Raw genomic sequence first — 42,260 nt, 5'->3', positions numbered from 1 at the left:
ATCCCAGTAACGACCACCAGATCGAAAAGCCCGCAACGATGCGGGCTTTTTTTATGGCTGTTTCTCATCAGGTTCTCAACCGATCCAGCTGTGTTGCCAGGGCGCCCGAGGCCTGCTCCAGCTCCTCGCTCAGGCGATGGCTGGCACTGGCCTCCTGTCCCAGGGTGGTGGCGGCATCACCGATGCGCATCAGGTTCTGGTTGATGGTATCGCTGACGGCACTCTGCTGCTCGGCCGCCGTGGCGACCTGGCTGATGTGATCGTGGATCTGCTGGATCTGGGCGACCACCCGGTTGAGCGCCTCGAAGGCCTGCTCCGTACCCTCGACCGTACTGGCCGAGCGGGTGATGCCTGTGCTCATCAATTGCTGGCTGCTGCTCACCTCGGTTTGCAGGCTGCCGATGAGCTGGCCTATCTCGTCGGTGGACTCGCGGGTCTTGGTGGCGAGCGCCCGTACTTCGTCTGCCACCACCGCAAAGCCTCGTCCCATGTCTCCCGCCCGCGCCGCCTCTATGGCTGCATTGAGCGCCAGCAGGTTGGTCTGCTCGGCGATGGCCCTGATCACATCCAGGATGCGGCTGATATTGGTGCTGCGCTGGGCCACCTGGGCCACCGCCTTGTCGGCCTGGTGCATGTCCTCGACCAGGGTATGGATCTCGGTGCGAGCGCGGCTCAGGGTCTGCTGGGCCGTGTTGATGTGATGGGTGGCGGCCTCCGACTCCTGGGCCGCCTGCTCCGCATAACCCGCCACACTGACCGCTGTGGTGCTCATCTGATGCATGGCGCTGACCACGCTCTCCAGCTCTATGCTCTGTTCATCCAGGCTGGTGCGCATGGTATCGGCCGTCTGCTTCATTCCCTGTGCCTGCTGGCGCACTTGCTGTCCAATCTGCTTGCTGCCTTGCACCATGCCGCGCAGCTTGCCAAGAAAGGCGTTGAGCTGGCCGGCCAGTTCGATCAGCTCCTGATGAGTGTCTACCTGCATCTGTTGGGTCAGGTCCCCCTCGTTGCTGGAAAGGTGGGCGACGTGGCGGCTGATGAGCGAGAGCGGGGCCGTGATGGTCTGGATAAACCAGATGAGCAGCCCTAGTGCCAGCAGGGTGATGATGGTGACGGCAATCAGCTGTTGCTGCTGGGCGGCTTGCAGCAGGTCGCCCAGCTGGTTGCTGATGGTGTTGGCCTGGCTCAGTGCCAGCGCCTTGGGTACCTTGATCATCAGCCACCACTGGGTATCGGCCGCCTCGATCCGCACCGGTTGCTGCAAGATGAAATCGGTGTCGGTATCCCGCGTTTGTCCGGTTGGCGCGGTCAGCCCTGCCTCCGTCAACGGGCGGCCCAGCTTGTCGGCGTAACGGTTGCTGCCGACGATGAGCCCCAGCTTGCTGACCAGGGTCACGTCGGCCTGATTGTCATACAGGCTTTTGCCCAGGCTTTCTGCCAGCTGCTGGAAGATGGGCAGATTCATATCGACACCCGTGATCCCGACGAACTTGCCCTCCTTGAGGATGGGGACCGTCAGGCTGGTCATCAACACCTTGTTGCCCGGGCTGATTTCGTAGAGGTAGGGTTCCATCAGGCAGGGGCGGCGGGTATCGCGACCACACAGGTACCACTCGCTGTTGCGAATGCCGAATTCGTTGACCGAGGTATCGTATTTGGCGTCACTGGCCGCGGCATCCACTTGCTGTTGCGACACTTTCCCGCCCTGATCGCGAACGAAGTAGATCTCCAGGCTGCCCTTGCTGGGGACTGAGTGGGATGCGCCGGACGGCCAGGCGGCATCCTGGCCATCGTAGCCATTGGGCTCAAACTGGGCATAGATGGAGCTGATACCGCTCGCCTGCTGCAAGCGACTGCCCAGCAGGGTCTCGACCTGGGGGCGGGAGAGGATACGATCCGGCTGGGCCATGCTGCCCTCAAGCTGGGCGGCTATTCCCAGTGGCACCTGATAGGACTGCTGCAGCAAGGCGGTTATCTGCACCGCGTAGCGCTCGGCCTGGAACTGCAGGGTGCGGGAGACCTCCTGCTCCAGCGCCTGGCGGGTCTGGCTCATGATGTTGCTGCGCAGGGATTGCAGGGAGGAGGATTGTATCAGCGTCATGGCGATGCCGCTGAACAGGAAGAGCCCCATGGTGAGCAGCAGCAGCTTGGTTTTGAGCGAGCGTTGTTTCATTCGACAACTCCTTTTGGCAAGAATGACAACGAATTACTTGAGTATATTCGGACACTTGCGTACCACCCGATTTGTTGATGGGTTTGTGGCCAGCTTCTGGTTATAATTTTTGCCTTTCCGAGCCTTGATGGAACAGTCGCAATGAGCAATGCACTGAGCAATATCCCTCCGGTGGTCGAGATGGACTACCCGTTCCCGGTCAAACCGGCCCCGCTGACCGCCGAGCAGAAAACGACCCTGATCGCAGACATCAAGGCACTGCTTGAAGCGCGTCAGGCCGTGCTGGTTGCCCACTACTACACGGATCCCGAGATCCAGGCGCTGGCCGAGGCCACCGGTGGTTTCGTCGGTGACTCCCTCGAGATGGCCCGTTTCGGTCGGGATCATGCCGCCCAGACCCTGATAGTGGCCGGGGTGCGCTTCATGGGGGAGACCTCCAAGATCCTGAGTCCTCACAAACGGGTGCTGATGCCGACCCTGGAGGCGGAGTGTTCCCTCGATCTGGGCTGCCCCATCGATAAATTCTCGGCCTTCTGCGATGCCCACCCCGACCACATAGTGGTGGTCTACGCCAATACATCGGCGGCGGTGAAGGCGCGGGCCGACTGGGTGGTGACCTCCAGCATCGCGCTTGAGATAGTCGAGCACCTCGACAGCCAGGGTCACAAGATCATCTGGGGCCCGGACAGGCACCTGGGCGCCTATATCGAGAAGAAGACGGGGGCCCAGATGTTGCGCTGGCAGGGCCACTGCATCGTCCATGACGAGTTCAAGGCCCGTGCCCTGCGCGAACTCAAGGAGCAGAATCCGGATGCGGCCGTGCTGGTGCATCCGGAATCCCCGGCTTCCGTCATCGAACTGGCCGATGCGGTGGGCTCCACCAGTCAGCTGATCAAGGCGGCCAAAGAGCTGCCCCAGCAGAAGCTGATAGTGGCGACCGATCGCGGCATCTTCTACAAGATGCAGCAGGCTTGTCCGGACAAGGAGATGGTCGAGGCACCGACCGGTGGCGATGGCGCCACCTGTCGCAGCTGCGCTCACTGTCCCTGGATGGCGATGAACGGTCTGGTGGCGATCAAGGAGGCGTTGACCGATGGCGCCGAGCGTCACGAGATCCTGGTGGATGAAGCCCTGCGGGTGAAGGCGCTGATCCCGCTGGATCGCATGCTGGACTTTGCCGCCGAGCTCAGGCTCAAGACTCAGGGCAATGCCTGATCCATTGGGGCATGAGATGTGAAGAGGGCACCCGTTGGGTGCCCTCTTTCGTTATGGGTGCCGTGCAGATCAGAGGATCACGGTAGAGAGGCTGTGCTCTTCATCCGGCGCTATGACGATACCAGCCTCGGCCGTGATGGCTGCTTCGACGCAGAGCATGGTGCGGTAGCCGTCGTCGCTCATGTCGGCCATGGCGGTGGCGCCTTCCAGCCAGGGGGTCCAGACCACGATACTGTCGTGGTTGCCGCTGACCACCTGAGTGGTGCGATCGCCATCCTGAACCCGGATCATGGCCTCGGGTTGGTGGTAGACCCGATCAATGGCCGCTGTGAGCGTCAGAACGCCCTGCTGCTGCGCATTCTGGCCGGTCAGCTTGTCGGCATAAGGCTCGCCCAGCCCGGTCACGCTGACGGCTTCCGGGGCGCTAATCTGCAGATAGGTGTGCAGGGCGGCGCTGTAGGCGATGGGGGCCTTGCCCGTGTTGCGGGTGGTCAGTACCAGCGAGAGCTCCTTGCCGACCAGGACGTCCAGTTCCAGCTCGAAGGGGTGAGGCCAGAGGGTGCGGGTCGCCTCGTTGTCACGCAGAGACAGATGGACGAGCGTGCCATCGCCGTGATCGGAGACGCCGTCCAGAGTCCAGAGGCTGGTGCGGGCGAAGCCGTGGGACGGTTTGCCGCTGCCGACACGGGCGGGGGCCGGGCCGAACCAGGGCCAGCAGACGGGAATGCCGCCGCGGATGGGCTTGCTGCCATCCAGCACGGCCTTGTCGCTGAGCCAGATCGAGGCGGGTTCGCCGTGGCGCTGGTAGCGCAGCACGTGGGCGCCAAACAGGCTGATCTCCGCCTTGGCATCGCCATTGTCGATGGAGAGCAGGGGCTGGCCAGCCGCATTGTGGCTGAGGGTACAGTGGGCAGTCAGAGAGCGTGTCGGTTGCATGAGGACTCCTGTGCTCGCGCACATTCAGAAGAGAGGATCGGAAAATCCACGATCCAGAATACAAAAAGGCGGCCAATGGCCGCCTTTTTCAAGCTACTTGATTGCGCATCCCAAATTACTTGGAGATGTGAGCGATCAGGTCCAGAACTTTGCTGGAGTAGCCCATTTCGTTGTCGTACCAGGATACAACTTTAACGAACTTGTCGTTCAGTGCGATACCGGCTTTGGCATCGAACACGGAAGTCTGACGCTCGCCCAGGAAGTCAGTGGAAACCACTTGATCTTCGGTGTAGCCCAGCACGCCCTTCATGGAGCCTTCGGAGGCTGCTTTCATGGCTGCACAGATTTCAGCGTAGGTAGCGGCTTTCTTCAGGTTGACGGTCAGGTCAACAACGGATACGTCCGGAGTCGGTACGCGGAAAGCCATACCGGTCAGTTTGCCGTTCAGTTCCGGGATAACAACGCCAACAGCCTTGGCAGCACCGGTAGAGGACGGGATGATGTTCTGAGCCGCACCGCGGCCACCGCGCCAGTCTTTGGCAGACGGACCATCAACGGTCTTCTGGGTAGCTGTGGTAGCGTGGACTGTGGTCATCAGGCCGGATTCGATACCGAAGGTATCGTTCAGAACCTTGGCGATCGGGGCCAGGCAGTTGGTGGTGCAGGAAGCGTTGGAAACGATGTCCTGGCCAGCATAGGTAGCGTCGTTAACACCCATGACGAACATAGGGGTAGCGTCTTTGGACGGGCCAGTCAGAACAACTTTCTTGGCGCCGGCAGCGATGTGCTTGCGAGCAGTCGCGTCGTCCAGGAACAGACCGGTGGCTTCGGCAACAACGTCAACACCGATGGCATCCCATTTCAGGTTGGCCGGGTCACGCTCAGCGGTAACACGTACGGTTTTGCCGTTGACAACTAAGTTGCCGTCTTTGACTTCAACGGTGCCCTTGAAGCGGCCGTGAGTGGAGTCGTACTTCAGCATGTAAGCCATGTAGTCAACGTCGATCAGGTCGTTGATGCCAACCACTTCGATGTCAGCACGCTCAGCGGCCAGACGGAAGACGAAACGGCCGATGCGGCCAAAACCGTTAATACCTACTTTGATAGTCATATTTGGTTACCTAACTGTTCAGTAGTCAAAGAAAATTCCGTTTGTAAATTTACTAGAACTCCCCCGTGAGTCAACCAACAATCTGTCTGAAATTGCGCTATATCATGAAAAACTGTGAAATTTATTTTCGGTTTATGTAACTGACTACCAACTTTTGTCGAAAATGTCATCGGCTGGTTCGCGTCACGGAGATCAACAATAGTGCCTGTTCTGTCACACAACCAGCCAGACAGATGTGTAAAAATGTGCGCGGTTTAGCATGGCCGAAAAGCCACTGTTCAAGTACCACCCATAAAAAATTAATCAAAATAGTATAGATAGAATCCACAGCGGGAATTCTCAAACTATGACCACCCTGATTGAACAGCTGGCTGCCGCCAAAGGCATCGCCAGCGAGTATGTTGATGCCTGGGGCCACCCGGCCCAGGTATCCGAAGAGAGCAAGGCCGCCATGCTGGGCGCCATGGGTTACCACGTCGATGACGAGGTCGCCCTGATGCAGCAGCTGGAGCAGGAGCATCGCCAGCACTGGTTGCGTGCGCTGGATCCCGTGATGGTGGTCCGCAGCGGTGAGCCCATCACCCTCGAAGTCCGTCTGCCCATCGATTTCGTCAATGACGCCCTCACCTGGCAGCTCGTGCTGGAACAGGGGTCTGTGTTGTCCGGCCAGCTCACCCCCATCGAGGGTGAGCTGGTCGGCGTCGCCGAGTTCGAAGAGATGGAGTGCCAGGCCTATCGCGTGGCGCTGGCTGCGCAGCCTGAACTGGGTTATCACCAGCTGACCCTGCTGGAGGAGGGCAACGACGAGCCGCTCGCCAGCATGCGTCTCATAGTCGCGCCCAAATCCTGTTACAAGCAGGAGCCGATTGCCGAAGGCCGCAAGGTGTGGGGCCCGAGCGTGCAGCTCTACTGCCTGCGCAGCCGCCACAACTGGGGCATGGGGGATTTCAGCGATCTTGGACAGCTGGTTGAGAAAGCGGCCGCCTGGGGGGCTCACTTCGTCGGCCTCAACCCCATTCATGCCCTCTATCCTGCCAACCCCGAGAGTGCCAGCCCTTACAGCCCCTCTTCCCGTCGCTGGCTCAATGTGGCCTATATCAACGTGGAGGTCGTGCCCGAGTTTCTGGCCAACGCTCGGCTCAAGGCTGAGGTCGCCAATCCGGCCTTCCAGCAGCACCTGAACGAGCTGCGTGCCAAGAGCAACGTGGATTACACCGGCGTCATCGAGACCAAGATCGGCATGCTGCGCCAGGTGTTCGACCAGGCCAGTTTCAGTGCCGAGCGCCAGGCCGGCTTCGATGCCTTCGTGGCGGCCGGTGGCGACAGTCTGCAACAGCAGGCGGCATTCGATGCCCTGCAGGCCCATTTCTATGGCAAGGGCGAAAACGCCTGGGGCTGGCCGGTATGGCCCGATGCGTACCGCGATTACCACAACCCCGAGGTGGCCACCTGGGTCGCCGCGCACCAGCAGGACGTGAACTTCTATCTCTACCTGCAGTTCCTGGCCGATGAGCAGCTGGCGCAAGCCGATGCCCGCGCCAAGGCCGCCGGCATGGTGATGGGGATCTACCGGGATCTGGCGGTCGGCGTCTCCGAAGGCTCCACCGAGATCTGGGCCAACCGGGATCTCTACTGCCCGAAAGCCTCGGTCGGTGCGCCGCCCGATATTCTGGGCCCGCTCGGCCAGAACTGGGGTCTGCCCCCCATGAACCCGAACCAGCTGTTTGAAGCTGCCTACCAGCCCATGGTGGATCTGTTCCGCGCCAACATGCGCTCCTGCGGCGCGCTGCGCATCGACCACGTGATGGCCTTGCTGCGCCTGTGGTGGGTGCCGCCCGGAGAGTCTGCCGCCAAGGGGGCCTACATCTATTATCCGGTCAACGATCTGCTGGGGATCCTGGCGCTCGAATCCCACCGCAATCAGTGCCTGCTGATCGGTGAAGATCTGGGAACTGTGCCGGAAGGGATAGACGTGACCCTGAAAGAGAACGGCGTCCATTCCTACAAGGTGTTCTTCTTCGAGCGCTCCAAGGCCGACGGCGGCTTCATCTCTCCGGCTCACTACACCGAGCAGGCGATGTCGGCCCTGACCACCCACGACATGCCGACCCTCAAGGGCTTCTGGCACTGTGACGATCTGGCGCTGGGCCGCGAGCTGGGATTGTATCCGGATGAAGACGTGCTCAAGACCCTGTATGCTGATCGCCACCAGGCAAAACAGCGGATCCTCGACAGCCTGCACGCTCATGGGGTTATCTCTGACAGCGTCAGCCATGACGTGAACTGGGTCGGCATGAATACCGAGCTCAACCATGGGCTGCAACTGCATATGTCCCGCGGCAGTTGTGCTCTGTTCAGCACCCAGCTGGAAGACTGGCTGGAGATGGACAAGCCGGTCAACGTGCCGGGCACCAGTTATGAATACCCGAACTGGCGTCGCAAGCTGTCCACCGATCTGGAGGATATTTTTGCCAATGAAGCGCTCAAGGCGCTGGCAGGCAAGATGAGCCAGGCCCGTGATGAGGCCAGTCGTTGAGCCACTGCCGACAAAACGTGACTCACTTACATCCGCTTCGGCCCTGGCCGGAGCGGATGCTCAGCTATGAAAGGAAATCTCGATGCTCGTTGAACGTTTGGTTGCTGCCCGCTGTGCCGATCCCTTCTCTCATTTAGGCCTGCAGGCCAACCCGGATGGGCCTGGCCTCAAACTGACCGCCTGGTTGCCGGATGCCCTCGAGGTGCGCGTCAGGGATCTCAAGTCGGGCAAAATCGTTGCCACCCTGGCGCCCTCCGATGAATCGGGCCTTTTTGAAACTGTTTTCACCCGCCGCAAGAATCCCTTTCCCTACCAGTTGCTTGCCGACTATCCCGATGCCAACGCCGAGTTTGTCGACCCCTACCAGTTTCAGGATGCGGGTTGGGCCGGTCTGGCAGAACTGACCTCCCAGCCAGAAAACATCTACCACACGCTTGGCGCGCAACTGCGCAGCGTTGAGCACCTTGGCGTGCGCGTGGAGGGGGTGCGTTTTGCCGTCTATGCGCCGAGTGCCACCGCCGTGAGCCTGATCGGTGATTTCAACTTCTGGGACGGCCGTCGTCACCCCATGCAGCGCAGCCAGTGTGGTCACTGGGTACTGTTCGTGCCGGGCCTCAAGGCCGGGGATCGCTACAAGTTTGAACTGAAAGATCCGGCCGGACATCGTCTGCCTCACAAGAGCGACCCTGTCGGTTTCTATTGCGAGCAGTATCCGTCGTTCGCCTCCGTGGTGTATGACCACGAGCAGTACCAGTGGCAGGATGCCGCCTGGCGCGAGAGCCAGCAGAATGACAAGCGGGATCAGCCGCTCTCCATCTACGAGCTGCACGTCGGCTCCTGGAAGCGCCACCCCAACGGTGACAGCCTGAGCTGGCGCGAGCTGGCGGTAGATCTGGTGGCCTACATCAAGGAGATGGAGTACACCCACATAGAGTTGCTGCCGGTCTCGGAGCACCCGTTCAGCGGCTCCTGGGGTTATCAGCCGGTGGGCATGTTCTCTCCCACCAGTCGTTACGGCAGTGCTGATGACTTCAAATATTTCGTGGATCAGTGCCACCAGGCCGGCATAGGCGTCATCCTGGACTGGGTGCCGGCTCACTTCCCGTCCGATGCCCACGGCCTGGCCCGCTTCGACGGCACGCCGCTCTATGAGTACGAGGATCCGCGCCGTGGCTGGCACCCGGACTGGAACTCCTACATCTATGACTTCGGCCGCAATACTGTGCGCCAGTTCCTGGTGGCGAGCGCCCTGTTCTGGCTCGACAAGTTCCATATCGACGGCCTGCGGGTGGATGCGGTCGCCTCCATGCTCTATCTGGATTACTCGCGCAACGCCGGCGAGTGGGTGCCGAACGTCGACGGTGGCAACCACAACTACGAGGCGATAAGCCTCTTGAAGTGGACCAACGAAGAGGTGTACGGCAAGTACCCCCACGCCATGACCATAGCCGAAGAGTCCACCGCCTTTGCCGGTGTCTCTCGTCCCACCTTCCTCGGTGGCCTCGGATTTGGCTTCAAGTGGAACATGGGCTGGATGCACGACACCCTCACCTACATGCAGAAAGAGCCTATTCACCGCCGCTATCACCACAACGACATGACCTTCTCCATGGTGTACCACTATGACGAGAACTTCATTTTGTCGCTCTCCCACGACGAGGTGGTGCACGGCAAGCACTCCATGCTCTACAAGATGCCCGGCGACGAGTGGCAGCAATCGGCCAACCTGCGCGCCTACATGGGCTTCATGTATGCCCATCCGGGCAAGAAGCTCAATTTCATGGGCACAGAGATAGCCCAGAGCAACGAGTGGAATCACGACGCCCAGCTGCCTTGGCACCTGCTGCAGTACCCCAAGCACGGTGGCCAGCAGCGGCTGATCCGCGATCTCAACCACCTCTACCGTCATGAGCCTGCCTTGTATCAGGCCGATTATGATCAGACCGGCTTCCGCTGGCTGGATCACAACGATGCCGACAACAGCGTCTTTGCCTGGCTGCGGGCCGACAAGCAGGGGGCCCACCCTGTCATGGTGGCCTGCAACTTCACCCCGGTGCCGCGCCTCGCCTATCGACTCGGCGTGCCGGCCGCCGGCCGCTATCGCGTGGTGCTCAATACCGACAGCGAGCATTACTGGGGCAGCAACTATGATGTGGGTCTGGTCTTCGTCGCCGAGCCGACTCCCTGGCAGGGGATGGGGCACAGCATAGTGCTGGATCTGCCGCCGCTCGCGACCTTGTTCATCAAACAGGAGTCTTGATGTTTGCAATGGAAAAGGGGCAGGACCACCCGCTGGGTGCCCTGCTCGATGAGACGGGTTGTCACTTCTGCGTCTGGGCCCCGCAATCGGACAAGGTGGAGCTCTGCCTGTTCGACGAGCAGGAGCAGGAGCTGGCCCGGCTGGCGCTGCCCGGCCGCCGCGGCCAGTATCGCTTCGGTTACGTGCGCGGCGTCAAGGCCGGTCAGCGTTATGGCTATCGGGTGCATGGCACGCCCCAGGATGGGATGCTGTTCGATCCGCAGAAGCTGCTGATCGACCCCTATGCCAGGGCGCTCAGCCGGGCGACCCATTGGGACGACAAGCTGTATGAGGGGGACAGTGCGGCCATGGTGGCCAAGTCCGTGGTGGTGGATGACGCCTTCGACTGGCAGGGGGTAGGCAAGCCCGACATCCCGTCAGAGCGCACCGTCATCTATGAAACCCACGTCAAGGGCTTCACCCGCCAGCATAAGGGGGTGCCGAGCGAGCTGCGCGGCACCTACCTCGGCATCTGTCACCCGCTCATCCTTGAGCATCTGAAGTCCCTCGGCATCACCTCGGTGCAGCTGATGCCGGTGGCGGCCTTCATGTCCGAGCCCAGGCTGGAGCAGCTGGGGCTCACCAACTACTGGGGCTACAACCCCATCGCCTTCTTCGCCCCCGAGCCGCGTTACGGTGCGGGGGAGGCGGTGACCGAGTTCAAGACCATGGTGCGCGAGCTGCACAGGGCCGGGCTCGAGGTGATACTGGACGTGGTCTACAACCACACAGCCGAATCCGGTTTTGACGGCCCCATGCTGTCGTTCAAGGGGTTCGACAACGCGGGTTACTACGCCTTCGAGGCGGGCGCCCACGGCCCCGACTACGGCCGTCACGCCAACGTCACCGGCTGTGGCAACAGCGTCAACCTGGATCACCCCAACAGCCTGCGGCTGGTGCTGGATGCGCTGCGCTACTGGGTGACCGAGATGCAGGTGGACGGTTTCCGCTTCGATCTGGCGGTGACCCTGGCGCGGGAGGCGGGCGAGTTCGATCCCATGGGGGCCTTCTTCAAGGCCATGATGGCGGATCCCGTGCTGGCGCGAGTGAAACTCATCGCCGAGCCCTGGGACATAGGACCGTTCGGCTATCGGCTCGGCCAGTTCCCGAGCCAGTGGCTGGAGATCAACGACCGCTATCGCGACACGGTACGCGCCTTCTGGCGCGGTGATGCCGGCAAGATGGGGGATTTCGCCACCCGGCTGGTGGGATCGCGGGATCTCTTCCCCAAGAACTGGCGTGCGCCCCACACCAGCGTCAACTACCTCTGCTATCACGATGGCTTCACCCTGGAGGACCTGGTTTCCTACAACCAGCGCCACAACCAGGCCAACGGCGAGGACAACCGGGACGGCCACGGCAACAACCTCTCCAACAACCACGGTGTGGAGGGGCCGACGCTCGATCCCAGAGTGAACAACCTGCGCCAGCAGCAGAAGCGCAACCTGATCGCCACCCTGCTGCTCTCCCAGGGCACGCCGCACTTCCTGGCCGGGGACGAGATGGGCCGCAGCCAGCTGGGCAACAACAACGCCTACTGTCAGGACAACCAGATCAGCTGGGTCAACTGGCAGTGGCGGCCGGAAGACGAGCGGCTGCTCGCCTTCACCCAGCAGATGATGGCGCTGCGGGCGGAATCGACCGTCTTCGCCAATCTGCAGCTGAGCGATGACAGCTGGAACGGGGCGCCCACCAGCTGCCATCAGGTCAACTGGTATCACCCGGATGGTCATCAGCTCACCGATCAGGATTGGCACGCACCCATGGGGCAGGCGTTTGCCATGGATATCGGCATGCAGCTATGCGAGGGGGAGCGCTGGTACGTGCTGTTCAACGCCAGCGACTACGACATCCAGTTCCGCCTGCCACCGCCGGGGGAGGGGCTGGAGTGGATCCAGACCATAGACACGGCCACCAACGACGGCCTGCCGTTCCTGCCCGATGACATCAAGCGTCAGGTGGCGGTTGGCCGGGCCCACTCCCTCAAGTTGCTGGAGCGGGTCGCCCTGACGGCGGTGGCGCTGGCCGAAGAGGGGGTGGTCGCCATGCCGGATGTTGCTGCCGTGTTGCCAACCGGATCACAGTTCCCGCTGGCGGGGTAGAGCAAAGCGGCCTGGCTGGGTATGCTGGGCGCCGTGATAAATGGCAAGGAGTCGATATGAGCAACAAGAATCCTGAGCAGTGGCGCAACAAGCTGAGTGCGGAACAGTTTCGCGTCTGCTGGGAGAAAGGCACCGAGCAGCCCTACAGCGGCGCCCTGCTCCACAACCGCAAGAGTGGCGACTATCTCTGCGTCTGCTGCAAGAGCGTGCTGTTTCACTCAGAGGCCAAGTTTGACTCCGGCTGCGGCTGGCCTTCGTTCGATCGTGCCATCGAGGGGACCGTGACCTACACAGAGGATGGCAGCCACGGCATGAAGCGGGTGGAGATCACCTGCAGTCAGTGCGGCTCCCACCTCGGCCACGTCTTCCCGGACGGACCGACCGAAACCGGTCAGCGCTACTGCGTCAACAGCCTGAGTCTGGATTTCGATCCCGAGGCCTGAGCAACCAGCTTGAACATGAAAAAACGGCGCCCCTGCCAACAGGGGCGCCGTTTTTTATGGCGCCTGGCCCGTCAGGCCAGCAGCATGGCAGCCCCCACCAGCAGTCCGGCGAGCGCCAGTATGGGCAGCCTGATGACGCGCAGCAGATAGAAGCCGACGGCGGCCAGCGCCAGATCGGTGGGAGCCAGCACGGCACTCTGCCACACCGGCTGATAGAGAGCGGCCAGCAGCAGACCCACCACGGCGGCGTTGATGCCGGTCACGGCTCCTGCCAGCCTAGGGCGAGCCAGCCAGCTTTGCCAGCAGGGCCCCAGGGCCCACAACAGCAGAAAGCCGGGCAGGAACAGCGCCAGGGTCGCCAGCAGGGCACCCGCCAGCGGTGTGGCCGGCAGCAGTTGAGCGCCGAGGTAGCTGGCCAGGGTGAACATGGGGCCGGGCACCAGCTGGGCCAGGCTGTAGCCGGTCAGCAATTGCTGCTGGCTGAGGCTGTGGCCCACGCTCTCGGCCAGCAGGGGCAGCACCACGTGGCCGCCGCCAAACACCAGGCTGCCTGCCCGGTAGAAGTCGGCAACCAGCTGGCTGGCGGTGTCGGTGGCCAGCAGCGGCAGGCCGACAAACAACAGGGCAAACAGCAGCAGGGTGGGCCAGTGGGGCTGGCGCAGAGGCATTGGTTGAGCGGGCGAGGGCTGAGAGCCTGGTACTTGCGGCGCCCCCATGCGGGCGCAGAGCAGAGCGGCCCCCGCCAGCATGACGAGCTGGGTCAGCAGGCCGGGTTGCCACCAGAGCGCAGCGGCGGTCGCCACCATGATCCCCTGGGCCTGCACCGTCTTGCAGAACTGGCGGCTCATGGTGAGTACCGCATCCGCGACCACCACCAGAGCCAGCAGCTTGAGGCCGTGCAGGGCGGCATCCAGCCAGACATTGGCCGTGAGTTGCCCTACCCCGATGGCGGCGGCCAGCAACAACAGAAATGAGGGCAGGGTAAAGCCGATAAAGGCGGCCAGTGCGCCGCCCAGGCCTGCCCGCTGGCGGCCGATGGCGAAGCCGAGCTGGCTGGAGGCGGGGCCCGGCAGCAACTGGCACAGCGCCAGCAATTGGGCGAATTCTGCTTGGGTCAGCCAGCCTAGCCGCTCGACGAAGGTGCGCTGGAAATAGCCGATATGGGCGGCGGGTCCGCCGAAGCTGACGCAGCCCAACCACAAAAACTGAATGAATACCTGCCCCACCTGATCACTCCCTCGTTGTCATCATCGACCCCGATGATATGACAAAGCGGTGACTTTTTTATGACAAATCAGGGGGGCTGCTGGCAGGTAGCCGCGCCTTGTCTGCCGGCAGGCAATGATCACTCCGTCGGCTGGCCTGGTTGTGGCAGATAGCAACGACCGGCCAGCCAGCAGGCTATCGATTGGCGACTGGCATCGAAGTGAGGCTCCGGCAGATTGTGCGGGTCACACCAGATCCAGCCTTCACACTTATCCGGCTCCAGCAGTTGCGGCTCTCCTTCCACCTGGGCCAGCAGGGTGACAGAGATGTAATGCAGCCCGCTCTCGCGCCAGGTCTCCAGGTTGTTGGTGACGGCGATGACGCTGGGATTGCTGATCCGAAAACCCGTCTCCTCGGCCACTTCGCGGATCGCCGCCGACTCGAAGCTCTCACCCAGTTCCAGATGGCCGCCGGCGATGGACCAGTAGGGGGCGTGGCTGCCCTTGCGCTTGCCAAGCAGCACCTGGCCCTGACGGTTGGTCAAGATGACGCCGACACCGACGCGGGGATAGGGAGTAGACATATGAGCTCCTTGCAAAGACGAGACAGACCATAAAAAACGGGCCCACCTTAGGGCGGATGGGCCCGTCATGCAAGCAGTCTGCGGCGTGAGGCGCCAGTGCTGCGGATCAGTCCAGCTTGACCAGCATCTTGCCTGTGTTGCGCCCCTCGAACAGACCGATGAAAGCCTGCGGCATGCTGGCCAGCCCCTGATAGACGGTCTCTTCGGCCTGCAGTACACCGGCGTCGAAGGCGGGAGTCACCTCGGCCAGAAACTCGCCGTAGTGCTGCCAGTGTTCGAATACGATGAGCCCCTGCATGGTGAGGCGCTTGCGGATCACCTGGGATAGGTTGCGCGGGCCGCTCGCCTCGCCCTTGCTGTTGTACTGCTCGATGAGGCCGCACATCACGATGCGACCGTGCACCGCCATGTTGTTGAGGGCTGCGTCCAGCATTGCGCCCCCCACGTTCTCGAAGTAGACGTGGATCCCTTCCGGGGCGAGCCGCGCCAGCTCGGCATCGAGATCCTGAATTTCGCGATAGTTGATCACCTCGTCGGCACCGAGCGTTTTGAGATAGGCGACCTTGTCGGCCGAGCCGGTGGAGCCGATGACGCGGGCCCCCGCCCGTTTGGCGAGCTGCACCACCATGGAGCCGACGGCGCCGGAGGCGGCCGACACCAGCACGGTTTCACCGGCCTGCAGTTTGGCGATGCGGTTGAGCCCGGTCCAGGCGGTCATGCCCGGCATGCCGAGGGCGCCGAGAAAGAGTTGGGGTGGCAAGCGTGTGTCGGGCAGGCGGGTCAGCTGGGCGCCGTTGGCGACAAAGCTGTCGCGCCAGCCCAGCATGCTGCTCACCCGGTCGCCCACCGCGAAGTCCGGGTGGCGCGAGGCCTCCACCACGCCGATGGCGCCGCCATCGAGCGGGCCGTTCAGGGCGAAGGGTGGCACATAGCTCTTGGCGTCGCTCATGCGACCGCGCATGTAGGGATCCACCGACAGCCACTGGTTGGTGACCCGCACCTCCCCTTCCTGCAACTCGGGCAGGGCGACCTCGGCCAGGGTGAAATCGGCCAGACTGGGCAGGCCGACCGGGCGACGCAGCAGCTGGATCTGATGGCTAAGCTGATTCATGGTTTTTTCTCCAGTTCGAGGGGGGTTGGCAACCTGCGAGTCGCCAGCATGGCTATTTCCAATGGGTTGAGGCTGAACTCGTTCACGCCGTCTCATTCAGCGGGGCGCCGTTGAGCAGCAACCGGGTGACGACATTGCCCCGCATGGCGTTGGAGAAGGGGCAGGTCTGATGGGCCAGCCGCACTATCTGCTCGGCCTGCGCCGCCTGTTCAGGCTGCGCTGCGGCGAGCGCCACGTCCAGCGTGATGGCGAAGTTGAAGCGGCCATCGGCCAGCGCCAGCAATTCGACGCCGGCGGTGACGGGGGCGCTGGAGAGGGGCGTGCCGAGTTTTTGGGCCACGTGGATCAGTGCATTGGAGAAGCAGGCGGCATAACCGGCGGCCAGCAGTTGCTCCGGGTTGTTGCCCTTGCCGTCGCCGCCGAGGGCGGTCGGCAGGGCCAGTGCCAGCTGCAGGCTGTTGTCCAGGGTGTGAACCTCACCGTTGCGGCCAGCCTGGGCGATGGCTTGAGTGCGATAGAGTGTCTTCATGTCGGGGTCTCTGATTTGTTTTGTGTGCAAGCTAAATTCAGACTAATCCTGAAAGCGGAGGCTGACAACTGTTTTGTGTGCAAATTATTCGACCCCCAATTTTCCTGAGGTATACTGGCCCCAGTCGTCAGCGAGGTGCCCCCATGAGTGAATTGAAAAAGCAGGTCTGTTTTGCCCTCTACAGCGCCTCCAATGCCGTGATGCGGGCCTACCGGCCGCTGCTGGACAAGCTGGATCTCACCTATACCCAGTATCTGGTGATGCTGTCGCTGTGGGCGCGGGATGAGGTCAGTCTCAAGGAGATAGGGCAGGAGACTGGGCTGGATGCGGGGACCCTGACCCCCATCGTCAAGCGACTGGAGAGCAAGGGCTGGCTGACCCGCACCGTCTCCAGCGAGGATGAGCGACAAAAATGCATCGGCCTGACCGAGGCGGGGCGTCAGCTGCAGCAGGAGGTCAAGGAGTGCTGCCTGGCGGACAACTTGCGCAATCAGGTGGATCTGGCCGATGCTGAACTGGCCCAGCTCAAGCAGCTCTGCGATCGCATCTCGGCGCAACTGGGGCGCTGAGTGCAGCCGACCCATACAGCCTGAGGATCCACCCCATGAAAATCCTGTTGCCCCTGTTTGCCCTGTTGCTGACCGCCTGTAGTTCCGGTTCCCGTGCCCCTTCGATGGCCATCGACGACGCCGATGCCTGGCAGGCGATCTGCAAGGACGGTACCCGGGTCAGGGCCGTGGTCGAAGAGGGGATCTGCGCGGATCATCGCGGTGTTGCCATGTGGACGAATAAGCCAAGAGCCGAGCGGATGGCAGAGGAAGCCGCCAAATAGTGTGATCCAGACGCCATAAAATTACACAACCGGCCAGTTGGCCGGTTTTTTTCGCGATCTCGCCTGCACTTTGCCACCTTGTTCATGGTGTACTCAGTTTTCTCTTCCCATACTGGCCCCACAGTTCCAAAAGAGGAGAGACAAGATGCAAACATCCTTGGTCGGGCTCTCCATTCTGTGGGGGCTGGCCAGTTTTGGTGTTCAGGGGGATTTCATCGAGAGCCGTGATTCCGTTGCGCCATCCTGGCAAGCCGAGTCCAGAGTGGAGATGGAAGGTTATCTGATCGAGTCGCTGGGCGAAGATCGCTGGCTGTTTGACAACGGCAGCGAGAGCCTGCTGGTCGCCCTGCCCCAGGGGCAGTGGGTGCCAACCGGCGAGCGGCTGCGGGTCAGCGGCGAGCCCCAGCAGGAGCAGGCCGGTTGGCTCTTGCAGGTGCAGGATGTCAGCCAGGTTGCGGTCTGACAGACGCGCCATCGAGCAAGCAAAAATGAAAAAGAGGAGGCTCAGGCCTCCTCTTTTTGTTGTTATCGGTTTTGTCGTGATGGCAGAGAGGGCGTGCCGCTCTGCCATCAGACCCTACCCCAGATGATTGAGCGGCAGCGCCGTCTTGTGCTTGATGCGGCGCAGCACGAAGCTGGAGCGCACCCCGGTCACCCCCGGAATGTGGGTCAGCTTGTCCAGCAGGAAGTGCTGGTAGTGTTCCATGTCCCGCACCACCACCTTGAGCTGGTAGTCGGCGTCGTTGCCGGTGATGAGGTCGCATTCCAGCACCTCGGGCAGCTCCTTGATGGCCTTGTCGAAATTCTCGAACCGCTCGGGGGTGTGTCTGTCCATGGAGATGTGAATGTAGGCGGTGAGGGTCAGCCCCAGCTGGCGGGCGTTGAGCAGGGTGACGTGGGTATCGATGAGGCCGGCATCCTCCAGCGCCTTGACCCGGCGGGAGCAGGGGGAGGGGGAGAGCCCGACCAGCTCGGCCAGCTCCAGGTTGCTGATGCGGCCATTCTCCTGCATCAACTCCAGAATATGCCTGTCTATGCGATCAAGTTTCAGCATTCTCCGTTCCTCGTTGCAATTACTAATTCACTTTTCCTAGATTAAGGGTGAACTATTGCAAAAACAACTGAAAATACATGCTACTTCGCAACCACTCACCGGGCCGGCAGGGATACCATGGTTACATCTTCCGGTGGCAAGACAGAAACCCAACCCGGTCTCTGTGGTGAAGGACCTTACCGGGTCAAGAACCCCATCAGCCGTCCGACTTTATCGGGAAACGACGGGCTGGAACGAGAGCATCCCCTCCCCGAAGGCAACAAAGCAGGCATCCCGGCGCCTGCTTTGTTGTTTCTGGCATTCGGCGATCAAGGATTCGGCGGCGTGATGCGGTAGAGACAGCGGTGATCCCCGTCCAGCAGGTATTGCTCCCGCTCCACCCCGGCCGGCGCCAGCAACTGGCGAAACATCTCCAGCTCGCTGCGACAAAATCCCCGGCAGGCCCGCGCCGCGGCGCAGATGGGGCAGTGACTCTCCCACAACAGCCAGCTGCCGTCCTCCTCCTGGCGCATGTCCGCCATATAGCCCTCTCGTGTGCGCTGCTCTTTCAGGGCGGCCAGCCTGTCAGCCAGCACCGGCTGGGTCAGCTGTGCCTGATAACGACCCAGCTGTTGCTGCTCCCGTTGCTGGATCAACCGCTCCATGCCGACCTCGCCAAACAACTGCTGGATATTGTCGATAAGCTGCAGCGTCAGCTCGCTGTGGGTATCGGGGAAGCGCTGCCAGGCCTGCTCGGTCAGGTGCCACAGGCGCACGGGACGGCCGCGGCCGCGGGCTTCATCGCTAAAACCCACCCAGCCGTCGGCCTCCAGCGCAATCAGATGCTGGCGGGCGCCCATGGAGGTCATCTGCAACTGCTCTCCCAGCGCGGCGGCGCTCTGGGGCCCGTGGCTCTTGAGCAGAAACAGTATCTTGTCGGTGCTGGCGTTCATTTGGCGGCTCTCGTTATCGGCAGGCGGTGGATCCGGGGGATCCATAGCATCTCGAGCAGAAACGGTATCTTGTCGGTGCTGGCGTTCATTCGGTGGCTCTCGCTATCGACAGGCGTTGGATCCGGGGAGCCATCGCATCTCGAGCAGGCGCGGGAGCTTGTCGTTGCTGGCGTTCATGGGGTCATTATGGATAGCGACCTCCTTTAAATCAATAATTCACTTTACTTAATAATGCACCTTGCTCAGTATAAATAAACCAATAACTTTATTTAATGAGGCTGACATGGATGGGATCAAGGGACGGGCGACCCTCTGGGTATTGGTGATGACGGTGACACTGGCGGTGGCGGGGTTCAGCCTGCCTTCGCCCGTGCTGGCGCCGCTGATGCTGGATCCGGCTCAGGGCATGTTGACGCCACAGGCGTCGGACTGGAGTCGCAAGGTGTGGCTGGGGGTCATTATGGGGCTCTATCCGCTGTTTCAACTGGTGGGAGCCCCCTGGCTGGGCAGACTCTCGGACCGCCACGGCCGCAAGCCGATACTGACGGTCTGTCTGGTCGGCGTGCTGGCCGGTTATGCCCTGATGGCGCTGGGGATCGCCTGGCGATCCCTGCCACTGCTGTTGCTGAGCCGGGTGGTGGAGGGTTTCTTCAATGGCGACATCGCCATAGTGCAGGCCATGGCGGCGGACATGAGCACCACCAAGACCAAGGCGCGCAGTTTCGCCTGGATCAACATAGGCATGAATCTGGGTTGGGTGCTGGGCCCCATGATCGGCGGTTATGCCGCCGTGGTATCGGGGGATTACAGCCTGGCCGCCTGGCTGGCGGTGGCCATGACCCTGGTCAACCTGCTGCTGGTGCTCTGGCTGTTGCCCAATCAGGCGCCGGTTGCCCGCCAGCAGCAGGCGCCTTCGTTCTCCTCTCGTCAGCTGTTGCTGCAACCGGCCCTGCTGCCCTACTTCGTGCTGACCCTGTTCAGCTACGGCGCCGTGCAGCTCTATTTCACCTACTTCAACGTCTGGCTGGTGGAGCGGCTGGCCTGGGGGCCGGTCCAGCTGGCGCAGGCGGCCGTGCTGGTGAGCGTGCCCATGATGCTGGGATCCTGGCTGGGATCCCGTCTCGCCCGCCACTGGCGTGGCAGCAGCTTGGGGATAGTCGGTCATCTGGTGATGGCGGCTGGCATGCTGATGTTCGTGCTGCCGGGCCACTGGTGGGGGCTGGCACTCACCTTCATCCCGGCCGGCATCGGCATGAGCCTGGGGGAGCTGGCGACCTCGGTGGCGGTCTCCAACCGCAGCCATGCCGAGCAGCAGGGGCAGGCGATGGGGATCTACCGAGGCCTGGCGGTGGGCAGCGAGATCCTGGCCGTGCTGGTGGGCAGTTTGGTGCTGCTGGCGGGCACTGAGTGGCCCTTCTACCTGGCCGCGCTCTCTGGCCTGCTCTGTACCCTCGGTTTCTACGGTCTGCGCAAGCGGGCCGATCGGCGCCTGGCGAGTTGTGCCGAGCCTGCTTGAGTGGCGATCAGAGCAGGGAAAAGGCTTGCCCTGGGCCGTGGACAGATCACAGATTGGCCGCATCTCCTGTCGCAGGGCTTGCATCCTGCCGGCGGGTTTGGGACGGTATGGCTCTTTGTATTCGTGTCCGATGTTGGAGGTGATATGAGTAGTTACCAGGCTATTGCGTTAGATATGGACGGTACCCTGCTGACCCGGGATCACAAGATCTCGTCCGCCACCCGGGCCGCGCTGGCCCAGGCGCGGGCCCACGGCATCAAGGTGCTGCTGGTGACGGGGCGCCACTTCATGACGGCCCGTCCCTTCCATCACGAGCTGGCCCTCGACACCCCCATCATCTGCAGCAACGGTGCCTACCTCTATGATCCGGTGCAGGAGAGGATCCTGGCGGGAGATCCGCTGGCGGTGGCCCCGCTCACCGAGCTGTTGGCCCAGGTCGAGGCGCAGCAGATGGGCGCCCTGTTTCACCTGAGCGAAGGGATCGGCTATATCGGCTGTGAGGATCACATCACCCGGATGCGCCACTGGTCGGCCAATCAGCCGGATCATCTCAAGATCTCCCTGCTACCTGCGGACGATCTGGCGAGCTGGCTGAAGAATCCGATCTGGAAGCTGGAGCTGTTCAACCAGGATCCCGCCCGCCTGCATCAGTTCATGGGGGAGGTGGTCGAGGCCATGCCCTTTACCCGTGACTGGGCGGCGCCCTATGCGGTGGAGCTGGTGCAACCCGGTTGCAGCAAGGGCAACCGGCTGGCCCGCTGGGCCCAGAGCGAGGGGATAGCGATGGAAAACGTGGTGGCCTTTGGTGACAACAACAACGACATCAGCATGTTCGAACAGGTAGGGCTGGCGGTCGCCATGGGCAATGCCGCCACCCATGTCCAGGCTCATGCCGACCTGGTGACCGCCGATCACAACGAAGACGGCATAGCGCTGGCGTTGCAGCGCTGGGTGCTGCCGTCGTAAAGGTCCAGCCGGGCCGGCGCAGTGAACTGCGGCCGAGCCCGCTTGCATTAATTGCCGAAGGAGAACTGGATCACCCGGTCCGGGAAACGGATCCGGTTATAGTCGCGGCGCAGCCCCTCGTAATGGCGGATGGCGCGCTCGCGCTGGGCCCGGTAGTAGTCGCGCTGCTTGCTGTCGTTCTCATTGCGGATCTGCCGCTCCAGTGTCTCGATGTCGCGCTCTGTCCGCTCCATGTCGCTCCTGAGGTCGCTGAGCTGCTTCTCCACCAGATATTCCTGGCGGCCGCGATCGTACTGGGTGAGGAAGCTGGCATCGTTGGGGCAGACCCCCAGATACTCGGCGCCTGACTTGCCCTTGCTGTAGGCGAGCTCCGGAATGCAGTAGAGCTCCAGCCCCTTGGCATAACCTCGTTTCCACTCCGCCTCGTCCACCTTGAGGCCGTATTCGCCACAGGTCGAGACATAGTCACGGGTCGCCTGACGGGTCTTGCCCTGCTCTCCATCCTGATAGCCCAGGTTGTACCAGCTCATGGCGCGGCACTCCTCTTCCGACAGCGAGCTGCAACCGGCGAGCAGAAAAGGCAGGGTCAGCAACAGGATCTTGGGGGACATAAACGGGCTCCAGCATGGATGATGGGGGCATTCTAGTGAGGATGCCGGGTCAGGACAAGGGATGAGGGCGGGTCTTGGCTGGCGCCGTTTTCTGACGTTTTTGTCACTATTGGCGACGGGCCGGGGCGGGAGGGGCGGCTCACTTTCCTTGTGGTCATGGGCGAGGTAAACTGCGCCATCTTTTAACTGGCGCGTAACAAAAATAATGAAAGTCCTGACCGTCGATTACCGCTCGCCCGATGCGGCGCAGCGCTTCACCGAATCCCTGCGTACCACCGGCTTTGGCGTGCTGACCCACCACCCCATCCCGAAAGAGCTGGTGCAGTCCATCTATGACAACTGGTATCGCTTCTTCATGAGCGAACAGAAGCAGGATTTCCTGTTCAACCGCGAGACCCAGGATGGCTACTTCCCGCCCTCCGTGTCCGAGGTGGCCAAGGGTCACAGCCAGAAGGACATCAAGGAGTACTTCCATATTTACCCCTGGGGCCAGATGCCGGAAGAGCTGAAGGTGCAGGCGATGGAGTACTATCGCCTCGCCAACGATCTCGCCGCCGAGCTGCTGGGCTGGGTGGAGCAATACACCCCGGCCGACATCGCCGCCCACTACAGCTGCCCGCTCTCCTCCATGATCGAAGAGAGCCAGAAGACCCTGCTGCGGGTGCTGCACTATCCGCCGTTCGACGGCACAGAGGCGCCGGGTGCCATCCGCGCCGCCGCCCATGAAGACATCAACCTGCTGACCATACTGCCCGCCGCCAACGAGCCGGGCCTGCAGGTGAAGGGATCCGACGGGGAGTGGATGGACGTGCCGTGCGATTTTGGCACCCTGATCATCAACATAGGTGACATGCTGCAGGAGGCCTCTCGCGGCTACTACCCCTCCACCACCCACAGGGTCATCAACCCGACCGGCGGCAGCGCCGCTAAGTCCCGCATCTCCCTGCCGCTGTTCCTTCACCCGCGCCCGGACGTGGTGCTCTCCGAGCGTCACACCGCCCACAGCTACCTGATGGAGCGGCTGCGGGAGCTGGGGGTTATCTAGTCCCAAAACGCACACTCATGACAGCCAGAACCGGAGCAAAAATGCTCCGGTTTTTATTTGTTGGCACGATAGCGCGTTAAATCGAACTTAATTAGGCAATGATGCCAATAAATCGTTTTTTAGCCAGATAAGCGGCGTTGTGATTGCGTGGCCCTGACCGTACTCTGAGCGCCATTTCGGGCCCAGGTGGTGGGCACCTGTATTGGAGTTCTTATGAAGCAGTCCCAATGGTCATCCCGGCTCGGTTATATCCTGGCCGCCGCAGGCTCCGCCGTCGGTCTCGGCGCTATCTGGAAGTTTCCCTATGTGACGGCCGCCAACGGTGGCGGTGCCTTCCTGCTGGTGTTCTTGCTGTTCAGCTTCACCCTGGGGGTGGCCGTGCTGATGGGGGAGACGCTGCTCGGCAGCCTGAGCCGCCGTGGTGTGGTGGGGGCGTTTAGCGCCCTGATGGGCAAGCGCTGGCGCTGGGTCGGGGCCATGGGCCTGCTCTGCAGCCTGCTCATCTTCAGCTTCTACAGCGTGGTGGGGGGCTGGACCCTGGGTTACACCGGCATGGCGCTGGCGGGTAGCCTGCAACATGGGGATGGCGCCGCGCTGACCGCCCGTTTCAACGACTATGTCGGCGATCCGCTCTGGCCCGTGCTGACCCACCTGCTGTTTGCCGCTCTCACCTGGTGGTTCGTGCAGGGCGGCGTGCAGCAGGGGGTGGAGCGCACCCTGCGCTGGATGATGCCGGCCCTGTTCATCATGATACTGCTGCTGGTGGCCTTCGGCCTCACCCTGCCCAACGCCATGGCCGGGGTGCGCCACTTCCTGATGCCGGACTTCAGCAAGCTCGGCATGTCCGGGGTGCTCGATGCCATGGGGCTGGCCTTCTTCTCCCTCTCCATTGGCCTGGGCATTCACACCACCTATGGCGCCTACTTGCCTTCCAGCGATGGGGTCGGCCGCTCCAGCCTCTGGGTGGTGCTGCTGGCGAGCCTGATCGCCGTGCTGGCGGGCTTGATGATATTCCCCGTGCTGGCGGCGACCGGCATAGACCCCGCCGCGGGTCCGGGGCTCACCTTCATGACCATGCCGGCCGTGTTCCAGCAGTTGCCGTTCGGCCAGGGGCTGGCGGTGATCTTCTTCTCCTTGCTGGTGGTGGCTGCGCTCTCCTCGGCCATCTCGCTGCTGGAGCATCTGCAGTGCTTTATCTGCGAGAGCCTGGGCTGGTCGCGTCGTGCGGCCTGCGGCCTCATTACTCTGCTGGTGATGGTGAACGGCATCCCGGTCAGCCTGTCGTTCGGCCCCTGGGCTGAGGTGACCCTGTTTGGCAAGAACATCTTCGAGCTGCTCGACTTTGTCACCTCCAACCTGATGATGCCCATGTTCGGGCTGGCGCTCACCCTGTTGCTGGGCTGGAAACTGGGTCAGCAGGCGCTGCCCCGTGGATTGGCACAGCACTGGCGCACCCTGGTGATGGGCTGCTGGCGCTGGCTGGCCCCCTTGCTGATCGGCGGCATCCTGGTGCGGGGATTGGTGTAACTAGGGTTGGCGGACGCTGGCTGGTGCGGCTGCTGATCAGTGGGGCCTGGTGCGGGGGCTGGTGTAAAGGATTCAGGGTTGAGCGGGCGGCTGAGCCTGTCCATCTCTGGCTTTGACCTTGTCGATGGCGGCCTGCCAGCGGGCGATCACGGCGTCATCCTCGCTTTTGGAGAAGGCGATGTAGAGCCAGGACTCGTGCAGCAGCACTTCTGAGCTCACCACGCTGCGCGGGGAGAAGCCCATCTGGTCCAGGGTGGCGCTCATGATCAGATCGCCCATCGGAAAGGCATCTATCTTGCCGAGCACCAGCCGCTCGACGGCCTCCTCGACCGTCTTGTAGCGCACCAGATTGGCATAGCCCTCATGGGTCAGCCGCTCGTCATCGGCACTGCCGAGTAGGACGCCGACCCGCTCCAGCTGGCGCAACTGGGCCAGGTCGGTCAGCGGCTGGCTGCCCCTGGCCTGGTAGATCAGCACCCGGTTCAGAAACAGCGGCCCCACCCACTTGAACTGTGCTTCCCGCTGGGGCGTGCGCAGCACCACGAACATGGCAAAACCCGGCTCGGCCCGGGTCAGGGCCAGCGCCCGCTTCAAGGGATAGAGCTTGATGGGGTAGTTGACCCCCATCTCCTGCTGGGCTTCCCGCACCAGCCGAACGGCCAGCCCGCCGAGCTGGCCATCACGGGACTGGGTGAAGGGGGGCAGCTCATGGCTGAGCAGGGTCAGGGCGGGGTGTGCCGACAGGGTCAGGCTGCCCAGCAGTAGCCAGGGGAGAAGCGTCCATTTCATGCGGTATCCGGTCAGGTGTGTCACGTCAGTGCATCCATGCTGATCAGGGGCACTGGCCTGCCCGCAACGCGGGGGAGGGGCGTGTTGCCCCCTGTTTCGGCGGCTAATGTGCCCACAAAGGCTAAGACTATTATCGTTCAACGGATTGGCCGAGCGAGGCGCGGTGCGCATTTTTCCTGCATGGAGAGCGGGCTGCGCCGATTTTTCAGCCAGATTGAAAAATTTTTATCAACTATGTGTCAATTTTTCTTTCCATGGTTTAGGCTGTGGCTCCTTTTTGGCGTTCAGGTCACCCTATTCATGTCACCGATTTTCGCGCTGTCCGGCCGATTTTTTAGCTCGCAAGAGAGGTGACCTTGCACGCGCAGTTTGTCTGAATGTTCATTGCAAAGGTCGCCACCAGGCGGCCTTTTTTGTTGTTACGTATTGTGTTGTCAGCCATGGAGTATCGATTCGATGTTGTCTTCCCCGGAGGTTGTATGAGCCAGGTTCAGTGGTCTTCCCGTCTCGGTCATGTGTTGGCGGCGGCCGGCACGGCCATCGGCCTCGGCGCCATCTGGAAGTTTCCCTATGTGACGGCCACCAATGGCGGCGGTGCCTTCCTGCTGGTGTTCCTGCTGTTCAGCTTCACCCTGGGGGTGGCCGTGCTGGTGGGGGAGACCCTGCTCGGCAGCCGCAGCCAGCGCGGGGTGCTCGGCGCCTTCAACAAGCTGGTGGGGCCTAACTGGCGCTGGATGGGCTACATGGGGATATTGTGCGGCTTCTTCATCTACAGCTTCTACAGCGTGGTCGGCGGCTGGACCGTGGGCTATGCGGCGCTGGCTGTGGCGGGCAAGCTCAACCTGAGCGAGGGTTCGGCGCTGACCGCCCTGTTCAATGGCTATGTCAGTGACCCCTGGTGGCCCGTGCTGACCCATCTGGTGTTTGCCGGGCTGACCTGGTGGTTCGTGCAGGGGGGCATTCAGAAGGGAGTGGAGCGGGCGCTGCGCTGGATGATGCCGGCCTTGTTCATCATGATGTTGCTGCTGGTGGCGGTGGGGCTCTCCATGCCCGGCTCCATGGCCGGGGTGCGTCAATTGCTGCTGCCGGACTTCTCCATGCTGACCGGCCAGAGCGTGCTGGATGCGCTGGGGCTGGCCTTCTTCTCCCTCTCCATCGGCCTTGGGGTGCACACCACCTATGGCGCCTACCTGCCGAGCAGCGAGGGTGTGCTGCGCTCCGGGGTCTGGGTGGTGACGCTGGCGAGCCTCATCTCTGTGCTGGCGGGGCTGATGATCTTCCCGGCGCTGGCGTCCACGGGTATTGACCCGACCGCCGGGCCAGGGCTCACCTTCATGACCATGCCCGCCGTGTTCAGCCATCTGCCGTTTGGTCAGGGGCTGGGAGTGGTGTTCTTCCTGTTGTTGCTGGTGGCGGCGCTCTCCTCCTCCATCTCCATGCTGGAGCATCTGGTGCGCTTCACCACCGAGGAGTGGGGCTGGTCCCGCCGTGGCGCCTGCCGGGTGCTGACCCTGCTGATCATGGCCTCCGGCATCCCGGTCAGCCTGTCGTTCGGTCCCTGGAGCGAGCTGACCCTGTTTGGCAAGACGATTTTCGATCTGCTGGACTACCTCACCTCCAACCTGATGATGCCGCTGTTCGGCCTGGTGCTGACCCTGCTGCTGGGCTGGCGACTGGGAGACAGCATATTGCCCGCCGGCCTCTCTCCGCTGCTGCGCTTCGGCCTGCTCTGGTGCTGGCGTCTGGTAGCGCCGCTGCTGATCGCCGGTATCTTGGTGCGGGGCCTGCTGTAAGCCGGGCTCTATCTCGGCATCTGAGTGAAGCCCGACCTGTGTCGGGCTCAGTTGGGGGGCGTGCTGGGCAATCTGGGGTTCAGGTGTAACCTGATCTGCTGCAGCGTCTTCTGGTACGCCGCCGCATGGTGCTCCATGAAGGAGGCGCTGTGAGTCAGGCGCCGCTCCAGCCGGTCGACCAGCAGCGCCACCTTGGGGGCCGGCATGCCGGCGGGCCAGCACAGTTGCAGCAACTCAAGCAGTTGCCAGGCATCGCCGGGCAGCGCCGGAAACTCCTCCTGCAGGGTCAGGGCGTACTGTACGGCGAGCTGATGCTGGCCGGCCACTGTCGCTCTCTGCCGCTCCTGGCGCAGATAGGTCAGCCGCTGTTCACGGCGCTCCAGCTGTTGCATCTGGTCTGTGACCACCTGCTTGAACAGCTGCTGGAGCAGGGGGGACGGTGCCACCCTGGCCTGATACTGGCTGAGCTGCGTCAGGTAGCGCTGGGCGTGGTGGGGCAGGCCGCAGAACTGGCTGACGGCAAAACCGAGCAGCTGGTTGAGGTGATTGTCCCGCGCCGTCTCCGGCGGGTGTCTTGCCAGCAGCACCAGGGCCTCGTCGAAGCGGTAATCCAGGCTCAGCATCAAGGCCTGCAGCAAGGCATCCTCATGGGCGCGCAGGGTCACGGCCTGACTGAGGTACTGATACTCCTGCTGCAACGCGCTGATCCGGGCCGCCGTGGGGTAGTGCCAGATCACCGCCAGACTGGCGTTCAGAATGAAATTCTCGATGGATATCCGGAATTTGTGTTCGGAAAAGAAGCGCAGGCTGAGGGCGTTGGCCTGTTCGAGCGCCTTCCCCTCGTCTTTGAGCAGCAGGGCCAAGAGGATGGCGGCCTGGCGCCACTCGGGCTGCCAGGGTTGCTTGTGCAGCAACTGGTTGAGCACCTCCCAGGCAGATTCCCACTGTGACTCGTGCAGCAGGCAGGCCAGCATCAGCTCCAGCTGTATGCTGGGTGGCAGCCGCTCCTGATTGCGGGCCAGATCCTTGCGCGCGCTGTCCAGCTTGTTCAATCCCAGCAGTGAGTGGATCAGGCCCTTGCGCGGCCACCAGGCGTCGTGTTCCGTGGTACACATGGCATAGTGCTGGGTGGCGTGGAAGTGATCCTGCTGCTGCAGCAACATGTAGCCCTTGACCCTGTCCAGCAGCGGGCCCAGCTCCTTGTGCTTCTGTTGCTGATAGAGCAGGTCTTCACACAGGGCGCAGCCGATATGCCACTCCCTCAGCTTCATCGGGGCGGGCAGGGGGCGGGTCAGCCCGGTCAGCAGCACCAGATCGCGCAGGCAGAGCGTCAGCTGCTCTGCGGTGAACGGCATGGGCAGGTGCAGCGGGAAGTAGAGATCCGAGGGGGGATACTGGAGCGGATCGTGATCCTCATCCAGCAACAACAGCACGCAGCCCGGTTCGAGCAAGCCCAGATAGTGCGCCTCCTGCAGCAGGCGGATCCCTTCGCGAGCCTGATGGCGATACTGGCGGCAGATGACGGCATCGAACGACTGCTGACGCAGCAGGGTGGGCAGGGTGGTGAGCTCTTTGCAGTGGATCAGTTGGGATGGCGCAATACCGTGCTCATTCAGCCCCTTGGAGAGGGCCGAGCTGAGCATGGCATCGTCTTCGATCAACAGGATCTGCATCCTTGGCACTCCTTTGCGGGATCACAGTACGAGGAAGTATGGCACGCAACCGGATTCAAAAAGAGCTAATGTTATCGCCCAGCCACGAGCCCGGGTCAATCCCTCCTCCGGTCAAGATAGTGGAGGATTGATGAGAAAGACCACAACCCCCCCATAGGCGGGGGTCTGCGCCAATCTCGTTTCCCAGGCGGGATCCCACTCTCCCCCCTGGGCCAGTCCCAGCTTGAACGGCAGGGTCAGCCGGTGCAGTGCCTGCAGATAGCGGGCGTAGCCGGGTTCTGTCCTGCGACCCCGATAAGTCTGTACCACCATCTCGTCGATCACCCCGGCCAGCGCGTTCAGCTCCCCTATGTCGCCGGTACGGGTCCAGTCCAGCAGGCCAGTGATGCTGATGGCGTAGCGGGCGGGCAGTTGGCGTCGCAGCTGGCGCAGGAACTGGCCATAGTCGTCCAGCCGATGGGTGCGGGCATCGAAATCTATCTGGATGCCGCGCACTTTATTGCCCTTTCGCTGCCAGGCTGCCAGCTGGTTTTCGAGGTTCTGCAGCAGTCTGGCATCCCAGTCGAGCCGCTCCACCCGATAGGCGAGCCACAGCTCGCCGACGGGCAGCTTGCTCGGCGCTATGCCCTGCCCCTGAAAACGCAGGGGCTGGCGCGCATCGAGCGGGCCTATCTCGCCCTGATGCAGATAGAGCCGCTCGGCCTGTTGCAGCACTGGCTGGGGTCTGACCCCGGCCCACAGCCAGAACTGCCGATACTGGCTCGCTTCGACGGCGGCCCCGGCATCCGTGCCGAGCAGGGCCAGCATCACCAGTAATATTTGAGCTGCTTTGCCCACTGGCTGGTCCCGTGTTGCTGCTTGAGGGTATTGAACCAGGCCTTGCGCTGGTTGACGGACACCTGCTGACTGCCACAGCCGTTGCTGCCGCTCGGGGCGTAGCAGTTGATGGCGCGATAGAGGGCGTAGGCCTTCTCTTCCCTGGCGGCCTTGGGATTGGCAATGACCCTCTGATACCAGTCGAGGCGGCTGCTCTGCTTGCCGGCAAACAGATCCGGACTGCCCGCCAGGGTATCGGCCCCGGGGCGTGACAGCAGGGGATCCCAGTCCAGCCCCTGCGCCAGGAAGAACTCGCCCAGGCAGTTGAGCGCCTTGGGCGACCTGGGATTGTCGGCCAGGGTGGTGACCACCGAGGTCAGGGCCGGGCACTGGTAATCCTGGCTGCCTTGCCAGTCGAACGGCGCCGTGGCGGGGCTGCCCGCCAGATCCTGCAGGAAGCCCCGGTAGTCGCCATGGGTCAGCTGTTTGTAGCTCAGGGTATGGCTGGCGCGCTGGCGCAGGGTGTCGGAGGCCTGTTCATCCCGGGCCATGCGGCGCAGCAGAGGTGCGGGCGCCACATATTCCAGCAGCGGAATGCGGTAGTGATCGCTCCTGATGGGGCTCTCCTTGGCGAAGATCTGCTCCAGCTGACCGGCCCGTTCCAGCGTCATGGCCAGGGCCAGCTGCAACAGCTGATCCTGCAAGGGGGTCGGCTGGTTGGCGAGCAGGGCGCGCCACTGTTGTTCGGCGGCGGGCCACGCTTGCCGGGCCGCCAGCGCCATCCCCTTCAACACCTGCTGACTGAAGGCCAGGTTATCCAGAGGGCCTGCGCCGAGCGCGGGGGCGGCCGCCACCACGGCGTCATAGTCCTTGGCGAGGTAGTAACGCTCCGCCTGCTGCAGATAGGCAAGCCAGGCCGGGTTGCTGGCAAACTGGGAGGTCTGCTGCGTCAGCTCGGCGGCTTGCAGCGGCTGCCACTCATCCCAGCTGTCATGGATCCGCAGCCGGCGCAGATCCTGCACCAGGGTCAGCATGGGCATGACCGCCGAGCCGGTGAAGCCGGGCTGCATCAGCAGCTTGAGATCGATCTCGTTGACCAGATCCGGCGCGCTCTGTCGTTGGCTCGCCTGCAGGTAGCGACTCGCCAGCAGCTCCTTGTCTCCCTTGAACCAGGCCAGCCGACGCAGCAGCCCGGTGGCGGAATCCAGATAGCGCCCCTTTGGGTAGCGGGCGCGGTAGTCGCCGATGAGCTGCTCGCTGCGCTGCACGGCGGCCTTGTCAATCTGGTTGCGATCCAGAGTGCCCCAGTCGTCGAAGGCGTTCTGCTGGGACAGGTTGAGGGCGACCCGGATCCGCATGTAATCGGCCGTCTCCTTCAGCCAGGGCTGGTCCTGCCCGGCAAGGGCGGCAAACAGGGCGTCGGCCTGTGCGAACTCCCCCTGATAGAAGTGTTGGCTGGCGGTCAGGTAGTCGGCGAAACCCTGGGCGGCGGGCGACAGCGGCGCTGGCTTGCTTTGGTCTTGAGCCGTGCCCAGATCCGCATCCTGCGGCTGACCGCACTGACCCAGCATGGCCAGCCGCTGGCTTGCCAGCTGGCTGCGATCGTTGGCGGTGAGTGCCGGCGTCTGCGCCAGTGCCTGCAGGAAGGCTTCGGCCGAGACGGGATTGTTGCTGATGCAGCGCCCCTCGCTCCAGCTGTTGGCCCGGGTAACGGCCGCTTCCGTGGTCGCGGTGTCTATACCCAGCGAGGTGGCCAGTACCAGCAGGGGATCCGGCCCGGCGGGCCCTGTGTCGCCGACGGCCGGGCTTATCAGCGCATCGACCGTGAAGGGCAGGGGCAGGGCCCCGTCGGGCAGTGAGAAGGCCTGCTCATCGGCCAGCAGCAGGGCCAGATTGGTGCGGGTGTCGTTATCTGGGGAGAGAAACGGCAGTCCGTTCAGATGGCACTGGGCGGCGGTCAGTTGCAGGGTGAGCGGCGTTTCGCAGCCATCCGGGCCGCAGGCCAGCACGGGCAGGCTGCACAGCGCCAGCCACAGGGGGGGCAGTTTCATGGGGGAGATCTCCGGCCAGGGGCAGGGGGAACGGGATGGGGGCAAGCTACAAGATGTGGCCAGCCCTTTCAACTGACCATAGGGGCAGGTGCCTGGCCTACTGCAGACCCGGGCCTTTGGCGGAGAAGGGACAATCGTTCTGGCGGATCAGGCGGGAACCCTGGCCGTCGCGGCCCTGCCAGCTGAGGGCAAGCTGGCCGAGGCGACCCAGGTGGCGCAGCTCGAATTCGTAACGCAGGCAGGGGTTGTCGATGGGCAGGGTCGTCATGCCATCCGGCAGCCGGTAGTGGTAATTGAGCCGCGGCCCATCCTGCAGTTGGCGCTGCACAGGCTGCAGGCCCTCTTGCGTCTGGGCTGGGGTGGCCAGCGCGCGGCGCAGGCTGAGCGGTGCGTCTATCGCCTTCTGGTAATGGAGGCCGTTCATGGCCGCCAGCTCCTCCTCCAGCCGCTGCAGCTCCCCTTCCAGCCCGGTCAGCGCGGCCCCCAGCTGTTGATGACCGGGCGAGGCACAGCCCCCCAGCATCAGGGTGAGGAGCAGGAGTGAGACGCGGGTCGGGTGCATGGGCTCTCCTTCGAGCGCGCGGATCTGGGCTTATTGGGCCAAACAGTGGCTGACTATAGCAGGGGATTGGGGGGCGGTGAGCCCCGCAGCAGCTGCGCCAGCCGCTCCAGCCCCTCGGCGACGCGGGCATCCGTGGCCGGTTGGCTCAGGCTCAGCCGTACCCCTTGTGGCGCGGCGAACTGGCCGGCGGCGAAGTGTTCCCCGCTCGCCACCCCGACGTCAAGGGCGTTGGCCGCCTCGGCGAACGCCTGGCTGCGCCAGGGCTCCGGCAGCGGCAGCCAGGCGTGCATGGATCCCGCCTGCCAGCGGGCTCCCGGCAGCAGGTGGCGAAGCAGCTCGCCGCGACGTGCCAGGATCTGCCGCTGCTGCTCGACCAATGGCATGATCTGGCGTTGGCTCACCAGCTTGCAGGCCAGCTCGATCAAGAGCGGACTCACCATCCAGCTCGACAGCCGCATCGCCTGGGCGAAGGCGTTGCGCAGGGCGGGCGGCGCCAGCACGAAGCCGACCCGCAGGCCGCCGCAGGCAATCTTGGCCAGGCTGCCGAGATAGATGACCCGCTCCGGCGCCAGGTTGATCAGGGGCGCCACCGGGATACTGGGCAGCAGGCCGTTGACGTCATCCTCGATGATCAGCAGATCGTGGCGGCGGGCGATGGCGACGACGGCCTCGCGCCGCGCCTGGCTCATGATGGCGGTGGTGGGATTTTGCAGCGTGGGGGTGAGGTAGAGCAGCTTGGCTCGCCGCGTGCGGCAGGCGGCCTCCAGCGCGGCGGGGAGCAACCCCTCTTCATCCATCGCCAGTCCCACCACCTGATTCTTCAGCTGGCGGGCATTGCCCAGCATGCCGGGGTAGCTGAGCCCTTCGCACAAAATGGTCTCTCCCACGCAGCCGGTGGCCAGCAGGGAGAGCATGATGCCGTGCTGGGCGCCGTGGCTGAACAGCAGGCGCTCCTCGCTGCCGTGCACCCCCTGCTCGGCCAGCCAGTCGATGAAGAGCTGGCGCTGGCCGGGCTGGCCCGCCTCCTTGTCGTAGCCGAGCAGGGCATTGAGATCCCCGTCGGCCAGCTCCCCCAGCATGGGACGTATGATGGCGGCCCTGTCCAGCTGCACTGGCAGGTTCTGCCACAACTCGATGCGGTGCCCCTCCTCCTTGCGGATCACCCACTCGTTGGCCGGATCCATGCCCGCGCCTTTGACCCAGGTGCCGTGTCCCACCTTGGCGGCCAGCAGGCCGCGTCGCTCCGCCTCCCCATAGGCGCGGGTGATTGTGCCGACCGTGACCCCCAGCCGATCCGCCAGCGCCCTGTGGGTAGGCAGCCGGGTCTGAGGTGGCAGGGAGCCATCGTGAATGGCCTGCTCTATGGCCTTCACCAGCTTGAGATAGAGGGGGCCGTCGAAGGGGGTCAGGTCCGGAGTCCAGATTGTCATGGTGACAATAAATCCATTGATCCAAATTTGTTCGCAATATAGCGTGAATTTACACCCAATAACAATCAAGAATGGCACATTGTATCGATACAATGTGTGCAGTTCAGGAGTCAATGATGACGATAGAATGGTATGCCACCCTGTTTGGCTTCGCCGTGCTCACCTGTGGCACGCCGGGCCCCAACAACCTCATGCTGACCGCCTCCGGCGCCAACTTCGGGGTGCGCCGCACCCTGCCGCACCTGATGGGCGTGGCTGTGGGTCAACCCGTGCTGCAACTTGTGCTGGCGCTGGGGCTCTATCCTCTGTTCGAGCGCTGGCCCCTGCTGCGGCTGGGGCTGCAGATCTTCGGCAGCCTCTATCTGTTGCTGCTGGCGTGGCGCATCGCCGTGGCCGGTGCCCCCGGTGATCCGGCCCGACGCGCCCGTCCGCTGACCCTGCTGGAAGGGCTGGGCTTCCAGTTTCTCAATCCCAAGGCCTGGATGATGGGCATCTCCGCCATCAGTCTGTTCAGCCTGACCGGGGCCAGCTACTGGCCGAGCCAGCTCGCCGTGATGACCATGTTTGTGCTGGTGGCCCTGCCGGTCTGCTTTGTCTGGGTCTTGTTCGGCCATCAGCTGAGCAACTGGATCAGCACGGATCGGGGCTGGCGGCGCCTCAATAGCTCCCTCGGTGTGCTGACGGCGCTCTGTGTGGTCATGCTCTGGTATTGAGCCGCGCCGCGCTGGCGGCTAGCAAGAAAGAGCCATTTCTGACTTGTCGCCGCGGGGCTGGCTCTGCATATTAGAAGGCTTGCCGCCGAGCCGGCGTTTGTATCACCAAGAGGTTGAGATGGATCTGAACTGGTTGTTTCCCCTGGCGGGCTTTGCCCTCATCACCTGCGGTACGCCGGGCCCCAACAACATGCTGCTCACCAGTGCCGGGGCGGCGCAGGGTTTTCGCCGCACCCTTCCCCTGCTGGTGGGGGTAGTCGGGGGGATCAATCTGATGATCCTGGCCACGGCGCTGGGTCTTGGCGTCATGTTTGAAAAGGTGCCGCTGCTGCACGACGGCCTCAAGCTCATCGGTTCGGCCTACCTGCTCTGGCTGGCCTGGAAGGTGGCGACCGCCAGCGGCCCGGCCGAGGGCAACCGGCCGCTCATCCCGGCCCATCAGGGCGCCATGCTGCAACTGCTCAACCCCAAGGCCTGGATGATGGCGCTCTCCGCCATCAGCGGTTTCACCCTGGCGGGAGAGGCCTACTGGCCCTCCGCCATCTGGGTGCTCGGCATCTTCTTCGTGACCGGCCTCTATACCGGTGCCTTCTGGGTGCTGTTCGGTGCCCAGGTGCGCCGCATCATCCGCACCGCCCGTGGCTGGCGTCGTTTCAATCTGGGCATGGGGATCGCCACGGCGGCCTGCGTGCTGATGATCTGGATTTAGTCCGGGCCTGACCTTGAGCCCGGGCCTTTACCGGCTGTCTTGTTGGCCCTGCGGGGCCTTTTTTATTCCATTGGCGACGTGGTGAGCGGCGCCCTCTGTTTGGTTTGTACAAGGAGGTCTCATGAAATGTATCGGTCTGCTGGGTGGCATGAGCTGGGAGTCCACCGTCAGCTACTATCAGGCGCTCAACCGGGGCGTGCGGGCGCGGCTCGGCGGCCTGCACTCGGCGCGGGTGCTGCTGAGCAGCGTCGACTTTGCCGAGATAGAGCGGTTGCAGCACGTCGGCGACTGGCCCGCCACCGCCCGCCTGCTGGCGGCAGAAGCGCGGGCCATCCAGGCCGGCGGCGCCGATTTTCTGCTGATCGGCACCAACACCATGCACAAGGTGGCGCCCGAGATTGAGGCCGCCATCGACATTCCGCTGCTCCATATCGCCGATGCCACCGCCCGTCGCCTGCAAGCGGACGGGATACAAAGGGTCGGGCTGCTCGGCACCCGCTTCACCATGGAGCAGGATTTCTACAAGGGGCGGCTGCAGGACAAGTTCGGGCTGGAGGTGCTGGTGCCCGACGAGGCGCAGCGGGAGCGGGTACACCGCATCATCTATGACGAGCTGTGCCTTGGCGACATTCGCGACGCATCGCAGGCCGAGTACCTGGCCATCATAGCCGGGCTGGCCGAGGCGGGCGCCCAGGCGGTGATCCTGGGCTGCACCGAGATTGCGCTGCTGGTGGGGGAGGCCGAGGCGGCGGTGCCGCTCTACGACACCACCGCAATCCACGCCGAGGCTGCGGTGAGTCTGGCGCTGGCCTGAGGGCATGGCGCCCTCAGGCCAGCGGATCAACGGCCAGCCGGTGGCACAGCACCGTGCCGGCTGGAAGGACATAGTGAAAGTGGAGGGCGGGCGCAGCGAGGTGCTGGTGCGTTTCGATCACCCGGCGCCGAAGGAGCGGGCCTACATGGCCCACTGTCACCTGCTGGAGCACGAGGACACCGGCATGATGATCTCGTTCACGGTGGAAGAGTAAAAAGATGGCCCGAACGGGGCCATTTATTCATTTCACTGGTCAGATCTCACTATCTACGCACATCACATACCCCTTGGCATAAAAGCGTGTAAAATTGCGCCCTGAATTTCCCGGCCAACTCGGTTGGCCGCGACTCCTTACATGCAAGGCTGACACTGTGACAGAAGTAGATAGATTCGCGGACATTCGCCCCTACCGCGATGAAGAAGTGCCGGCAGCCATAGAACGGCTGATCCGGGATGATGAATTCGTTGGCGCCATCGCCAAGTATCGTTTCGGCTCCCTGATGAGCTGGCTGGGCTGGGCCATACGCCCGCTGATCCGTCAGTTCCTGCGCTACAAGTGGTCCAAGGTGACCACCATTCATCAGGTGCAGATGGGCGTGACCCGTTACATGTCCCGCATGATTGCCACTTCCACCAAGGGCGTGACCTTCTCGGGGATCGAGCACCTGAAGAAGGAGCAGGGCTACCTGTTTGTCTCCAACCACAGGGACATCGCCATGGATCCGGCGTTCGTCAACTGGGGACTGCATACCCACGGCTTCGATACGGTGCGCATCGCCATCGGTGACAACCTGCTGCGCAAACCCTGCGCGACCGAGCTGATGAAGCTCAACAAGAGCTTCATCGTCAAGCGCTCCGCCAAGGGGCCGCGGGAGATGATGAAAATGCTCGGCGAGCTGTCTGCCTACATAGGCCAGTCGGTGCACGAGGGTCACTCCATCTGGATCGCCCAGAAGGAAGGGCGTGCCAAGAATGGCGATGACAAGACGGATCCGGCCATCCTCAAGATGTTCTATGTGGACGGCAAGAAGCAGAAAATCGACTTCGTCGACTACATGCGCAGCCTCAACATAGTGCCGGTCAGCATCAGCTACGAGCTGGATCCCACCGACAAAGCCAAGGCGCGCGAGCTGTACGAGAAGTCGGTCAACGGCAGCTACGAGAAGGGCGAGTTCGAGGACATCGAAAGCATAGTCGCCGGCATCGTCGGCCAGAAGGGGCGGGTACACGTCTCCTTCGGCGCCCCCATCACCGAGGGGTTCAGCGATCCGGACGAACTGGCGGCGCTGATCGACAAGGCGATCTGGGGCAACTATCGCCTCTTCCCGGGCAACTACCTGGCCGCAGATGTGTCCGGCAAGGCCAATACCATAGAGCAGGCGGCCTTCCTGACCCGTCAGTCAGAGGTGCCACAAGAGCACAAGAGCATCTGGCGCGCCATGTATGCCAAGCCGGTGGAAAACGCCCGCAAGGCTTGAATGAAACCGGTTGTACGAAAAAAACGGGAGCAGATGCTCCCGTTTTTGCGTCTGGTCAAAGTCGGCGGCGATGGAGTAGTGAATAATATTGTTTCAGCTGGTACGATCACTGGGCGAATACGCTTGCGCCTCTTGGCAAGCTGCGGATGAGTGTGTAACAGTGGCCTCATCACGCTCGGCACGAGCAAATGCTCTACTCCTGTCTGCACGGATTGCAGACGGTGTGACACAAGGACCTGAACAGGGTCCTTTTTCATTTTGCGACAAAGATGTCGCCTGAATACACCTAAGGATCCGCTCGCCATGATCACCGGCAGTCTGAATACCCTGCAGCGCACGCCGCTGCCCGCCCCGCTGGATAGCATCATGGCCGAGGTGGTGAAGAGCGTGGAACAGTGGCTGAATGCGCCGCTCGGCAAGCGCGAGATCGACGGCCTCACGCTGTTCTGTCTGGTGAGCGAAGAGCTGACCGAGCCGGCCGCGGATCGCCGTGGCGAGTTCCATCAGCAGTATCTGGATATCCAGCTGCTGTTGCGCGGTGAAGAGTGGATAGGGGTCGGGCCTCATGCTTATGGCAATGAGGGTGCCGATCATCCCCATCCCGATCTCTGGTTCGTCGACGACGAACAGACCAGTTATCTGGCGTTGCAGCCCGGCGACTTCGCCATCTTCTGGCCGGGAGAACTGCATCGCCCTCTCTGTACCCCCAACCAGCCGGCTCAGGTGAAGAAGCTGGTGGTCAAGGTGCACAGGGATCTGCTGGCCGGCCTGTAACCGCCGGTGCAGCCTGGCCAAGATGAGTGCACGGAATCATCAGGATCCGCACTTAACGTATTGAAAAATTGGGCGCACTTTCCTGCGACCATAAGCCCCCGGCAGGGGAATCCCATCCACTTCTGGATGACACGACACTGTCGGCATAAAGCCGAAGCACAGGAAGATGTAGAACATGAGCAAGTTGGTATTGATCCTTAACTGCGGTAGCTCTTCCCTGAAATTTGCCGTAATGGACGCCGAAACAGGTGAGGACATGCTGTCCGGCCTGGCCGAATGCTTCAATCTGGATGATGCACGTATCAAATGGAAACTCCACGGGGTCAAGGGCGAAGCCATGCTGGGAGCGGGCGCCGCACACCAGGCTGCCCTCGACCATATAGTGGGTCACATCCTGCCCCAGGATCCCTCTCTGGCCGAGCAGCTGGTGGCCATTGGCCATCGCATCGTGCACGGTGGCGAGCAGTTCTCCCGCTCCGTTCGCATCGATGATGGCGTGATTGCCGGCATCGAAGCCGCCATTCCGTTCGCTCCCCTGCACAACCCGGCGCACCTCATCGGCATCCGTGCCGCGCTCAAGGTCTTCCCGGCCCTGGTCGAGAAGAACGTGGCCGTGTTCGACACCGCTTTCCACCAGACCCTGCCGCAGGAAGCCTATCTCTACGCGCTGCCCTACAAGCTCTACAAAGAGAACGGCATCCGTCGTTACGGCGCTCACGGCACCTCCCACCGCTTCATCGCGGAAGAAGCCGCCAAGGCGCTGGGCAAGCCGCTGGCCGAGCTCAACATCATCAACTGCCACCTGGGCAACGGTGCCTCCGTCTGCGCCATCAAGAACGGCGAGTCCGTCGACACCTCCATGGGCCTGACCCCGCTGGAAGGGCTGGCGATGGGCACCCGTTGCGGCGACATAGACCCCGCCGTGGTCTTCTTCATGCACGACCAGCTCGGTTACAGCGTGGACGAGATCAACCACACCCTCACCCGTGAGTCCGGTCTGCTTGGCCTGACCGAGGTGAGCAGTGACTGCCGCTATGTCACCACCAACTATGCGACCGACGCCGGCGCCAAGCGTGCGCTCGATGTGTTCACCTACCGGGTGGCCAAGTATGTCGGTGCCTATGCCGCCGCCATGGAGGGTCGTCTGGACGCTCTGGTGTTCACCGGCGGTATCGGTGAAAACGCCGCCATGGTGCGCGAGATGGTGCTGGATCGTCTGGCCCTGTTCGGCTTCAAGGTAGATAAAGAGGCGAACAATGCCGCCGTGCTCGGTGGCGAGGGTCCCATCACGGCCGAAGGCAGCCGCCTGGCGCTGGTGATGCCCACCAACGAAGAGCTGGTCATCGCCCGCGATGCCCTGAGCCTGGTCGGCTAACGCCACCTCGCCCTGAATCAACGCCCGGCCTGTGCCGGGCGTTGTCGTTTCCGGCCCCTGGTTGAGCGGCTTGTCATTTGACATGGGGTGGCAGATACGTACCCTGACAACTGTTTCACGCATTGGAGGTAGGGATGAAGGAGATGTTTTTTCACTGGCTGACCGGCATGGGGATCGAAGTCAGCGGCCTGATGGCACTGGTGATCGCCCTGGGCTTTATCGTCCTTACCTCGCTGGTGTTGCACATGCTGTTGCACCGGGTACTTCTGGTGCGGTTGGTTGGCATCCTCGGCAAGACCAAGCAGGTGTGGCTGCCGCCTCAGCTGCAACAGCGCTTGTTCTACCGGCTCGCCCTGGTGTTGCAGGGGGCTGTGCTGCTCGGTCAGGCCGAGATCTGGCTGCCGCGCAAATCCGAGAGCCTGCAGTGGATCGAGATGCTGGCCCAGTTCTGGATCCTGCTGTTCCTGCTGCTGGCGCTGTTCGCCCTGCTCGACTGCATGCTGTCGGTGAGCCGCTACACCCGGCTCGGGCGGGATCTGCCGCTGCGCGGCATCTTCCAGGGGGTAAAACTGGTAGGCAGCATACTGGTCGGCATCCTGATGATAGCCCTGCTGCTCGGCAAGTCACCGCTGTTCCTGTTCAGCGGCCTGGGTGCCATGACAGCCGTGCTGATGTTGGTGTTCAAGGATCCCATCCTCGGCCTGGTGGCGGGGATCCAGCTCTCCGCCAACCGCATGCTGAGCGTCGGCGACTGGCTGCAGATGGACAAGTACGGCGCCGACGGCGAGGTGACTGACATAGGTCTCACTACCGTCAAGGTGTCGAACTGGGACAAGACCATCACCACCATACCCACCTATGCCCTCATCTCCGACTCCTTCAAAAACTGGCAGGGGATGACGGAATCCGGCGGTCGCCGCATCAAGCGCAGCGTCAGCATCGACATGACCAGCGTGCGTTTTCTGAGCGCGGATGAGCAGTTGCAGCTCAAGCAGGCCCAGCTGCTGGCGCCTTATCTGAGCCACAAGGAGCAGGAGCTGAGCGTCTACAACCAGCAGCTCAGCGATGCCTTGAGCTGTCCCATCAACGGTCGTCACCTCACCAATCTGGGTACCCTGCGCGCCTATCTGGACGCCTACCTGCGGGCCCATCCCGGCATTCGCAAGGACATGACGCTGATGGTACGCCAGCTGGCGCCGACCACGGACGGTTTGCCGCTGGAGATTTACTGCTTCACCGCGACCACCGCCTGGGCCGATTACGAAGGGATCCAGGCCGATATTTTCGACCATATCTTTGCCATCATTGAGCAATTTCATCTGCGGTTGCACCAATCTCCCACAGGTTACGATATGCGCACCTGGCAACGGGGATCCGTCAGCAACGGCTAAAACTGCCCGGCGGCGCGCGGGGGCATAAAATCCTGCGTCGCCGCCCCATTTGCTTGTTGAATTTTGGCCAAGAGAGGAGAAAAATGGCGGCCTTCTCTCCGCCCCCGGACCGCCCAGCCGATCCCGGGTCAGCCCAGAGTCTTGAACCACGTCATCCATTACAGGAAAGTTATGAAGCTCCTTCACAATACTGCGGCCGCTCTGTGCTGCAGCCTCGTCTTGGCCGCCGCGCCAGTGCTTGCTGTTGAATATGCCCTGCCTGCGGCCAACAGCCGTCTGGTGGGTGAAAATCTGGAATACGTGGTGCCGGCAGAGGAAAATGGCCAGCCGCTGGAAGCCGCGGCCGCCAAATTCCAGCTGGGTCTGACCAACATGCTCGAGGCCAACCCCAAGGCGGATCCCCTGCTGCTGCAGACCGGCGAGAAGCTCATAGTGCCGCATCAGCTGATCCTGCCGGATGCCCCGCGCGAGGGGCTAGTGCTGAACGTGGCCGAGATGCGCCTCTACTACTACCCGAAAGGCAAGAAGGTGGTGGAAGTGCTGCCCATCGGCATCGGCCAGCTCGGCACCGACACCCCGGAAAACTGGGTGACCAGCGTGCAGCGCAAGAAGGCGGGCCCGACCTGGACCCCGACCGCCAAGATGCATGCCGAGTATGCCGCCCGTGGCGAGAGCCTGCCGGCAGTCTGGCCCGCCGGCCCGGACAACCCCATGGGGCTGTTTGCGCTCTACATCGGCAAGATGTACGCCATCCACGGCACCAATGCCCAGTTCGGCATAGGTCTGCGGGTGAGCCACGGTTGCGTGCGTCTGCGCAACGAAGACATCGAATACCTGTTCAAGAAGATACCGGTCGGCACCCGCGTGCAGTTCGTGAACCAGCCGATCAAGGCCTCGGTCGAGCCGGATGGTCGCCGTTATCTGGAAGTGCATCAGCCGCTCTCCCGCAGCCAGGAGGAGTTCAACTCCAGCCTGCCGGCTCCGCTGCCGATGACCCCGGCCGTGACCCGTTTCATCGCCCATGCCGACAGCGATTCCCAGCTGGTCAAGCAGGCGCTGGAACAGCGCAGCGGCATGCCGATCGCGATCAATCGCTGATCCTGGCGCCAATCGTCTCTAGCCCCGGCCACTGGCCGGGGCTTTTTTTAGGCTCTGTCCCAGTTAT

Annotated in this window: 37 protein-coding genes and 1 pseudogene; 22 read left to right on the top strand and 16 right to left on the bottom strand. The window is 62.7% G+C overall.

Features of this window, described 5'->3' with window-relative positions; all coding sequences use genetic code 11:
* Positions 1-67: 67 nt before the first annotated feature.
* Entirely contained in the window at positions 68-2,173 is a 2,106-nt protein-coding gene (locus BN1118_RS18350) for a methyl-accepting chemotaxis protein (protein ID WP_043557420.1), read from the bottom strand.
* A gap of 141 nt (positions 2,174-2,314) precedes the next feature.
* On the opposite strand from BN1118_RS18350, the gene nadA reads away from it, so the two are divergent.
* Positions 2,315-3,388 carry a quinolinate synthase NadA gene (gene nadA / locus BN1118_RS18345; RefSeq protein WP_043138584.1) on the top strand — a complete coding sequence of 358 codons (1,074 nt, stop codon included), beginning with the start codon at positions 2,315-2,317 and terminating at the stop codon, positions 3,386-3,388.
* Positions 3,389-3,457: 69 nt separating this feature from the next.
* On the opposite strand, the gene BN1118_RS18340 is transcribed toward nadA, so the two are convergent.
* Both BN1118_RS18340 and gap read right to left on the bottom strand, forming a co-directional pair.
* Positions 3,458-4,324, bottom strand: coding sequence for a D-hexose-6-phosphate mutarotase (locus tag BN1118_RS18340; protein ID WP_043557419.1), 867 nt, complete (start codon positions 4,322-4,324; stop codon positions 3,458-3,460).
* A 115-nt stretch (positions 4,325-4,439) separates the two neighbouring features.
* Positions 4,440-5,435, bottom strand: coding sequence for a type I glyceraldehyde-3-phosphate dehydrogenase (gap, locus tag BN1118_RS18335; protein ID WP_043138590.1), 996 nt, complete (start codon positions 5,433-5,435; stop codon positions 4,440-4,442).
* Between the two features lie 346 nt (positions 5,436-5,781).
* Between gap and malQ the strand changes: the two genes are divergently transcribed.
* From malQ to msrB, 4 genes are all read left to right on the top strand, one after another.
* Positions 5,782-7,971 carry a 4-alpha-glucanotransferase gene (gene malQ / locus BN1118_RS18330; protein WP_043557417.1) on the top strand — a complete coding sequence of 730 codons (2,190 nt, stop codon included), beginning with the start codon at positions 5,782-5,784 and terminating at the stop codon, positions 7,969-7,971.
* Positions 7,972-8,053: 82 nt separating this feature from the next.
* On the top strand, positions 8,054-10,231 hold the full coding sequence (gene glgB, locus BN1118_RS18325; protein WP_043557416.1) for a 1,4-alpha-glucan branching protein GlgB: 2,178 nt from the start codon (positions 8,054-8,056) through the stop codon (positions 10,229-10,231).
* Positions 10,231-12,372, top strand: a complete 2,142-nt coding sequence (gene glgX, locus BN1118_RS18320; RefSeq protein ID WP_043557415.1) for a glycogen debranching protein GlgX — start codon at positions 10,231-10,233, stop codon at positions 12,370-12,372. Before glgB ends, glgX begins: the two co-directional genes overlap by 1 nt.
* 56 nt (positions 12,373-12,428) lie before the next feature.
* Positions 12,429-12,815 carry a peptide-methionine (R)-S-oxide reductase MsrB gene (gene msrB, locus BN1118_RS18315; RefSeq protein ID WP_043138599.1) on the top strand — a complete coding sequence of 129 codons (387 nt, stop codon included), beginning with the start codon at positions 12,429-12,431 and terminating at the stop codon, positions 12,813-12,815.
* A 71-nt stretch (positions 12,816-12,886) separates the two neighbouring features.
* Here the strand turns inward: msrB and chrA are convergent, their stop codons facing one another.
* From chrA to BN1118_RS18295, 4 genes are all read right to left on the bottom strand, one after another.
* Entirely contained in the window at positions 12,887-14,041 is a 1,155-nt protein-coding gene (gene chrA, locus BN1118_RS18310; RefSeq protein ID WP_043557413.1) for a chromate efflux transporter, read from the bottom strand.
* Between the two features lie 119 nt (positions 14,042-14,160).
* Positions 14,161-14,604, bottom strand: coding sequence for a nucleotide triphosphate diphosphatase NUDT15 (locus BN1118_RS18305; RefSeq protein ID WP_043557412.1), 444 nt, complete (start codon positions 14,602-14,604; stop codon positions 14,161-14,163).
* A gap of 106 nt (positions 14,605-14,710) precedes the next feature.
* On the bottom strand, positions 14,711-15,715 hold the full coding sequence (locus tag BN1118_RS18300; RefSeq protein ID WP_043557411.1) for an NADP-dependent oxidoreductase: 1,005 nt from the start codon (positions 15,713-15,715) through the stop codon (positions 14,711-14,713).
* Positions 15,716-15,797: 82 nt separating this feature from the next.
* Entirely contained in the window at positions 15,798-16,244 is a 447-nt protein-coding gene (locus BN1118_RS18295) for an Ohr family peroxiredoxin (protein ID WP_043557410.1), read from the bottom strand.
* A 143-nt stretch (positions 16,245-16,387) separates the two neighbouring features.
* On the opposite strand from BN1118_RS18295, the gene BN1118_RS18290 reads away from it, so the two are divergent.
* The 3 genes from BN1118_RS18290 to BN1118_RS18280 all read left to right on the top strand — a co-directional run bounded on the left by BN1118_RS18290 (position 16,388) and on the right by BN1118_RS18280 (position 17,539).
* The gene (locus BN1118_RS18290) at positions 16,388-16,813 is read left to right on the top strand and encodes a MarR family winged helix-turn-helix transcriptional regulator (protein WP_043138611.1); all 426 of its coding nucleotides are present in this window, start codon (positions 16,388-16,390) and stop codon (positions 16,811-16,813) included.
* Positions 16,814-16,848: 35 nt separating this feature from the next.
* Positions 16,849-17,076, top strand: a complete 228-nt coding sequence (locus BN1118_RS18285) for a hypothetical protein (RefSeq protein WP_043557408.1) — start codon at positions 16,849-16,851, stop codon at positions 17,074-17,076.
* Between the two features lie 145 nt (positions 17,077-17,221).
* Complete coding sequence (locus BN1118_RS18280; protein ID WP_042865582.1) at positions 17,222-17,539, top strand: hypothetical protein; 318 nt, start codon at positions 17,222-17,224, stop codon at positions 17,537-17,539.
* A 114-nt stretch (positions 17,540-17,653) separates the two neighbouring features.
* On the opposite strand, the gene BN1118_RS18275 is transcribed toward BN1118_RS18280, so the two are convergent.
* A complete protein-coding gene (locus BN1118_RS18275) occupies positions 17,654-18,130 on the bottom strand; it encodes an Lrp/AsnC family transcriptional regulator (RefSeq protein WP_005318665.1) in 477 nt (158 codons plus the stop codon).
* A gap of 308 nt (positions 18,131-18,438) precedes the next feature.
* On the bottom strand, positions 18,439-19,062 hold the full coding sequence (locus BN1118_RS18270; RefSeq protein ID WP_043557406.1) for a helix-turn-helix transcriptional regulator: 624 nt from the start codon (positions 19,060-19,062) through the stop codon (positions 18,439-18,441).
* A gap of 283 nt (positions 19,063-19,345) precedes the next feature.
* Between BN1118_RS18270 and BN1118_RS18260 the strand changes: the two genes are divergently transcribed.
* Both BN1118_RS18260 and BN1118_RS18255 read left to right on the top strand, forming a co-directional pair.
* On the top strand, positions 19,346-20,578 hold the full coding sequence (locus tag BN1118_RS18260) for an MFS transporter (protein WP_043138621.1): 1,233 nt from the start codon (positions 19,346-19,348) through the stop codon (positions 20,576-20,578).
* A gap of 144 nt (positions 20,579-20,722) precedes the next feature.
* Complete coding sequence (locus BN1118_RS18255) at positions 20,723-21,544, top strand: Cof-type HAD-IIB family hydrolase (RefSeq protein WP_043138624.1); 822 nt, start codon at positions 20,723-20,725, stop codon at positions 21,542-21,544.
* Positions 21,545-21,591: 47 nt separating this feature from the next.
* Here the strand turns inward: BN1118_RS18255 and BN1118_RS18250 are convergent, their stop codons facing one another.
* Positions 21,592-22,155 (bottom strand): DUF2799 domain-containing protein, encoded by a 564-nt coding sequence (locus tag BN1118_RS18250; RefSeq protein ID WP_043557405.1) that lies wholly within the window; start codon positions 22,153-22,155, stop codon positions 21,592-21,594.
* 205 nt (positions 22,156-22,360) lie between these two features.
* Here BN1118_RS18250 and BN1118_RS18245 point away from each other — a divergent pair, with 205 nt between their 5' ends.
* The gene (locus BN1118_RS18245) at positions 22,361-23,200 is read left to right on the top strand and encodes an isopenicillin N synthase family dioxygenase (RefSeq protein ID WP_043557404.1); all 840 of its coding nucleotides are present in this window, start codon (positions 22,361-22,363) and stop codon (positions 23,198-23,200) included.
* A 213-nt stretch (positions 23,201-23,413) separates the two neighbouring features.
* Entirely contained in the window at positions 23,414-24,727 is a 1,314-nt protein-coding gene (locus BN1118_RS18240; RefSeq protein WP_043557403.1) for a sodium-dependent transporter, read from the top strand.
* A 72-nt stretch (positions 24,728-24,799) separates the two neighbouring features.
* Here the strand turns inward: BN1118_RS18240 and BN1118_RS18235 are convergent, their stop codons facing one another.
* Positions 24,800-25,516, bottom strand: coding sequence for a substrate-binding periplasmic protein (locus tag BN1118_RS18235; RefSeq protein ID WP_043557402.1), 717 nt, complete (start codon positions 25,514-25,516; stop codon positions 24,800-24,802).
* Positions 25,517-25,995: 479 nt separating this feature from the next.
* Here BN1118_RS18235 and BN1118_RS18225 point away from each other — a divergent pair, with 479 nt between their 5' ends.
* The gene (locus BN1118_RS18225) at positions 25,996-27,309 is read left to right on the top strand and encodes a sodium-dependent transporter (protein ID WP_043557400.1); all 1,314 of its coding nucleotides are present in this window, start codon (positions 25,996-25,998) and stop codon (positions 27,307-27,309) included.
* Between the two features lie 47 nt (positions 27,310-27,356).
* Here BN1118_RS18225 and BN1118_RS18220 read toward each other — a convergent pair whose 3' ends face one another.
* The 5 genes from BN1118_RS18220 to BN1118_RS18200 form a co-directional block, all read right to left on the bottom strand.
* Entirely contained in the window at positions 27,357-28,982 is a 1,626-nt protein-coding gene (locus BN1118_RS18220; RefSeq protein WP_043557399.1) for a response regulator, read from the bottom strand.
* Between the two features lie 111 nt (positions 28,983-29,093).
* Entirely contained in the window at positions 29,094-29,819 is a 726-nt protein-coding gene (locus tag BN1118_RS18215; RefSeq protein ID WP_043557398.1) for a DUF3142 domain-containing protein, read from the bottom strand.
* Positions 29,789-31,849 (bottom strand): PA5441 family protein, encoded by a 2,061-nt coding sequence (locus BN1118_RS18210; protein WP_043557397.1) that lies wholly within the window; start codon positions 31,847-31,849, stop codon positions 29,789-29,791. The genes BN1118_RS18215 and BN1118_RS18210 overlap by 31 nt, the downstream gene beginning before the upstream one ends.
* Positions 31,850-31,946: 97 nt before the next feature.
* A complete protein-coding gene (locus tag BN1118_RS18205; RefSeq protein ID WP_043557396.1) occupies positions 31,947-32,411 on the bottom strand; it encodes a hypothetical protein in 465 nt (154 codons plus the stop codon).
* 53 nt (positions 32,412-32,464) lie between these two features.
* Positions 32,465-33,841: an aminotransferase-like domain-containing protein gene (locus BN1118_RS18200; protein ID WP_043557395.1), complete on the bottom strand. Its 1,377-nt coding sequence runs from the start codon at positions 33,839-33,841 to the stop codon at positions 32,465-32,467.
* A 116-nt stretch (positions 33,842-33,957) separates the two neighbouring features.
* Here BN1118_RS18200 and BN1118_RS18195 point away from each other — a divergent pair, with 116 nt between their 5' ends.
* The 9 genes and pseudogenes from BN1118_RS18195 to BN1118_RS18155 all read left to right on the top strand — a co-directional run bounded on the left by BN1118_RS18195 (position 33,958) and on the right by BN1118_RS18155 (position 42,193).
* Complete coding sequence (locus BN1118_RS18195) at positions 33,958-34,554, top strand: LysE family translocator (RefSeq protein WP_043557394.1); 597 nt, start codon at positions 33,958-33,960, stop codon at positions 34,552-34,554.
* 118 nt (positions 34,555-34,672) lie between these two features.
* Positions 34,673-35,263, top strand: coding sequence for a LysE family translocator (locus BN1118_RS18190; protein WP_043138651.1), 591 nt, complete (start codon positions 34,673-34,675; stop codon positions 35,261-35,263).
* A 121-nt stretch (positions 35,264-35,384) separates the two neighbouring features.
* Positions 35,385-36,077 (top strand): aspartate/glutamate racemase family protein, encoded by a 693-nt coding sequence (locus BN1118_RS18185; protein ID WP_043557393.1) that lies wholly within the window; start codon positions 35,385-35,387, stop codon positions 36,075-36,077.
* A 28-nt stretch (positions 36,078-36,105) separates the two neighbouring features.
* Positions 36,106-36,291: pseudogene (locus BN1118_RS18180) on the top strand (multicopper oxidase domain-containing protein); the annotation flags it as partial.
* A gap of 157 nt (positions 36,292-36,448) precedes the next feature.
* Positions 36,449-37,555: a 1-acyl-sn-glycerol-3-phosphate acyltransferase gene (locus BN1118_RS18175; RefSeq protein WP_042869525.1), complete on the top strand. Its 1,107-nt coding sequence runs from the start codon at positions 36,449-36,451 to the stop codon at positions 37,553-37,555.
* A gap of 303 nt (positions 37,556-37,858) precedes the next feature.
* Positions 37,859-38,329 (top strand): NanQ anomerase/TabA/YiaL family protein, encoded by a 471-nt coding sequence (locus tag BN1118_RS18170; RefSeq protein ID WP_043138662.1) that lies wholly within the window; start codon positions 37,859-37,861, stop codon positions 38,327-38,329.
* Positions 38,330-38,504: 175 nt separating this feature from the next.
* Positions 38,505-39,704, top strand: coding sequence for an acetate kinase (locus BN1118_RS18165; protein ID WP_043138665.1), 1,200 nt, complete (start codon positions 38,505-38,507; stop codon positions 39,702-39,704).
* 134 nt (positions 39,705-39,838) lie between these two features.
* Positions 39,839-41,095 (top strand): mechanosensitive ion channel family protein, encoded by a 1,257-nt coding sequence (locus BN1118_RS18160; protein ID WP_043557390.1) that lies wholly within the window; start codon positions 39,839-39,841, stop codon positions 41,093-41,095.
* Between the two features lie 171 nt (positions 41,096-41,266).
* Positions 41,267-42,193 (top strand): L,D-transpeptidase family protein, encoded by a 927-nt coding sequence (locus tag BN1118_RS18155; RefSeq protein ID WP_043557389.1) that lies wholly within the window; start codon positions 41,267-41,269, stop codon positions 42,191-42,193.
* The last annotated feature ends 67 nt before the right edge of the window (positions 42,194-42,260 follow it).

The organism is Aeromonas bestiarum, from assembly GCF_000819745.1.
GTDB lineage: Bacteria > Pseudomonadota > Gammaproteobacteria > Enterobacterales > Aeromonadaceae > Aeromonas > Aeromonas bestiarum.
Note: the sequence above shows the minus strand (reverse complement) of the source record. Positions and strands in the feature narration are given on the sequence as shown.

Coding starts and splice junctions, on each gene's coding strand:
- BN1118_RS18350 (WP_043557420.1), bottom strand. CDS start 2,173: ATGAAACAACGCTCGCTCAAAACCAAGCTGCTGCTGCTCACCATGGGG.
- nadA (WP_043138584.1), top strand. CDS start 2,315: ATGAGCAATGCACTGAGCAATATCCCTCCGGTGGTCGAGATGGACTAC.
- BN1118_RS18340 (WP_043557419.1), bottom strand. CDS start 4,324: ATGCAACCGACACGCTCTCTGACTGCCCACTGTACCCTCAGCCACAAT.
- gap (WP_043138590.1), bottom strand. CDS start 5,435: ATGACTATCAAAGTAGGTATTAACGGTTTTGGCCGCATCGGCCGTTTC.
- malQ (WP_043557417.1), top strand. CDS start 5,782: ATGACCACCCTGATTGAACAGCTGGCTGCCGCCAAAGGCATCGCCAGC.
- glgB (WP_043557416.1), top strand. CDS start 8,054: ATGCTCGTTGAACGTTTGGTTGCTGCCCGCTGTGCCGATCCCTTCTCT.
- glgX (WP_043557415.1), top strand. CDS start 10,231: ATGTTTGCAATGGAAAAGGGGCAGGACCACCCGCTGGGTGCCCTGCTC.
- msrB (WP_043138599.1), top strand. CDS start 12,429: ATGAGCAACAAGAATCCTGAGCAGTGGCGCAACAAGCTGAGTGCGGAA.
- BN1118_RS18305 (WP_043557412.1), bottom strand. CDS start 14,604: ATGTCTACTCCCTATCCCCGCGTCGGTGTCGGCGTCATCTTGACCAAC.
- BN1118_RS18300 (WP_043557411.1), bottom strand. CDS start 15,715: ATGAATCAGCTTAGCCATCAGATCCAGCTGCTGCGTCGCCCGGTCGGC.
- BN1118_RS18295 (WP_043557410.1), bottom strand. CDS start 16,244: ATGAAGACACTCTATCGCACTCAAGCCATCGCCCAGGCTGGCCGCAAC.
- BN1118_RS18290 (WP_043138611.1), top strand. CDS start 16,388: ATGAGTGAATTGAAAAAGCAGGTCTGTTTTGCCCTCTACAGCGCCTCC.
- BN1118_RS18285 (WP_043557408.1), top strand. CDS start 16,849: ATGAAAATCCTGTTGCCCCTGTTTGCCCTGTTGCTGACCGCCTGTAGT.
- BN1118_RS18280 (WP_042865582.1), top strand. CDS start 17,222: ATGCAAACATCCTTGGTCGGGCTCTCCATTCTGTGGGGGCTGGCCAGT.
- BN1118_RS18275 (WP_005318665.1), bottom strand. CDS start 18,130: ATGCTGAAACTTGATCGCATAGACAGGCATATTCTGGAGTTGATGCAG.
- BN1118_RS18270 (WP_043557406.1), bottom strand. CDS start 19,062: ATGAACGCCAGCACCGACAAGATACTGTTTCTGCTCAAGAGCCACGGG.
- BN1118_RS18260 (WP_043138621.1), top strand. CDS start 19,346: ATGGATGGGATCAAGGGACGGGCGACCCTCTGGGTATTGGTGATGACG.
- BN1118_RS18255 (WP_043138624.1), top strand. CDS start 20,723: ATGAGTAGTTACCAGGCTATTGCGTTAGATATGGACGGTACCCTGCTG.
- BN1118_RS18250 (WP_043557405.1), bottom strand. CDS start 22,155: ATGTCCCCCAAGATCCTGTTGCTGACCCTGCCTTTTCTGCTCGCCGGT.
- BN1118_RS18245 (WP_043557404.1), top strand. CDS start 22,361: ATGAAAGTCCTGACCGTCGATTACCGCTCGCCCGATGCGGCGCAGCGC.
- BN1118_RS18240 (WP_043557403.1), top strand. CDS start 23,414: ATGAAGCAGTCCCAATGGTCATCCCGGCTCGGTTATATCCTGGCCGCC.
- BN1118_RS18235 (WP_043557402.1), bottom strand. CDS start 25,516: ATGAAATGGACGCTTCTCCCCTGGCTACTGCTGGGCAGCCTGACCCTG.
- BN1118_RS18225 (WP_043557400.1), top strand. CDS start 25,996: ATGAGCCAGGTTCAGTGGTCTTCCCGTCTCGGTCATGTGTTGGCGGCG.
- BN1118_RS18220 (WP_043557399.1), bottom strand. CDS start 28,982: ATGCAGATCCTGTTGATCGAAGACGATGCCATGCTCAGCTCGGCCCTC.
- BN1118_RS18210 (WP_043557397.1), bottom strand. CDS start 31,849: ATGAAACTGCCCCCCCTGTGGCTGGCGCTGTGCAGCCTGCCCGTGCTG.
- BN1118_RS18205 (WP_043557396.1), bottom strand. CDS start 32,411: ATGCACCCGACCCGCGTCTCACTCCTGCTCCTCACCCTGATGCTGGGG.
- BN1118_RS18200 (WP_043557395.1), bottom strand. CDS start 33,841: ATGACAATCTGGACTCCGGACCTGACCCCCTTCGACGGCCCCCTCTAT.
- BN1118_RS18195 (WP_043557394.1), top strand. CDS start 33,958: ATGACGATAGAATGGTATGCCACCCTGTTTGGCTTCGCCGTGCTCACC.
- BN1118_RS18190 (WP_043138651.1), top strand. CDS start 34,673: ATGGATCTGAACTGGTTGTTTCCCCTGGCGGGCTTTGCCCTCATCACC.
- BN1118_RS18185 (WP_043557393.1), top strand. CDS start 35,385: ATGAAATGTATCGGTCTGCTGGGTGGCATGAGCTGGGAGTCCACCGTC.
- BN1118_RS18170 (WP_043138662.1), top strand. CDS start 37,859: ATGATCACCGGCAGTCTGAATACCCTGCAGCGCACGCCGCTGCCCGCC.
- BN1118_RS18165 (WP_043138665.1), top strand. CDS start 38,505: ATGAGCAAGTTGGTATTGATCCTTAACTGCGGTAGCTCTTCCCTGAAA.
- BN1118_RS18160 (WP_043557390.1), top strand. CDS start 39,839: ATGAAGGAGATGTTTTTTCACTGGCTGACCGGCATGGGGATCGAAGTC.
- BN1118_RS18155 (WP_043557389.1), top strand. CDS start 41,267: ATGAAGCTCCTTCACAATACTGCGGCCGCTCTGTGCTGCAGCCTCGTC.